Source organism: Aeromicrobium sp. WCS2018Hpa-31 (assembly GCF_031843905.1).
Lineage (GTDB): Bacteria > Actinomycetota > Actinomycetes > Propionibacteriales > Nocardioidaceae > Aeromicrobium.
The window spans coordinates 113,573-168,442 of sequence record NZ_JAVTJF010000006.1 but is presented as its reverse complement, the minus strand read 5'-3'; the positions used below and the strand labels follow the sequence as shown (position 1 = coordinate 168,442).

The 54,870-nt window shown below is 72.5% G+C and carries 58 protein-coding genes and 1 tRNA gene (2 of these 59 only partly in view); 37 read left to right on the top strand and 22 right to left on the bottom strand.

The genetic code is table 11. The annotated features are described in order from the left end of the window. Nucleotides 1-564, bottom strand: partial view of an EAL domain-containing protein gene (locus RQG84_RS09520; protein WP_311209845.1) — the beginning only. It extends 564 nt beyond the left edge of the window; only the first 564 of its 1,128 coding nucleotides appear in the window; it begins with the start codon at nt 562-564; its stop codon lies off the left edge, out of view. Further along, a complete protein-coding gene (locus tag RQG84_RS09515; protein ID WP_311209844.1) occupies nt 561-998 on the bottom strand; it encodes a DUF952 domain-containing protein in 438 nt (145 codons plus the stop codon). The genes RQG84_RS09520 and RQG84_RS09515 overlap by 4 nt, the downstream gene beginning before the upstream one ends. 67 nt (nt 999-1,065) lie before the next feature. On the opposite strand from RQG84_RS09515, the gene RQG84_RS09510 reads away from it, so the two are divergent. From RQG84_RS09510 to RQG84_RS09500, 3 genes are all read left to right on the top strand, one after another. Beyond that, nucleotides 1,066-2,082 carry an LLM class flavin-dependent oxidoreductase gene (locus tag RQG84_RS09510; protein ID WP_055966875.1) on the top strand — a complete coding sequence of 339 codons (1,017 nt, stop codon included), beginning with the start codon at nt 1,066-1,068 and terminating at the stop codon, nt 2,080-2,082. A 79-nt stretch (nt 2,083-2,161) separates the two neighbouring features. Beyond that, complete coding sequence (locus RQG84_RS09505; RefSeq protein ID WP_311209843.1) at nt 2,162-3,205, top strand: GNAT family N-acetyltransferase; 1,044 nt, start codon at nt 2,162-2,164, stop codon at nt 3,203-3,205. Nucleotides 3,206-3,293: 88 nt separating this feature from the next. Further along, a complete protein-coding gene (locus RQG84_RS09500; RefSeq protein ID WP_311209842.1) occupies nt 3,294-3,740 on the top strand; it encodes an OsmC family peroxiredoxin in 447 nt (148 codons plus the stop codon). Nucleotides 3,741-3,750: 10 nt separating this feature from the next. On the opposite strand, the gene RQG84_RS09495 is transcribed toward RQG84_RS09500, so the two are convergent. Further along, on the bottom strand, nt 3,751-5,034 hold the full coding sequence (locus RQG84_RS09495) for a glutaminase (protein WP_311209841.1): 1,284 nt from the start codon (nt 5,032-5,034) through the stop codon (nt 3,751-3,753). 120 nt (nt 5,035-5,154) lie between these two features. On the opposite strand from RQG84_RS09495, the gene RQG84_RS09490 reads away from it, so the two are divergent. The 6 genes from RQG84_RS09490 (at nt 5,155) to RQG84_RS09465 (ending at nt 12,661) form a co-directional block, all read left to right on the top strand. Further along, nucleotides 5,155-5,481: a hypothetical protein gene (locus RQG84_RS09490; RefSeq protein WP_311209840.1), complete on the top strand. Its 327-nt coding sequence runs from the start codon at nt 5,155-5,157 to the stop codon at nt 5,479-5,481. A gap of 62 nt (nt 5,482-5,543) precedes the next feature. Next, entirely contained in the window at nt 5,544-6,605 is a 1,062-nt protein-coding gene (locus RQG84_RS09485; protein WP_311209839.1) for a DNA glycosylase AlkZ-like family protein, read from the top strand. 181 nt (nt 6,606-6,786) lie between these two features. After that, nucleotides 6,787-10,587: a multifunctional oxoglutarate decarboxylase/oxoglutarate dehydrogenase thiamine pyrophosphate-binding subunit/dihydrolipoyllysine-residue succinyltransferase subunit gene (locus tag RQG84_RS09480; protein WP_311209838.1), complete on the top strand. Its 3,801-nt coding sequence runs from the start codon at nt 6,787-6,789 to the stop codon at nt 10,585-10,587. Between the two features lie 3 nt (nt 10,588-10,590). Continuing rightward, complete coding sequence (locus RQG84_RS09475; protein ID WP_156364744.1) at nt 10,591-10,767, top strand: DUF6104 family protein; 177 nt, start codon at nt 10,591-10,593, stop codon at nt 10,765-10,767. Nucleotides 10,768-10,803: 36 nt separating this feature from the next. Next, nucleotides 10,804-11,535: an AAA family ATPase gene (locus tag RQG84_RS09470; protein ID WP_311209837.1), complete on the top strand. Its 732-nt coding sequence runs from the start codon at nt 10,804-10,806 to the stop codon at nt 11,533-11,535. Beyond that, entirely contained in the window at nt 11,528-12,661 is a 1,134-nt protein-coding gene (locus RQG84_RS09465; protein WP_311209836.1) for an SLC13 family permease, read from the top strand. The genes RQG84_RS09470 and RQG84_RS09465 overlap by 8 nt, the downstream gene beginning before the upstream one ends. Nucleotides 12,662-12,680: 19 nt before the next feature. On the opposite strand, the gene RQG84_RS09460 is transcribed toward RQG84_RS09465, so the two are convergent. From RQG84_RS09460 to RQG84_RS09450, 3 genes are all read right to left on the bottom strand, one after another. Then, entirely contained in the window at nt 12,681-13,649 is a 969-nt protein-coding gene (locus tag RQG84_RS09460; protein WP_311209835.1) for a zinc-binding dehydrogenase, read from the bottom strand. Between the two features lie 21 nt (nt 13,650-13,670). Then, nucleotides 13,671-14,870 carry an NADP-dependent malic enzyme gene (locus tag RQG84_RS09455; protein ID WP_055966842.1) on the bottom strand — a complete coding sequence of 400 codons (1,200 nt, stop codon included), beginning with the start codon at nt 14,868-14,870 and terminating at the stop codon, nt 13,671-13,673. Between the two features lie 129 nt (nt 14,871-14,999). After that, entirely contained in the window at nt 15,000-15,449 is a 450-nt protein-coding gene (locus RQG84_RS09450; protein WP_311209834.1) for a hypothetical protein, read from the bottom strand. A gap of 197 nt (nt 15,450-15,646) precedes the next feature. Between RQG84_RS09450 and RQG84_RS09445 the strand changes: the two genes are divergently transcribed. Next, nucleotides 15,647-15,898 (top strand): WhiB family transcriptional regulator, encoded by a 252-nt coding sequence (locus RQG84_RS09445; RefSeq protein WP_055966837.1) that lies wholly within the window; start codon nt 15,647-15,649, stop codon nt 15,896-15,898. 120 nt (nt 15,899-16,018) lie between these two features. Here RQG84_RS09445 and RQG84_RS09440 read toward each other — a convergent pair whose 3' ends face one another. Continuing rightward, entirely contained in the window at nt 16,019-17,479 is a 1,461-nt protein-coding gene (locus RQG84_RS09440; RefSeq protein ID WP_311209833.1) for a sensor histidine kinase, read from the bottom strand. A gap of 77 nt (nt 17,480-17,556) precedes the next feature. Here RQG84_RS09440 and RQG84_RS09435 point away from each other — a divergent pair, with 77 nt between their 5' ends. The 6 genes from RQG84_RS09435 to RQG84_RS18105 all read left to right on the top strand — a co-directional run bounded on the left by RQG84_RS09435 (nt 17,557) and on the right by RQG84_RS18105 (nt 24,385). Further along, nucleotides 17,557-18,501, top strand: a complete 945-nt coding sequence (locus RQG84_RS09435) for a DUF2785 domain-containing protein (RefSeq protein WP_055968505.1) — start codon at nt 17,557-17,559, stop codon at nt 18,499-18,501. Nucleotides 18,502-18,511: 10 nt separating this feature from the next. Further along, nucleotides 18,512-20,227 carry an acetolactate synthase gene (locus RQG84_RS09430; protein ID WP_311209832.1) on the top strand — a complete coding sequence of 572 codons (1,716 nt, stop codon included), beginning with the start codon at nt 18,512-18,514 and terminating at the stop codon, nt 20,225-20,227. Between the two features lie 60 nt (nt 20,228-20,287). Then, entirely contained in the window at nt 20,288-22,024 is a 1,737-nt protein-coding gene (locus RQG84_RS09425) for an ABC transporter ATP-binding protein (RefSeq protein ID WP_311209831.1), read from the top strand. Next, a complete protein-coding gene (locus tag RQG84_RS09420; protein WP_311209830.1) occupies nt 22,021-23,838 on the top strand; it encodes an ABC transporter ATP-binding protein in 1,818 nt (605 codons plus the stop codon). The genes RQG84_RS09425 and RQG84_RS09420 overlap by 4 nt, the downstream gene beginning before the upstream one ends. Beyond that, nucleotides 23,835-24,203 (top strand): thioesterase, FlK family, encoded by a 369-nt coding sequence (locus RQG84_RS09415; RefSeq protein WP_311209829.1) that lies wholly within the window; start codon nt 23,835-23,837, stop codon nt 24,201-24,203. The genes RQG84_RS09420 and RQG84_RS09415 overlap by 4 nt, the downstream gene beginning before the upstream one ends. A gap of 107 nt (nt 24,204-24,310) precedes the next feature. Next, complete coding sequence (locus RQG84_RS18105; protein ID WP_369797015.1) at nt 24,311-24,385, top strand: 50S ribosomal protein bL37; 75 nt, start codon at nt 24,311-24,313, stop codon at nt 24,383-24,385. 102 nt (nt 24,386-24,487) lie between these two features. On the opposite strand, the gene rsrA is transcribed toward RQG84_RS18105, so the two are convergent. The 4 genes from rsrA to RQG84_RS09395 form a co-directional block, all read right to left on the bottom strand. After that, nucleotides 24,488-24,775 (bottom strand): mycothiol system anti-sigma-R factor, encoded by a 288-nt coding sequence (rsrA, locus tag RQG84_RS09410; RefSeq protein WP_055966818.1) that lies wholly within the window; start codon nt 24,773-24,775, stop codon nt 24,488-24,490. Continuing rightward, a complete protein-coding gene (locus RQG84_RS09405; RefSeq protein ID WP_311209828.1) occupies nt 24,772-25,491 on the bottom strand; it encodes a sigma-70 family RNA polymerase sigma factor in 720 nt (239 codons plus the stop codon). Before RQG84_RS09405 ends, rsrA begins: the two co-directional genes overlap by 4 nt. Nucleotides 25,492-25,684: 193 nt before the next feature. Then, nucleotides 25,685-26,416: an SOS response-associated peptidase gene (locus RQG84_RS09400; RefSeq protein ID WP_311209827.1), complete on the bottom strand. Its 732-nt coding sequence runs from the start codon at nt 26,414-26,416 to the stop codon at nt 25,685-25,687. Nucleotides 26,417-26,760: 344 nt separating this feature from the next. Then, nucleotides 26,761-27,411 carry a hypothetical protein gene (locus tag RQG84_RS09395; RefSeq protein ID WP_055966812.1) on the bottom strand — a complete coding sequence of 217 codons (651 nt, stop codon included), beginning with the start codon at nt 27,409-27,411 and terminating at the stop codon, nt 26,761-26,763. Between the two features lie 171 nt (nt 27,412-27,582). On the opposite strand from RQG84_RS09395, the gene RQG84_RS09390 reads away from it, so the two are divergent. The 4 genes from RQG84_RS09390 to rsgA all read left to right on the top strand — a co-directional run bounded on the left by RQG84_RS09390 (nt 27,583) and on the right by rsgA (nt 32,311). Beyond that, nucleotides 27,583-29,325, top strand: coding sequence for a sigma-70 family RNA polymerase sigma factor (locus RQG84_RS09390; RefSeq protein WP_311209826.1), 1,743 nt, complete (start codon nt 27,583-27,585; stop codon nt 29,323-29,325). Between the two features lie 83 nt (nt 29,326-29,408). Further along, nucleotides 29,409-29,894, top strand: coding sequence for a DoxX family protein (locus RQG84_RS09385; protein ID WP_055966807.1), 486 nt, complete (start codon nt 29,409-29,411; stop codon nt 29,892-29,894). Between the two features lie 90 nt (nt 29,895-29,984). Then, the gene (gene aroA / locus RQG84_RS09380) at nt 29,985-31,262 is read left to right on the top strand and encodes a 3-phosphoshikimate 1-carboxyvinyltransferase (protein ID WP_311209825.1); all 1,278 of its coding nucleotides are present in this window, start codon (nt 29,985-29,987) and stop codon (nt 31,260-31,262) included. Further along, entirely contained in the window at nt 31,259-32,311 is a 1,053-nt protein-coding gene (gene rsgA, locus RQG84_RS09375) for a ribosome small subunit-dependent GTPase A (RefSeq protein ID WP_055968499.1), read from the top strand. The genes aroA and rsgA overlap by 4 nt, the downstream gene beginning before the upstream one ends. A gap of 6 nt (nt 32,312-32,317) precedes the next feature. Here the strand turns inward: rsgA and RQG84_RS09370 are convergent, their stop codons facing one another. Next, a complete protein-coding gene (locus tag RQG84_RS09370) occupies nt 32,318-32,644 on the bottom strand; it encodes a hypothetical protein (protein ID WP_311209824.1) in 327 nt (108 codons plus the stop codon). 114 nt (nt 32,645-32,758) lie between these two features. Between RQG84_RS09370 and RQG84_RS09365 the strand changes: the two genes are divergently transcribed. The 4 genes from RQG84_RS09365 to arfB all read left to right on the top strand — a co-directional run bounded on the left by RQG84_RS09365 (nt 32,759) and on the right by arfB (nt 35,470). Further along, nucleotides 32,759-33,685, top strand: coding sequence for an inositol monophosphatase family protein (locus RQG84_RS09365; protein ID WP_311209823.1), 927 nt, complete (start codon nt 32,759-32,761; stop codon nt 33,683-33,685). Between the two features lie 122 nt (nt 33,686-33,807). After that, nucleotides 33,808-34,239 (top strand): CBS domain-containing protein, encoded by a 432-nt coding sequence (locus RQG84_RS09360; protein WP_311209822.1) that lies wholly within the window; start codon nt 33,808-33,810, stop codon nt 34,237-34,239. Nucleotides 34,240-34,437: 198 nt separating this feature from the next. After that, on the top strand, nt 34,438-35,043 hold the full coding sequence (locus tag RQG84_RS09355; RefSeq protein ID WP_055966795.1) for a PadR family transcriptional regulator: 606 nt from the start codon (nt 34,438-34,440) through the stop codon (nt 35,041-35,043). Continuing rightward, nucleotides 35,036-35,470, top strand: coding sequence for an alternative ribosome rescue aminoacyl-tRNA hydrolase ArfB (gene arfB / locus RQG84_RS09350; RefSeq protein ID WP_311209821.1), 435 nt, complete (start codon nt 35,036-35,038; stop codon nt 35,468-35,470). The genes RQG84_RS09355 and arfB overlap by 8 nt, the downstream gene beginning before the upstream one ends. 25 nt (nt 35,471-35,495) lie before the next feature. Here the strand turns inward: arfB and RQG84_RS09345 are convergent, their stop codons facing one another. Together RQG84_RS09345 and RQG84_RS09340 are read right to left on the bottom strand one after the other, a co-directional pair. Beyond that, nucleotides 35,496-35,783, bottom strand: a complete 288-nt coding sequence (locus RQG84_RS09345) for a hypothetical protein (protein ID WP_311209820.1) — start codon at nt 35,781-35,783, stop codon at nt 35,496-35,498. Between the two features lie 115 nt (nt 35,784-35,898). Continuing rightward, nucleotides 35,899-37,137 carry a Fic family protein gene (locus tag RQG84_RS09340; RefSeq protein ID WP_311209819.1) on the bottom strand — a complete coding sequence of 413 codons (1,239 nt, stop codon included), beginning with the start codon at nt 37,135-37,137 and terminating at the stop codon, nt 35,899-35,901. Nucleotides 37,138-37,296: 159 nt separating this feature from the next. Here RQG84_RS09340 and RQG84_RS09335 point away from each other — a divergent pair, with 159 nt between their 5' ends. Next, on the top strand, nt 37,297-37,596 hold the full coding sequence (locus tag RQG84_RS09335; RefSeq protein WP_311209818.1) for a hypothetical protein: 300 nt from the start codon (nt 37,297-37,299) through the stop codon (nt 37,594-37,596). 49 nt (nt 37,597-37,645) lie between these two features. Beyond that, on the top strand, nt 37,646-38,140 hold the full coding sequence (locus tag RQG84_RS09330) for a DoxX family protein (protein WP_311209817.1): 495 nt from the start codon (nt 37,646-37,648) through the stop codon (nt 38,138-38,140). A gap of 37 nt (nt 38,141-38,177) precedes the next feature. On the opposite strand, the gene RQG84_RS09325 is transcribed toward RQG84_RS09330, so the two are convergent. Beyond that, nucleotides 38,178-39,182, bottom strand: coding sequence for a nitronate monooxygenase family protein (locus tag RQG84_RS09325; RefSeq protein ID WP_311209816.1), 1,005 nt, complete (start codon nt 39,180-39,182; stop codon nt 38,178-38,180). A 162-nt stretch (nt 39,183-39,344) separates the two neighbouring features. Here RQG84_RS09325 and RQG84_RS09320 point away from each other — a divergent pair, with 162 nt between their 5' ends. Continuing rightward, nucleotides 39,345-39,740 (top strand): nuclear transport factor 2 family protein, encoded by a 396-nt coding sequence (locus RQG84_RS09320; protein ID WP_311209815.1) that lies wholly within the window; start codon nt 39,345-39,347, stop codon nt 39,738-39,740. Here RQG84_RS09320 and RQG84_RS09315 read toward each other — a convergent pair. Next, on the bottom strand, nt 39,737-41,971 hold the full coding sequence (locus RQG84_RS09315) for an MMPL family transporter (RefSeq protein WP_311209814.1): 2,235 nt from the start codon (nt 41,969-41,971) through the stop codon (nt 39,737-39,739). The genes RQG84_RS09320 and RQG84_RS09315 overlap by 4 nt on opposite strands. 90 nt (nt 41,972-42,061) lie before the next feature. On the opposite strand from RQG84_RS09315, the gene RQG84_RS09310 reads away from it, so the two are divergent. From RQG84_RS09310 to RQG84_RS09295, 4 genes are read left to right on the top strand one after another with little or no spacing between them, the layout of a single operon-like run. Next, nucleotides 42,062-42,652 (top strand): TetR/AcrR family transcriptional regulator, encoded by a 591-nt coding sequence (locus RQG84_RS09310; protein WP_055966776.1) that lies wholly within the window; start codon nt 42,062-42,064, stop codon nt 42,650-42,652. A gap of 21 nt (nt 42,653-42,673) precedes the next feature. After that, nucleotides 42,674-43,621, top strand: a complete 948-nt coding sequence (locus tag RQG84_RS09305) for a hypothetical protein (protein WP_311209813.1) — start codon at nt 42,674-42,676, stop codon at nt 43,619-43,621. Next, entirely contained in the window at nt 43,618-43,902 is a 285-nt protein-coding gene (locus RQG84_RS09300) for a DUF2470 domain-containing protein (protein WP_311209812.1), read from the top strand. The genes RQG84_RS09305 and RQG84_RS09300 overlap by 4 nt, the downstream gene beginning before the upstream one ends. A gap of 24 nt (nt 43,903-43,926) precedes the next feature. Beyond that, a complete protein-coding gene (locus tag RQG84_RS09295; RefSeq protein ID WP_311209811.1) occupies nt 43,927-45,462 on the top strand; it encodes a carboxyl transferase domain-containing protein in 1,536 nt (511 codons plus the stop codon). 94 nt (nt 45,463-45,556) lie between these two features. Here the strand turns inward: RQG84_RS09295 and RQG84_RS09290 are convergent, their stop codons facing one another. From RQG84_RS09290 to RQG84_RS09275, 4 genes are all read right to left on the bottom strand, one after another. After that, entirely contained in the window at nt 45,557-46,819 is a 1,263-nt protein-coding gene (locus RQG84_RS09290) for an RtcB family protein (RefSeq protein ID WP_396135265.1), read from the bottom strand. Between the two features lie 55 nt (nt 46,820-46,874). Next, a tRNA-Arg gene (locus tag RQG84_RS09285) sits at nt 46,875-46,951 on the bottom strand. 38 nt (nt 46,952-46,989) lie between these two features. After that, entirely contained in the window at nt 46,990-47,349 is a 360-nt protein-coding gene (locus RQG84_RS09280) for a WhiB family transcriptional regulator (protein WP_055966767.1), read from the bottom strand. A 156-nt stretch (nt 47,350-47,505) separates the two neighbouring features. Then, nucleotides 47,506-47,646: a hypothetical protein gene (locus RQG84_RS09275; protein ID WP_156364742.1), complete on the bottom strand. Its 141-nt coding sequence runs from the start codon at nt 47,644-47,646 to the stop codon at nt 47,506-47,508. 179 nt (nt 47,647-47,825) lie between these two features. On the opposite strand from RQG84_RS09275, the gene RQG84_RS09270 reads away from it, so the two are divergent. From RQG84_RS09270 to RQG84_RS09255, 4 genes are read left to right on the top strand one after another with little or no spacing between them, the layout of a single operon-like run. Then, complete coding sequence (locus RQG84_RS09270) at nt 47,826-48,593, top strand: histidine phosphatase family protein (RefSeq protein ID WP_311209810.1); 768 nt, start codon at nt 47,826-47,828, stop codon at nt 48,591-48,593. Nucleotides 48,594-48,642: 49 nt separating this feature from the next. Further along, entirely contained in the window at nt 48,643-49,203 is a 561-nt protein-coding gene (locus RQG84_RS09265) for a DUF3090 domain-containing protein (RefSeq protein WP_311209809.1), read from the top strand. Next, a complete protein-coding gene (locus tag RQG84_RS09260) occupies nt 49,200-50,006 on the top strand; it encodes an SCO1664 family protein (RefSeq protein ID WP_311209808.1) in 807 nt (268 codons plus the stop codon). Before RQG84_RS09265 ends, RQG84_RS09260 begins: the two co-directional genes overlap by 4 nt. Nucleotides 50,007-50,018: 12 nt before the next feature. Then, complete coding sequence (locus RQG84_RS09255; RefSeq protein WP_311209807.1) at nt 50,019-50,834, top strand: hypothetical protein; 816 nt, start codon at nt 50,019-50,021, stop codon at nt 50,832-50,834. A gap of 4 nt (nt 50,835-50,838) precedes the next feature. Here RQG84_RS09255 and RQG84_RS09250 read toward each other — a convergent pair whose 3' ends face one another. Continuing rightward, nucleotides 50,839-51,201: a VOC family protein gene (locus tag RQG84_RS09250; RefSeq protein WP_311209806.1), complete on the bottom strand. Its 363-nt coding sequence runs from the start codon at nt 51,199-51,201 to the stop codon at nt 50,839-50,841. A gap of 11 nt (nt 51,202-51,212) precedes the next feature. Between RQG84_RS09250 and RQG84_RS09245 the strand changes: the two genes are divergently transcribed. Continuing rightward, entirely contained in the window at nt 51,213-52,019 is an 807-nt protein-coding gene (locus RQG84_RS09245) for an SDR family NAD(P)-dependent oxidoreductase (RefSeq protein WP_311209805.1), read from the top strand. Between the two features lie 22 nt (nt 52,020-52,041). Here RQG84_RS09245 and RQG84_RS09240 read toward each other — a convergent pair whose 3' ends face one another. Continuing rightward, the gene (locus tag RQG84_RS09240) at nt 52,042-53,979 is read right to left on the bottom strand and encodes a primary-amine oxidase (RefSeq protein ID WP_311209804.1); all 1,938 of its coding nucleotides are present in this window, start codon (nt 53,977-53,979) and stop codon (nt 52,042-52,044) included. Between the two features lie 213 nt (nt 53,980-54,192). On the opposite strand from RQG84_RS09240, the gene RQG84_RS09235 reads away from it, so the two are divergent. Then, on the top strand, nt 54,193-54,870 hold the beginning of the coding sequence (locus tag RQG84_RS09235) for a hypothetical protein (RefSeq protein ID WP_311209803.1). Its footprint extends 1,290 nt past the window's final position; the window shows 678 of its 1,968 coding nt (coding positions 1-678); its start codon is at nt 54,193-54,195; the stop codon falls past the right edge of the window.

The following is a 54,870-nucleotide window of genomic DNA, read 5'->3' as shown; positions in this document are numbered from 1 at the left end:
CTGGCCGACCACGGCGCCGGTCGCGACCTCGATCACGGGCAGCAGGTCGATCCTGGTGTTGACGTCGAGCGCCTCGTCGACCGTGGCGGCGAGGTCGCGCAGCCTGCCGTCGACCTCCTCCTCCACCTCGATGAGGCGCATGATCAGCACCGCCGTGGCCCTCAGGACCTCCGCCTGGGCAGGCGACAGGTCGGGGCGTGGCTTCCGCGAGAACGCGCAGAGCGTGCCGAACAGCTCCCCGCTGCGGCGCATCATCGGCACACCCACGTAGGCGCCGATGCCCAGGTAGGAGGTGTGGAACGCGTCGACGGTGAGGGGGTCACGCGACGTGTCGGGGACGACCTCCTCGAGCCTCCCGCTCGTGATCATCTCGCAGTACGTGCCCTCGTACGGCTCGTTGAAGCCGATCTCGATGGGCAGGTCGACGTCGGAGACGAGCGCCCGGAACGTGCGGCGGTCGCCCTCGATCTCGCTGATGAACGCGACGTTGAGACCCAGCTCGCGGCGCACCAGCTCCACCATGGACGTCGCCGCCGTCCGTGCATCCGATCGTGTCTCGCTCACACACCACGCCCATCCGTGCCCCGAACCGTGACGCCCATCATCGCAGGTGCGGGATCCACCAGGTCAACCGCGGACGAACCGCTCCACAGGACCTGCTGCACCCGCACCACGGCGTCGCGGTCGAGCGGCCCGCGCACGTGCGGGAAGAGCACGTCGTCCCCGACGCCCGGCGGTGGCACCGGGACGGCGGCCTCGCGCACGACGGGAGCCCGCAGCCGGGACTCGTCCAGGTGAAGCACCAGCAGCGGGCGCTGCGCGTCGGAGTAGAACGCCGTGGCGACCGCCAGCGTCGTGGCCACGTCGGGCGAGCAGTGCACGAAGCCCTCGGCCTCCAGCGACGCCGGCGCGTAGGGGCGGTCGGGCTCGGCCGTCCAGGCCGCCGCGGGAACCAGGTGCAGGAGGCCCGTGGGAGCGGTGTCGTCGACTGCGGTCACGAGGACATCGGACCACGACCATCGTCCACGAGGGAATGTCGGGCCGGTCCCGATGCTTGACGTGGGCATGAAGAACATCGGCTTCCTCTCCTTCGGGCACTGGTCGGACTCGCCGCACTCGGCCACGCGCAGCGCCTCCGACGTGCTCCACCAGTCGATCGAGCTGGCCGAGGCCGTGGAGGACCTGGGGGGCGACGGGGCCTACTACCGGGTGCACCACTTCGCCCAGCAGCTCGCGTCGCCCTTCCCGCTGCTGGCCGCCGTCGGCGCGCGGACGAGTCGGATCGAGATCGGCACCGGCGTCATCGACATGCGGTACGAGAACCCGCTGTACATGGCGGAGACCGCGGGGGCGGCCGACCTCATCAGCGACGGCCGGCTCCAGCTCGGCATCAGCCGCGGATCACCGGAGCAGGTGATCGACGGCTACCGCTACTTCGGCTACGTGCCGAGCGAGGGCCAGAGCGACGCCGACCTGGCACGCCAGCACACGCAGGTGCTCCTGCACGTGCTGGAGGGTGAAGGCTTCGCCGAGCCGAATCCGCGTCCGATGTTCCCCAACCCTCCGGGCTTGCTGCGGCCCGAGCCGCACTCCCCCGGTCTGCGCGACCGCATCTGGTGGGGCGCCGGCAGCCGGGCGACCGCCGAGTGGACCGCGCAGCAGGGCATGAACCTCATGAGCTCCACGCTCCTCACCGAGGACACCGGGGTGCCGTTCCACGAGCTGCAGGCCGAGCAGATCCAGCGGTTCCGCGACGCGTGGAAGGAGGCGGGGCACGACCGCGAGCCGCGCGTGTCGGTGAGCCGCAGCATCTTCGCCCTCGTCGACGACCGTGACCGTGCGTACTTCGGCGGCTCGGGCGGGGACGACCAGGTCGGCTACATCGACGGTGGCCGCGCACGGTTCGGCAAGACCTACGCCGCCGAGCCGGACCAGCTCGTGGAGCAGCTGCGCGAGGACTCCGCCGTCGAGGCCGCCGACACCCTGCTGCTCACCGTGCCCAACCAGCTGGGCGTCGAGTACAACGCCCACGTGGTGGAGAGCATCCTGAAGCACGTCGCGCCCGAGCTCGGCTGGCGCTGAGTCGGCTCGGGGCCTCGTCCTGGGGCGCACGCGAGGGTCCGTGCGCGCCGGACGGCGGAAGTGGGAGACTCGTGTCTCGATGAGCCCAGCCGACGAGAACGTGCCGCCCACCGAGCCCGACGTCCCCGAGCTGCCCGTGCCGTGGGTCGCCCGCGTCCCCACCTACGGGGACGTGGAGGCCCTCGTGGCGCTGCGCCACCTCGACGAGCTCCAGGGCACGGGCGAGGCGCACGTCGACCCGGCGGGCATCGAGAACGAGGTCGCCGGGCAGGCGTCGTGGACCCGACGTCAGCTCGTCGCGGTGGGTGACGACGACGTGCCGCGGGCCTGGATCACGGTGCACGACCGAGCCGCGGGGCGTGCGCTCGTGTGGGGCTACTTCGACCGCGACGTCGCCGAGGTCGACGAGATCGCCCGCATCTTCTACGCCTGGGCCGAGGACGTCGCGATCCTCATGGCACGGATCCGCGGCATCACCGAGACCCGGCTCGACGAGAGCCCGTTCGGCGGCGACACCCGGCAGGCGGGCTGGCTGCGCGACGCGGGGTACGCCAAGCGCCGCACCTGGCTGCACATGGAGCGCCCGGTCACGCCGGAGGACGCCGAGCTCGAGCCCCGCGAGGGCGTGCTCGTGCGCACCGTCGAGAAGCACGAGAACGGGTTCCCGGTCGCCGCGGACCTGCAGACCGTGCACCACATGCTCGAGACGTCGTTCGAGGACCACTTCAACAACTACCGCGAGTCGTTCCCGGAGTTCGTCCAGCGCATGCGCGAGGAGCCCGGGCACCGCTGGGACCAGTGGTGGCTGGCCTACGTCACCGACGAGGACGGCGAGCAGGTCCCGGCCGGCACGGTGGTCTGCTCCGTGCTGCCCGGCAAGGACGGCGGACCCGAGGGCTCGTACGTCGAGTACATCGGCGTCAACCGGCACGCGCGCGGACGAGGCGTCGCCAAGTCGCTGCTCGCAGCCGTCATCAGCGACGCGGCCCGTCGCGGACGCAACCGTGTCGGCCTCGAGGTCGACGACGACTCCCCCACGTCGGCCGACCAGCTCTACCTGTCGCTCGGCTGGGAGACCGACTACGTGACCGACTCGTGGTTCAAGGACCTCACGCTGGAGTGAGGCCACCGCGCGGATCGGCTTGCGTCCCGCCGCGACGTCCGTAGCGTCGACATCGCAAGCACCTGCACCCGACGCAAGGGAGTCACCCATGCCCACACGCACCGCACGCACCGCCTGGGACGGCGGCTTCGAGGACGGCTCCGGCCAGGTCGAGCTGACCAGCTCGGGCCTCGGGACGTTCGAGATGTCGTTCCCGAAGCGCTCGTCCGAGGACGGCGGCGGCGCCACCAACCCCGAGGAGCTGCTCGGGGCGGCGCACTCGTCCTGCTACACCATGCAGCTGACCGCGCTGCTGGGCCAGAAGGGCGCGACCGTCCACACCATCGAGACCAAGGCCGACGTCTCGCTCGGCAAGGACGAGGCCGACGGCGGCTTCAAGATCACGAAGATCGCCCTCACCGTCCGCGGCGAGGTCGGCGGTGTCGACGAGGCCGGCTTCCTGGAGGCCGCCGAGGCCGCGAAGGTCGGCTGCCCCATCAGCAAGGCCCTCGCGTCGGTCGAGGACATCACGCTCGACGCCGCCCTGGAGAGCTGACCGGCAGACGTCAGCCGCGCACGGCGGCGGCCGCGTCCTCGAAGCGTTCGGGGGCGTAGCCGTCGCCGCTGTCCGGTCCCGCACCACGTCCGGCCCCGCCCCGTTCCTCCCCGAGCGCCTCCGAGGGGTCGACCAGGCGGACCTCGTGGCCGTCGAGGTGCAGTCGCCGGACCCCCTCCAGCAGCATCCGTCGGGCCACGTCGTTGACCCGGTGCACGCGCTCGAGGTCGAGCACGACGACCCCGGCGCCCTCGGGCTCCTCGGTGAGGCTGCGCAGCACCCGCTCGGCCTCGACGAACCTCAGGTCGCCGGACACCTCGTGCACCGCCGCGCCGGAGTCCTCGACGTACCGACGCACGACCGAGCGCGCCGCCTCGGAGACCTCCATCAGGTGCAGACCCATGTCGCGCGAGAGCCGCTCGAACACCCTGACGCCACGGGCGCTGTTGCCGTGGCGGTCGAGTCGCGGCGAGAAGACGGCGATGCCCACCTGTCCGGGCAGCACGCCGATGAGACCGCCGGCCACCCCGCTCTTGGCCGGGATCCCGACGGTCGTCAGCCAGTCCCCGGCGGCGTCGTACATGCCGCAGGTCGCCATGACGCTCAGCACCTGACGGCTCACGTGGGGCTCGAGCAGCTGCGTCCCGTCCGGTCCACGCCCCTGGGCCGCGAGCACCGCGGCCATGCGAGCGAGGTCGGAGACCGTCACCGAGACCGAGCACTGACGGGTGTAGCCGCGGACCACGTCGGGCGCGTCCGCCTGCAGCGTCCCCACCGTGCGCAGCATGTACGCGATCGCCAGGTTGCGGTCGGCCGTGTCGAGCTCGGAGGTGAAGACCGCCTCGTCCACGTCGAGGTCGCGCCCGGCGAGGCGGGAGTAGAGCGCGAGGATCCGCGCGAAGCGCGCCTCTGCGTCGTCACCCTTCACGAGGGCGTGCGCCGCGATCGCGCCGGCGTTGATCATCGGGTTGCGCGGCCGCCCCGAGGACGGCTCGAGCGAGATCTCGTTGAACGCGTCGCCGGAGGGCTCCACGTCGATCGTGCGCAGCACCCCGTCGAGACCCTGGTCCGCGATCGCGAGCGCGTACGTGAACGGCTTGGAGATCGACTGGATGGAGAACGACGACTCGGCGTCACCGGCGGTCCACACCGTCCCGTCGAGCGTGGACACCGCGATGGCCAGACGGTCGGGGTCGGCCTGCGCGAGCTCGGGGATGTAGTCGGCCACGGCACCGTCGTCGGCGGCGCACTCGCCGAGCACCTGCTCGAGGTAGTCGGGAACGGGTGTCCTCATGACGCGATGCTGCCACGGACACGAACGCCGGCGGCCACCCCGGTGCAGCCGCCCGTCGCCGCGCGCCTCTAGCGTCGGAGGCGTCGGGGACGAGCCCCGGCACGATCGGGAGGCAGCCCCATGCACGCACCCAAGACCACCGCCGTGACGACGTCGCACGACGCGGACCGCACCTTCGGTGCACTCGTCGAGACCGTCGAGTCCGGCTCCTACACCGTCACCACGCGCGACGACGCGTCGCGCACCATCGCGTTCACGAGCGGCAAGACCGCCTTCTCCTGGGGCCACGAGTACCTGGCCACCGTGACCCCGGCCGCCAGCGGCGCGAACCTCGAGGTCGTCGCCGGTGGCCTCGACGACAAGCCCAAGGCCCTCCTCGACGACCGCAAGAACGTGAAGGCGGGGGCCAAGGTCGTCGAGGCCGTGAAGGCCGCGCTCGGCGACTGACGCGGGACGTCGGAGCCTCTTCGAGGGGCACTGATGTCCGCGCGCGATGTCACGATGACCCCGTGCGCCAGTCCCTCGCTCCCTACCGTCTGCGGTCGCAACGACTCGTGGGCCCCGGCCTGCCCGATCCGGTCGCGGTCGTGCGCCACCTCGGCGCCGTGCAGTCGCAGGAGCACACCACGGCGCCGTGGAGCATCGCGCGGCGGTGCGGCGCCACGCTGACCCAGGTGCTGGACACCCTCGACGTCGGACGGGTCGTCCGGACCCACGTCCTGCGCACGACCTGGCACCACGTGCACCTCGACGACCTCCCGCTCGTCGTGGCCGCCACGGGCGACCGTGTGATGGCCCAGGTCGTCCCGCACGTCCGTCGTCAGGGTGTCGACGAGGCGACCCTGGTGGCCTCGAGCGAGGTGGTCTCCGCCGCGGTCCGGGAGACGCCGGGGTGCACCCGCGACGTCATCGCCGACCGCCTCGCCGCCGCGGGTCTGCCCGCCCGGGGCGACGTCCTGGCCCACGTCGTCATGGCGACGGAGCTGCGGGGTGAGATCGCCGGTCGTCGCGACCCCGGCACCCAGCACCGCTACCACCCCGTCGTCCTCACGCCCTCCCCCCTCGACGCCCAGGCGGCCCGGGCGTGGCTGGCCGCCACCTACGTGCGCGGCCACGGGCCGACCGGTGCCGCCGATCTCGCCTGGTGGTCCAGCCTCACGCTCACGCAGGCGCGGCGCGCCCTCGTCGACGCGGGGCTGCACGAGGTGCAGGTCGCGGGTCGGTCGCTGTGGACCGACATCGACGCCGGCACCCTCGAGTCCGAGCGCGTCGACGTCCCGCCGGTGCTGCTGCTCGCGAACTTCGACGAGCTGATCTCCCACGCGCGCGACGGCGACCTGCGGGCCGAGGTGGGTCCGCGCTACGACGACGTCCTGGGCGGGGTCGGGATCCTGGTCCTCGACGGTCGCCTCGCCGGGAGCTGGAACCGCTCGGTGAGCGCAGGTCGGCTCGACGTCACGGTGCGGACCGACGCGTCGCTGTCGCCGCGACACCGCGCGGCCCTCGACGAGGAGGCGCAGGCTCTCGCCACCTTCAGCGGGCTCGCCGAGGCGCGCGTCGCGGTGTCCTGAGCCTGCGCCGAGCACCGTCTCGGGGCTCGCGAAACGCTGCGCCGTCGACGTCGCCGTGGCACGGTGAGAGCACGGCTCCGCGGTGGTCGAACCGGGCGTTCGGCGTCGGACCCTCCGCGCTACCCTGGAGCCGCACCGTGTCCAGTGCGCAGGGAACCAACCGGAAGAGGCGATCGAGGCCGTGGCCGAGTCCTCACATGACCCGTCAACCCCCGATTTCGGGACGAACCAGTGGCTCGTCGAGGAGATGTTCGACCAGTACCGGGCCGACCCCTCCTCCGTCGACCAGACCTGGGTGACGTTCTTCGAGGAGGGCGACGGAGCAGCGCTGGCCGCGAGCAACGGCAGCGCCCCGTCGGCCAACGGCAGCACGGCCACGACGTCTCCCGCCTCGAAGGCCGAGCCGGCTCCGAAGGCGCAGCCCGCCGCCAAGAAGGCCGAGCCCGCCGCGGAGAAGCCCGAGCCGGCCACGAAGGCGCAGCCCGCCGCGGAGAAGCCTGAGCCCGCCAAGAAGGCCGAGCCCGCCAAGAGCGCCGAGCCGGCGAAGAAGGCACAGCCCGCCGCCAGGAAGGCCGAGCCGAAGGCTGCGGCGTCCGCGGCGCCCACCCCGTCCGGTCCGGGCGAGGTCCAGCGCGTCCCGCTCAAGGGCGCGCCCGCGCGCACCGCGGCCAACATGGACGCGAGCCTCGAGGTCCCCACCGCCACGAGCGTGCGCGCCGTCCCCGTCAAGCTGCTCTTCGACAACCGCGTCGTGATCAACAACCACCTGGCCCGCGCCCGCGGCGGCAAGGTCTCGTTCACCCACCTCATCGGCTACGCCGTGGTCAAGGCCATCGCGTCCATGCCGGAGATGAACACCGGCTACGACGTCGACGAGAAGGGCAAGCCGGTCCAGCTCAAGCCCGAGCACGTCAACTTCGGCCTGGCGATCGACACCAAGAACGCCAAGGGCGAGCGTCAGCTGCTCGTCCCGTCGATCAACGCCGCGGAGACCATGACCTTCGCGCAGTTCTGGCAGGCCTACGAGGCCATGGTCAAGAAGGCGCGCGACGGCAAGCTGGAGGTCTCCGACTTCCTCGGCACCACCGTCAGCCTCACCAACCCCGGCGGCATCGGCACCAACCACTCGGTCCCCCGGCTCATGAAGGGCCAGGGCGTCATCGTCGGCGTCGGCTCCATGGACTACCCGCCGGAGTTCCAGGGCGCGTCCGAGCACACGATCGCCAACCTGGCCGTCAGCAAGATGATGACGCTCACGTCCACCTACGACCACCGCGTCATCCAGGGCGCGCAGTCCGGTGAGTTCCTCCGTCGTCTGCACCAGATGCTGCTGGGCGAGGAGGGCTTCTACGACGAGATCTTCCGCGCGCTGCGCATCCCGTACGAGCCGATCCGCTGGGCCCAGGACATCGCCGTCAGCCACGACGACGAGGTCCACCGCCAGGCCCGCGTGCTCGAGCTCATCCACGCCTTCCGCGTGCGCGGCCACCTCATGGCCGACACCAACCCGCTGGAGTACCGCCAGCGCAGCCACCCGGACCTCGACACCGCGTCGCACGGCCTCACGTTGTGGGACCTCGACCGTGAGTTCGCCACCGGCTCCTTCGCGAGCGGCAGCGGCAAGCGGTTCATGAAGCTGCGCGAGATCCTCGGCGTGCTGCGCGACTCCTACTGCCGTTCCATCGGCCTGGAGTACATGCACATCCAGGACCCGGGCGAGCGCCAGTGGCTCCAGGACCGCATCGAGGTCGGGCACACCAAGCCCCCGCGCGAGGAGCAGCTGCGCATCCTGCTCAAGCTCAACCAGGCCGAGGCCTTCGAGACGTTCCTGCAGACGAAGTTCGTCGGGCAGAAGCGCTTCAGCCTCGAGGGTGGCGAGACCACGATCCCGCTGCTCGACGAGATCTGCGAGGAGGCAGCCGGCGACGGCCTCGAGGAGGTCTGCATCGGCATGGCCCACCGCGGTCGCCTCAACGTCCTCGTGAACATCGCGGGCAAGAGCCCCGGCACCGTGTTCCGCGAGTTCGAGGGCAACATCGACCCGCGCACCGTGCAGGGCTCCGGCGACGTCAAGTACCACCTGGGCGTCGAGGGTGAGTTCCGCTCCGAGCACGGCGACACGATCAAGGTCTCCGTCGCGGCCAACCCGTCGCACCTCGAGGTCGTCGACCCCGTGCTGGAGGGCATCACGCGCGCCAAGCAGGACCGCCTGAACCGTGGCGCCGAGTTCCCGGTGCTGCCGGTGCTCGTGCACGGCGACGCCGCGTTCGCCGGCCAGGGCGTCGTGGCCGAGACGCTCAACCTCTCGCAGCTGCGCGGCTACCGCACCGGCGGCACGATCCACCTGATCGTCAACAACCAGGTCGGCTTCACCACCAGTCCGTCGTCTTCGCGGTCCTCCACGTACTGCACCGACGTCGCCCGCATGGTGCAGGCGCCGATCTTCCACGTCAACGGCGACGACCCGGAGGCGTGCATCCGCGTCGCCGACCTCGCCTACGAGTACCGCAAGACGTTCAACAAGGACGTCGTGATCGACCTCGTCTGCTACCGCCGTCGCGGTCACAACGAGGGCGACGACCCCTCGTTCACCCAGCCGCTGATGTACGACACGATCAACGCCAAGAAGTCGGTGCGCAAGCTCTACACCGAGGCGCTGGTCGGTCGCGGCGACATCACGATCGAGGAGGCCGAGGCGGCCCTGGCCGACTACCAGTCGCAGCTGGAGCGCAACTTCGCCGACGTCAAGGAGGCGTCCTCGGGCGAGCTGGAGTACACGCGGACCCCCGACTACCCCGAGAAGCCCGAGCAGGCGGGTGCGCTCGAGACCGCGATCACGCCGGAGACGATGAAGGCCATCTCGTCGGCCTACACGTCGGTCCCCGACGGCTTCACGGTGCACCCGAAGGTGCTGCCCCAGCTCCAGCGACGCGCGCAGTCCATCGAGACCGGCCCGATCGACTGGGGCACCGGCGAGATCCTCGCCATGGGCTCGCTGCTGCTCGACGGACGCCCCGTGCGCCTCGCCGGCCAGGACTCGCGCCGCGGCACCTTCTCGTCACGCTTCGCGACGATCATCGACCGCAACGACGCGAGCGAGTGGACCCCGCTGGCCCACGTCGGCGACGAGCAGGCGACGTTCTACATCTACGACTCGCTGCTCAGCGAGTATGCCGCGCTCGGCTTCGAGTACGGCTACTCGGTGGCCCGCCCCGAGGCGCTCACCATGTGGGAGGCGCAGTTCGGCGACTTCGTCAACGGCGCCCAGTCCGTCATCGACGAGTACATCTCCTCGGGCGAGACGAAGTGGGGCCAGAAGTCCGGTGTCGTGCTGCTGCTGCCGCACGGCTACGAGGGCCAGGGCCCCGACCACTCGTCGGCACGCATCGAGCGCTTCCTGCAGCTCGCCGCGAACGACGAGATGACGATCGCCCAGCCGTCCACGTCGGCGTCGTACTTCCACCTGCTGCGCCGTCACACGCTCGAGGGTCAGCACCGCCCGCTCATCGTGTTCACGCCCAAGCAGCTGCTGCGCCGCAAGTCCGCGGCCTCGCAGCCGGACGAGTTCACGTCGGGCCAGTGGCGCCCGGTCATCGGCGACGACGCGGTCGACGCCGAGAACGTCGACACCGTGCTGCTGTGCTCGGGCCGGATCTCGCACGACCTGTTCGAGGAGCGCGCCAAGCGCGAGGGCGACAACCCGACCACGGCGATCGTGCGGCTCGAGCAGCTGTACCCGCGTCCGGTGGAGCAGATCAAGTCCGAGCTCGCCCGGTTCAGCGGCCTCAAGTCCGTGCGCTGGGTGCAGGACGAGCCGGCCAACCAGGGTCCCTGGCCCGACGCGGCGCTGCACTACCCCGAGGCCGTCGCGTCCGGCTCGCTCACGGTCGTCTCGCGTCCGGCGTCGTCCACGACGGCGGTCGGCTCGAAGGCGCGGCACGACGTCGAGCAGCGCGAGCTCATGGACGCCGCGTTCGCCTGACCCGTGTACTTCACCGATCGAGGCATCGAGGAGCTGGCGGCCCGCCGCGGCGAGGAGGACGTGTCCTTCGCGTGGCTGGCCGACCGGCTCGTCGAGTTCGTCGACCAGCACCCCGACTTCGAGGTGCCGGTCGAGCGGCTGGCGACCTGGCTGGCCCGCCTCGACGACGACGAGGACTGAGCGCGACGTGTCGGTGCAGGCTGCCAGACTGAACCAGTGAGGTTCGACCAGCCACCCGTGGTGCGCGTGAAGCCCGAGCGTCGCGGCGACGGTCCACCCCTCGAGTCCTGGCTCCTCGACGTCCCCGCGGTGCAGCAGGTGCTGCGCGACGGACTCGACCTCGCGCCCGGCGTCACCTTCCTCGTGGGCGAGAACGGGGCCGGCAAGTCCACGCTCGTCGAGGCGGTCGCCATGGCCTACGGCTTGTCCCCCGAGGGCGGGAGCACGCAGGGCTGGCACCGCACCCGACCGAGCGAGTCCGCGCTGCACGGGGAGCTGACGCTCCAGCGCGGCGTCGGCACCGGCAGCTGGGGGTTCTTCCTGCGCGCCGAGACCATGCACGGCTGGTACACGTACCAGGAGGGCGTGGGCGGACACGACCTGCACGCCATGAGCCACGGTGAGTCGTTCCTCGAGGTGCTGCGCCGGCGCTTCGACTCCCCCGGCTTCTACTGCCTCGACGAGCCCGAGGCCGCGTTGTCGTTCTCCTCCAGCCTCACGCTGTTGCGCACCCTCCACGACATCGCCGAGGGCGGCGGCCAGGTGCTGTGCGCCACCCACTCGCCGATCGTCGCCTCGCTGCCCGGCGCCCGGGTGCTCGAGGTCGGTCCGTGGGGACTGCGCGAGACCACGTGGGACGACCTCGACCTGGTGCACCACTGGCGTGCCTACCTCGCCGCGCCCGGGCGATACCTGCGCCACGTCCTGGCCAACGACGACGATGAGTGAGTCGTCGGCGACCTCGCGCACGCGGCGGCTGCTGACCACCAACCCGTTCCTCACCGCGACGGCCGCCCTCGCGCTGCTCACGTGCGTGCTCGTCCCGCCGAGTCGGGAGTACCTGGACTACCCGGAGTACCGCACCCTGGTCTGCCTGTGGTGCTTCCTCACCGTCATCGGTGCCCTCGACCGCACCCACCTGGTCACGGCCGCGGCGCAGGGCGTCGTCGCCGTCCTGCGCACCCGACGCGCGCTGGTCCTCGGTCTGGTGCTGCTCACGATGGTCGCCTCGATGCTGATCACGAACGACATGGCGCTGCTGACCCTCCTGCCGCTCAGCCAGCTGGCCCTGCGCGCCACCGGCGACGATCGTCACCTGGCCTACGTGTTCGTCCTGCAGACGGTGGCCGCGAACCTCGGCGGCATGATCACGCCGTTCGGCAGCCCGCAGAACCTCTTCCTCTACCAGTACTTCCACCTGTCCGTCGGCGAGCTGATCGGCGTCATGGCCTGGCCGTTCATGGTCTCCCTGGTCCTCGTGGTGGTCGCCTGCCTGCTGGTGCCGAACGCCCCGATCTCACCGGTCACCGACCGCACGTCGGTCCGCTGGCGCCCCGCCACCGTGCACCTCGTCCTCTTCGTCGTGGCGGTCGCGATCGTCGTCCGGGCGCTCCCCGTCTGGGCGGGCGTCGTCGTGGTGGCGGTCGTCGCCGTCCTCGACGTACGGGCTCTGCGCTCGGTCGACTACGGGCTGCTGGCCACGTTCGTGCTGTTCTTCGTCTTCGCCGGCAACCTCGAACGGGTGCCCCAGGCCAGCGGCTTCCTGCAGGACCTGCTCCAGGAGCACGTCCTGCTCTGGGGCGTGGCCGGCAGCCAGCTCGTCTCCAACGTCCCCACGGCGCTGCTGTTCGCACCGTTCACCGACGACTGGCGCGCCCTGCTGCTGGGCGTGAACATCGGCGGTGTCGGCACGATCGTGGCGTCGCTGGCGAGCCTGATCACGCTGCGCCGCTACCAGCAGCTCCGGCCCGACGGCACGCGCGCCTTCCTGGGCCTGTTCACCGTGGTCAACGTGCTGTTCCTCGTGCTGCTCCTCGGTGCCACGGGCCTCCTGCTCGCCGCCGGGGTCCTCTGAGCCGACCCCCGCGCCGCGGTCAGAGCGTCAGGACGATCTTGCCGAACACGTCGCCGTCGACCACGCGCTGCAGCCCCTGGGCCGCGTCCGCCATCGGGATCTCGCTGTCGATGAGCGGCCGGGTGCCGGTCACGTCCATGAACTGGGCCAGGGCGTGCAGCTCGTCGCGCGTCCCCATGGTCGAGCCGTGCACGCGCATCTGCTGGAAGAAGATGCGGGTCAGCTCGGCCGCCTTCGGCGCGTCGCCCGAGGTGGCACCGGAGATGACGATCGTGCCGCCCGGACGCATCGACTTGATCGAGTGCGACCACGTGGCGGCACCGACCGTCTCCATGACCGCGTCGACCTTGGCGGGCAGACGGGCCCCGGACTCGAACACCTCGTGCGCACCGATCTCGAGCGCCTTGGCGCGCTTGTCCTCGTCACGGCTGGTGGCGAACACCCGGAACCCGGCCGCGCGGGCCAGCGTGATCACGGCGGTGGCCACGCCTCCGCCGGCACCCTGGACGAGCACGGTGTCGCCCTGCTTGAGACCGGACTGCGTGAACAGCATCCGGTAGGCCGTCAGCCACGCCGTCGGCAGGCACGCGGCCTCGGCGAAGGACAGACCCGCGGGCTTCGGCACCACGTTGCGCGCGGGCACGGCCACCTTCGCGGCGAAGGTGCCCTGGTGGCGCTCGGACAGCAGCGACCGCTTGGGGTCGAGCGTCTCGTCGCCCCGCCAGGAGGGGTCGCTGATGACGGCGTGCACGAGGACCTCGTTGCCGTCCTCGTCGAGTCCCGCGGCGTCGCAGCCGAGGATCATCGGCAGCGACTCCTCACGCAGGCCGACGCCGCGCAGGCTCCACACGTCGTGGTGGTTGATCGACGCCGCCTTGACCGTGACGGTCGTCCAGCCCTCGGGCACCTCGGGGTCGGGACGCTCCCCCACCACGAGCCCGTCGAGCGGGTTCTCGGGGTTGATCTGACCTGCGTAGACGGCGAACATGCGACTCCTCGGGTGGACGGATCAGTACGGACGACGGGCGAGGCCCTCGCGACGGGCCGTCTCGGTGACGGCTCGGGTCACCACGTCGGCGACCCGCGGGTCGAACGGCGACGGGATGACGTACGACTCGCTCAGGTCGTCACCGACGAGGTCGGCGATGGCGTGGGCGGCCGCGAGCTTCATGCCCTCGGAGATCGCCGTGGCACGGACGGCCAGGGCGCCCCGGAAGATGCCCGGGAAGACGAGCACGTTGTTGATCTGGTTCGGGAAGTCCGACCGCCCCGTGGCCACGACCCGAGCGTGCCGGTGGGCGACGTCGGGGTGGACCTCGGGGTTGGGGTTCGCCATCGCGAACACGATGGCGTCCGGCGCCATCCGGGCGACGTCCTCCTCGGGGACCGTGCCGCCCGAGACGCCGATGAACACGTCGGCCTTCTCGAGCGCGTCGCCCACCGTGCCGGGGCGGGCCCAGTCGGCCGTCTGCTCGGCCAGCATCTGCTTGACGCTGTTCAGGTCGTCGCGGCCCGGGTGGATGACACCCTGGCGGTCGACGACGCTGATCCGGTGCACCCCGGCCGACCGCAGGATCTGCGTGATCGCCACGCCTGCGGCTCCCGCACCGGAGATGACGACCTTCACGTCCTGCATGTCCCGGTCGGTGAGGCGGACCGCGTTGATGAGCGCGGCCAGGGTCACGACCGCGGTGCCGTGCTGGTCGTCGTGGAAGACCGGGATGTCCAGCTGCTCGATCAGGCGACGCTCGATCTCGAAGCATCGCGGGCTCGAGATGTCCTCGAGGTTGATGCCGCCGAACGTCGGGGCCAGCCGCACGACCGTCTCGACGATCTCGTCGACGTCGGTGGTCGCCAGCGCCACGGGGATCGCGTCCACCCCGCCGAACTGCTTGAAGAGCACGGCCTTGCCCTCCATGACGGGCATGGACGCCGCAGGCCCGATGTCACCGAGCCCGAGCACCGCCGTGCCGTCGGTGACCACGGCCACCGTGTTCGAGACCCAGGTGTAGTCGTGGGCCATGTCGGGGTCGGCCGCGATCGCCTCGCACACGCGGGCGACGCCGGGCGTGTAGGACAACGACAGGTCGTCGGCGTCGCGCAGCGGCACGGTCGACGCCACCTGCATCTTGCCGCCGCGGTGCAGCGCGAAGACCGGGTCGTCGGGATCGAACGCCTCGAACGGCGTGCTGGTGTCGGGGGCGACCATGGCGGTTGTCTTCTCTTTCGAAGGGGGCAGGATCTCGCGGAACGAGCGTCGACGCGGCCCGCGACCGGTAGGTGCACGGCGGGCCCGCGGACGCGGGGAGACGGCAGGTGATGCCCGCCGACGAGTCTCTCACACGGGGTCGTGGCCTCCGAGAGCCTGGGTGACCGGTGGGGACACGAGGCAGCCGAGAGCGACCAGGGCGCCGACGGCCATGGTCGGGGTGATCCACGCCGCGTCCCCCCGGAAGTTGAAGGAGAGCACGAGGCACAGCAGCTGGGAGAAGACCAGGAAGCCCCGCGGCCAGGTCTGCCCGGCCAGGATCCGCACCACCGCGACCAGGAGGAGCGCGCCGAAGGCACCCAGGAACCCGGCCGTGCTCACGCCCAGACCGACTCGGTCGGCCTCGACGGACCGCAGCTCGAGCGCGGCGATCGTCAGCAGGCCGAACGCCTGCGCGGACACCACGGCACCGGCCACGGCCAGCAGCGTCCTGGCCCTGCCGCGCGGCGCGGCGGAGGTCTGCCCGGGCGACGACGCCGACGGCTCGTCCGAGGGTGAGGGATCGGGGTTCGACGTCACGGCACCAGGGTAGGACCAGCACCCCGGCCGGCCCCGCGCAGGCAACTGGTATGACCTGTGTGACTGACCCGACACGGACCCGCCGCGCAATCCCTTGTGCCCAGAGGCTTTTGTTGAAACGATGAACCGAACGCGCGCGCCGGTTTCGCCGGTTTTTTTCGTGCGTTCGCACTCACACAAGGGAAGGAGCTGTCGTCATGGACTGGCGCCACCACAGCGCATGTCTCGATGAAGACCCCGAGCTCTTCTTCCCCATCGGCAACACCGGCCCCGCGATCCTGCAGATCGAGGAGGCGAAGGTCGTCTGTCGCCGCTGCGACGTCCGTGAGCAGTGCCTGCAGTGGGCACTGGAGTCCGGTCAGGACCATGGCGTCTGGGGAGGCATGAGCGAGGACGAGCGTCGTGCCCTCAAGCGTCGCAACGCGAGGGCACGCATCCGCACCGCCTGAAGTCGTTCCACGCAGCACGCGTCCGAACCCCGTACCCGCGATGGGTACGGGGTTCTCGGCGTTCCGGCCCGGAGCCCCCGCTGGTGCTCGTCTCCGCCCCAGGCCCGGAACCCCCGCTGGTCAGAGCGTGATGCTGATGGTCACCGTGGCGCCGCCACCAGGCCGCGACTCGAAGCCCAGCGTGCCGCCCAGCTCGGACTCGACCAGCGTCGACACGATCGACAGGCCGAGGCTGCGCGTCGGGTCGAAGTCGGCCGGCAGACCGGTCCCGTCGTCGCTGACCCGCATGCGCACCCGCTCCCGGATCCGGTTGACCGCCACCGTCACCCGCCCCGCGCCGCCCGGGAAGGCGTGCTCCGCCGCGTTCTGCACCAGCTCGGTCAGCACCATCGCCAACGGAGTCGCGACCTCCGCCGGCAGCAGTCCGAAGCTCCCGATGCGCTCCGCGCGGACCTGGGGCCCGCCGACGTCGAGCACCGAGCGCAGCAGACGGTCGGCGATGTCGTCGAAGGCCACCGTCTCCTCGAAGCCCTGGCTCAGCGTCTCGTGCACCAACGCGATCGACCCCACCCGGCGAACGGCCTCGTCGAGCGCCGCCCGCGCCTCGGGCACGTCCATGCGTCGGGCCTGCAGGCGCAGCAGCGCCGCGACCGTCTGGAGGTTGTTCTTCACCCGGTGGTGGATCTCGCGGATCGTCGCCTCCTTGGAGACGAGCTGCTTCTCCCGCAGCCGCAGCTCGGTGACGTCGCGCAGCAGGACCACGGCCCCATCCCGAGCAGACCCGTCGCGTGCCGTCGCCCCGCTCCTCCCCGGTGCGGTCAGCGGGATCACGCGAAGGAGGAGCGTGGCCTCCGCGCCCGAGACCTCGGCCTCGGCCGGCGACGAACCCCCCAGGGCCGCGGCGGTGCTCAGGTCCGTGGGCGTGCGCCCCACGCACGCTGCCGTGACCTCCGCGAGGTCCGCACCCTGGAGGGCCCCCGTCAGACCGAGCCGACGGTACGCCGAGTGCGCGTTCGGGCTCGCGTACTGCACCGTGCCGTCCGCCGTCGTGCGGATGAACCCGTCGCCCACCCGCCATGCGTCGGCCAGCTCCGACCGAGCCCCCGGCGTCGGGAACTCCCCCCGCCCGATCATCGACACGACGGTGTCGGCCGCGGCTCGGTAGGTGACCTCCAGCTGGCTCGTGGCCCGCGCGTCACCACCGCTGCGCAGCGCCAGGACCGCGATCGTGCGCTCCTCGCGCCGGACCGGGACCACGCGCACGTGCACACCGTCGGCCACCGCGGCGTCGTCGTCGTCCTGCGCGCCCTCCCCGGCCAGCACCCGCGCCGCCGCCGGCGACCGCTCCCCCGGCACGAACGTCCCCGTGACGTCCTCCAGGAGCGTCGTCGCCACCGTCGTGGGACGGATCTGGGCCACCGCCCACAGACCCTTCGACTCTGCGTCCGGCACCCACAGGACGAGGTCGCCGAAGGAGAGGTCGGCCAGGATCTGCCAGTCCGCCACCAGAGCCTGGATCCACGCGACGTCGTCCGGACCCAGGGTCGTCTGCGACCGGATGATGTCGTCGAGGGTCGGCACGCGCCCAGCCTATCGACGGCACCGGGCCGACCGTCCCTTCCGCCGGTCGCTCCAGGACGTCTGGCACGATGAACGAGATGTCCGAGGCCTACTGGCAGTCCGTCATGAAGACCGGCATGCAGGTGCCGCTCGACCGCTCCCTGGACGAGTCCACGGTGGAGCTCGTCGAGATGCTCGGTCACCCCAATCCACGGCTGCGTGAGGACCTCGCCTACCCGCTCCTCACGACCTGGATCGCCAACGGCGTGTACGACGGCCTGCTCGCCGGCCTGGGCGACGGGGTCGCGCCCGGGCTGCGGTACGGCCTCGGCCACGACGGCGACGTCTCCGTCATCCGCCGGTCCTACAGCGCCCTCATGCTCGCCGAGATCATCGGGCGGGACAACGACGAGCACCTGCTCCCCGCCACGACCGTCCTCGGGTGGGGCGACCTCGCCACCAGCTGGTACGTGCGCGAGCTCGACCACCGCGGCTGGATCCCGGAGCAGGGGTGGGCCCACGCGGTCGCCCACGGCGCCGACCTGCTGGCGGCCCTCGCCCGTTCCCGCCACTTCGGCCGTCTCGAGCTGACCGTCCTGCTCGACGTCATCGCCGACCGCGTGCTCACCCCGACCGCCTACGGCTGGCGCCACGGCGAGGACGACCGGCTCGCCTACGCCGTCATGACGCTCCTGCACCGCAACGCGCTCGACCCCGGCATCGTCGAGCCGTGGCTCGCCCGGCTCGGCGCCGGCATCAAGGCACCACGGACCCGCGGTCACCTCGACGACGAGTGGCCTTCCCCGACGGCCAAGAACGCGTCGTCGTTCCTGCGCGCCCTCCACCTCCAGCTGGCCCTCGGCGTGCAAGGACGCGCCGACCTGCGCGGCGACGCCGAGCTGTTCGCCGAGCAGCCGGCCCATCGGGCCGACCTCCTGCTGGCCGTGCTCGACCAGATCCGCGGCGAGAGCCCCTGGCTCTATCGACCCACCACCCGGGCCCGGCCCGTCGACGGCCCGGCGGGCGACACCCCCGTGCAGTAGCGTGCGCCGCATGTCACAGAACGACGGCACCGCAGGGACCCCCACCGAGACCGGGAACGACCAGAGCGCCGACGACGTGCGCTCAGCGCATGGGGGCGTGCACGCGCTCGAGGTCGCCCGCGCCCACGGCGTCCAGGCCATGTTCACCCTCTCCGGCGCCCACGTCTTCCCGATGTACGACGCCGCGGTCACCGCCGCCGACCCGATGCCCATCATCGACGTCCGGCACGAGCCCACCGCCGTGTTCGCCGCCGAGGCCGTCGGCAAGCTCACCCGCACCCCCGGCCTGGCCGTCCTCACGGCCGGACCCGGAGTCACGAACGGCGTCAGCCCGGTCGCCCAGGCGCACTTCGCCGGCTCGCCCCTGGTCGTGATCGGCGGTCGCGCGCCGGAGGCCCGCTGGGGCATGGGCACCCTCCAGGAGCTGGACCACCCGCCGATCTTCGAGACGGTCTCCACCTGGGCCTCCACCGCCCGGACCGTCGGCGACATCGCCCCCACCCTCCACGAGGCCTTCACCCGCGCCGGGTCCTCGCACCGCGGCCCCACCTTCGTGGACGTGCCCATGGACGAGTTCTTCAACTCCGGCCCCGTCACGGCGCAGCCAGGACTCCAGCGAGCCCGGATCGAGCCGGACCCCGACGACCTCGCCCGCGCCGGTCGCCTCCTGCAGGAGGCGCGTCGCCCCGTCCTCGTGCTCGGCACCGACGTCTGGGCCGACGGTGCCGAGGAGGCGGCCCAGCGCTTCGCCGCCGAGACCGGCATCCCCGTCATCGCCAACGGCATGGGTCGCGGCATCCTGCCCGGCGGGCACGGCCAGCTCGTCACGAAGGCCCGGTCGGCGGCCTTCAGCGGCGCCGACCTGGTGGTCGTCGCTGGGACCCCGCTCGACTTCCGCCTCGGCTACGGCGTGTTCGGCGGCAAGGACGGCGCCACCCCGGCGCGCGTGGTCCACCTCGCCGACTCCCCCGCCCAGCTGTCCACGCACGCCACGCTGGCCGCATCCGCCTCGGGCGACCTCACCGTCGTCCTCGACGGCATCCTCTCGGCCCTGCAGTCCGCCTCCGGTGCGCGCCCGGACTGGACGCCGTGGCTGAACGAGCTGCAGGACGTCGTGGCCGCTGCCGCCGCACGCGACGTCGACCTCCTCGGCTCGCAGAGCGACCCCATCCACCCCGCGCGCATCTACGGCGAGCTGCTCCCCCGCCTGGCCGACGACGCCGTGGTCATCGGCGACGGTGGTGACTTCGTGTCGTTCGCCGGGAAGTTCGTGGAGCCGCAGCGCCCCGGTGGCTGGCTCGACCCAGGACCGTACGGGTGCCTCGGCGCGGGCATGGGTGCGGCCATGGCCGCCCGCATCACGCGGCCCTCCAGCCAGGTCGTCGTGCTGTTCGGCGACGGCGCTGCCGGCATGTCGCTCATGGACGTCGACACCCTCGTCCGTCACGACCTGCCGGTCGTCATGGTCGTGGGCAACAACTCCGCCTGGGGGCTGGAGAAGAGCCCCATGCAGATGCTCTACGGCTACGACGTCGCCGCGGACCTCGCTCCGAACACGCGCTACGACCAGGTCGTCACGGCGCTCGGCGGTGGCGGCGAGATGGTCACCGACCCCGCCGAGATCGGTCCGGCGATCGACCGGGCGTTCGCGTCGGGCGTGCCGTACCTCGTCAACGTCATGACCGACGTGTCGGCGCAGTACCCCCGCACCACCCACGGCGTCTGAGGTCGGCGCGGGACCCGACCGGACCGCCGCGTCCCGCGTGGGTGAGGGTAGCCTCACCTCGTGGCGAGCACGAGGACGCAGGTCGAGGCCCCTGGGACGGGTCAGGACGACCGCACCCCGCCCGCCGGGGCCGGCGCACTGCTGCGTCGGAGCGTGCGTCGCCAGGCCCGCCGGCTCGTTCCCGGCTACTCCCTGCTCGTCGTCTGGCAGCTCTGCGAGACCCTCGTGCCGGTCGTCATCGGCCTGGTCGTCGACCAGGCCGTGGACGGCGGCACCCTGGGCGACCTGGCCTGGACGCTCGGCGTCCTGGTGGCCCTCTTCCTCGTCCTGAGCAACGGCTACCGCTACGGCGCCCGGTTCATCGTGCGCGGCATCCAGACCGAGGCGCACCTGCTGCGCGGGGAGGTCTCCGCCCACGTGCTGCACCCGCGCGGAGCGCGCACCGACCGGCTCGCCGGCGAGACGCTCTCGATCGCGACGTCGGACGCCGAGCTCGTCCCCTCCGTGCTGCACCAGCTCGGCTACGCGCTCGCGTCGCTCGTCGCCGTCGTCGCGACAGCCGTCTACGTCCTGTCCGTCGACGTCGTGCTCGGTCTGGTGATCCTGCTCGGCGTGCCCGGCGTCCTGCTGGTCATCCAGGCGCTCGCCCCCCTCGTGGCCCGGCGGACCCGCCGCCAGCAGGAGAGCACCGCGGCCGCCTCGGGCGTGGCCGCCGACGTGCTGACGGGACTGCGCCCGCTCAAGGGCATCGGCGGTGAGGACGTCGCTCTCGGCCGGTACCGGTCGGCCAGCCGGCAGGCGAGCAGCGACACCATCGCCGTCGCGCGCTCCTGGGGCTACCTGGCCGGACTCACCACCGCACTCAGCGGGATCCTGCTGGCCGTCGTCGCGGTCGTGGCGGGCGAGCGCGCCCTCGACGGCACCATCAGTCTCGGTGAGCTCATCGCACTCGTGGGCCTGACCCAGTTCCTCGCGGAGCCGATCCGCGGCCTGGGCGACGTGAGCGCGCAGTTCGCGGCCTCGCGCGCCTCGGCCGGACGCATCGTGGAGTTCCTGAGCACCCCCCGTGTGCTCGCCCCCGGCGGTCGCGGACCGTCCGAGGACCGTCCCGGTCTCGTGCTCGAGTCGGCCGTCGTGGGACCCCTGCGGGGGCTGGACCTGCGGACGACGGCCGACGAGCTGGTCGCCGTGACCATCGACGACCCCGCCGTCTCCGACACGCTCATGGCCGTGCTCACCGGCGAGGCCACGCTCACGTCGGGGCGGGCGCGACTCGGCGACGTCGACCTGCACGAGCTGTCCGTCGAGGGTCGTCGCCGGCACCTGCTCGTCGCGTCGCACCACTCCGGCGTCTTCGAGGGGACGCTGCGCAGCACGGTCGACCCCGGCGGCGAGCGCACCGACGCGGACCTCGGACCCGCCCTGGCCGCGTCGGCGGCAGACGACGTCGTCCGCCTGCACCCCGACGGACTCGACCGCGCCGTGCGTGCCGCCGGCTCGAGCCTGTCCGGCGGTCAGCGGCAGCGCCTCACCCTGGCCCGGGCCCTCGCGACGGATCGTCCGGTCCTCGTGCTGCAGGACCCGACGAGCGCGGTGGATGCCGTGACCGAGCAGAACATCGCCCGCGGCGTGCGCCGGCTGCGTCGAGGACGCACCACCCTCGTCATCACCTCGAGTCCCGCGCTGCTCCAGCACGCCGACCGCGTCGTGGTGGTGCGCGACGGACGCGTCGCGGCCGAGGGCACCCACGCCGAGCTCGTGCGCGGTCCCGCCTACCGCGCGGCGGTGGACCGATGAGCACGGACGAGGCGACGAACGTCCACCTGCTGCCGGTCGCCGACGCCCGACGCACGACGGCCGTCGCGTGGCGGCTCGTGCGCGCCCGTCGGGCGAGCCTGGCGCTGACGATCGCCTCGTTCCTGCTCACCGGCTTCGCCGGGGTCGTGCCCGTGCTGATGATCGGCCGGATCGTCGACGCCGTGCGCGAGGGCGGGACCCTGCGCGAGATCGTCGTGGCCGCCACGGTGATGGTGGTCGCCGGTCTCGCCGCCGGACTGTTCTCGACGCTGTCGTCCGCGGCCCTGGCGCAGGCCGTGGCGCCGGCCCTGGCCGAGCTGCGCGAGGACGTGCTGGACCGTGCCTTGCACCTGGAGTCCCAGCGGATCGAGCAGGCAGGCATCGGCGACGTGCTGAGCCGCGTGGGTGACGACGTCCGCAAGCTCACCGAGGCGCTCGACGAGGCCATCCCCCTCCTGCTCGGCTCGCTGTCGGCCATCGGCTTCACGGTCGGCGGACTGTTCACGCTCGACTGGCGCCTCGGCCTGGCCGGTCTCGCCGCCGCGCCCTGCTACGTGCTCGCGCTCCGCTGGTACCTGCCCCGCTCGATCCCCTACTACCGCGCCGAGCGGACCGCCGAGGGTGCGCGGGCCGAGGCGCTCATCACCGGGGTGCGCGACGCCCCGACGCTGCGGGCGTTCGGCGTGGAGCGCATCGCGCTCGAGCGGATCGAGCGCGACTCCGCCGCCGCCGTCGAGATCACCGTCGACGTGTTCAGGCTCTTCACCCGCTTCGGCGCCCGGATGAACGGCTCGGAGTGCGTGGGTCTGGTCCTGGTGCTGGGCACCGGGTACCTCCTCGTGACGAGCGGTGCCGCGAGCGTCGGCGACGCCACCGCCGCAGCGCTGTTCTTCCATCGCCTGTTCAACCCCATCGGAGCGGTGCTGTTCGTCTTCGACGCCGTGCAGGCGAGCGGAGCGGCACTGGCCCGCCTGGCCGGCGTCGTCCTCATCGCGCCGCGTGACCACGCCCCCGTGGACGTCGGCACCGACCCGACCTTGCGGCTCACGGGTGTGCACCACGCCTACGAGGAGGGCCGTCCGGTGCTCGCACCGCTCGACCTGGAGGTGCGGCCCGGGGAGCGCGTGTCCGTCGTCGGGGCCACCGGCGCCGGGAAGACCACCCTCGGTGGGATCGCCGCCGGGACCCTCTCCCCGAGCGGCGGGAGCGTCCGACTCGGCGCCCTCGACATCACCACCGCCGCCGAGACCGTCGTGCGCCGGCACGTGGCGCTCGTCTCGCAGGAGGTCCACGTCTTCGCCGGCACGCTGCGCGACAACCTCGTCCTGGCCGACCCGCACGCCGACGACGACGCGCTCTGGTCGGTGCTCGCTGCCACCGAGGCTGCCGCCTGGGCACGGACGCTCCCCCACGGCCTGGACACCGTGGTGGGCGACCTCGGCCACCCCCTCACCCCGGCCCAGGCCCAGCAGCTCGCCCTCACGCGGGTGCTGCTGCTCGACCCGCAGGTGGTCGTGCTCGACGAGGCCACGGCGGAGGCGGGGTCGTCCGGGGCCCGTGAGCTCGAGCAGGCCGGCGAGGCCGTCACCCGCGGACGCGCCGCGCTCGTCATCGCCCACCGGTTGAGCCAGGCCCGCACGGCCGACCGGGTGATCGTGATGGAGCACGGCGCGGTGGTCGAGGAGGGGCCCCACGACGACCTCGTGCGGGCCGGCGGGCGCTACGCCGCCCTCTGGTCGGCGTGGTCGGACGCAGGAACCGGGGACGTCGGGCAGGCTGGGTCGTCTCCCGCCCGTGACCTGGAGGACCGATGACCCGCAGTGCATCCGTGACCCACACCGTCGGCGACGCCGACACGGCCGCCGCCCTCGGCAGCGGTGACCTGCCGGTGCTGGCGACGCCGCGCGTCCTGGCCTGGCTGGAGGCAGCGACGTGCGCGGCCCTGGACCTCGACGACAGCCGCACGAGCGTGGGCACGAGGGTCGAGGTCGAGCACATCGCCGCCAGCCCCGTGGGGGCGACGATCACCGCCACGGCGGACCTGGTGCACGAGGACGGCCGACTCCTGCGCTTCCGGGTCGCCGCCCACGACGGGCACGGGACGCTCGTGGCGCACGGCGAGGTCCGTCGCGTCGTCGTGGACCGCGCGCGCTTCCTGGAACGGGTGCCCCGACCCTGAGCGACCCGACCCCGACCCGTCGCCCTCGGTCCCGGGCCGCGGACCACGTTCGCAGACGGGCGGGACGATGTGGGACCATGGACGCTGAACGTCTGAGGAGGACCATCATGGGCAAGACCGGCCGCAAGCGCCGCGCGCGTCGCAAGAAGGGCGCGAACCACGGCAAGCGCCCCAACGCGTGACCTGACGCTCCTCGCGGAGCGCACAGACGATCGAAGCCCCCGTCCGGTGACCGGACGGGGGCTTCGACGTCGCCGGGACCGACACCGCGGTCGGCAGACCGGTCAGGTCTGGCGGTACTCGGAGATCTGCACCTGCACGGTGCGGATCGAGAACAGCACCTTGTCGCGCAGCGGCTCCGGCGCGACCTCGCTGCACGAGCGCGAGACCAGCGACTTCACGAGTCGCTCGAGGTCGTACTCGGTGAGGCACTCGCTGCAGTCGTCGATGTGGGCCTGGATCTCGGCACAGCTGGCGCTGTCGATCTCGCGGTCGAGGAACAGGTAGAGGCTCTCGAGCGCGGTCTCGCAGTCCGGGCCGTCGCAGCCGTCGGCGGTGAGGTCGTCGCTCATGAGTCGCTCACCCCGCTCACGGCCATGCCGCGGTCGCGGGCGTAGTCGGCCAGCAGCTCACGCAGCTGACGGCGTCCGCGGTGCAGGCGGGACATGACGGTGCCGATGGGCGTGCCCATGATCTCGGCGATCTCCTTGTACGGGAACCCCTCGACGTCGGCCAGGTAGACCGCGTAGCGGAAGTCCTCCGGCAGCGCCTGCAGCGCATCCTTGACGTCGCTGTCGGGCAGCCGCTCCAGCGCCTCCATCTCGGCCGACTTGAGGCCCGAGGAGGAGTGCGCCTCGGCGGCGGCGATCTGCCAGTCCTCGATCTCGTCGGTGACCTGCTGCGGCTGACGCTGCTTCTTGCGGTACGAGTTGATGTAGGTGTTGGTGAGGATCCGGTAGAGCCAGGCCTTCAGGTTGGTGCCGGGCTTGTACTGGTGGAAGGCGCTGAACGCCTTGGCGTACGTCTCCTGCACCAGGTCCTCGGCGTCCTGGGGGCTGCGCGTCATGCGCAGACCCGCGGAGTAGAGCTGGTTCAGGAACGGCAGGGCCTCGGCCTCGAAGCGGGCCTGGCGCTGCTCCGGCGTCTCCGTGGCGACGTCGACGTCGCTGTAGTCGATGGCGACGGCTCCGTCGTGGCTGCCGTCCTCGACGGTCGAGGTGGCGTCGACGGACCCGGCGCCGGACGCGTCCGACGTGGGCGTGGGGGTGGTCTCGGGGGTGTTCGTCATCGTGCTCCAGCCTACTCCCGACGTACGACGTCCGTCGTCCGCGCGGGGGCCGCGAGCGACCGGACCCGTGGTGGTGGGGCTGGCAAGGGTGCGTTCAGGGCACGCGAGCATGTCGACCTCCTTCGTGAGGTGGAACGACGTGGCCGTGGGCTGTATTCCGAACCGTGCGCCGCGCAGGGCCTACTCGGCGGGCCTACTCGACGGGAAGGGGCTCGACGAGCTCGGGGCCGTTGTTGCGGACGTTGTTGACCTGGGTCGTGACGGGCCACGCGTCCAGACGCCCCGGCGTGGCCGGCACCAGCAGGTCGAGCAGCTCGGCCGCCGGCCGCTCCACCGGGCTCAGCCACGTGTCGCGGACCTCCGGCGCCACCAGGAGCGGCGCGCGGTCGTGGAGCATGCCGTCGCCGCCCTCGGCGCTCGTGGTGAGGATGGTAAACGTCACGAGCCACGGGTCCTCGGCCGAGGACCGCCAGAACTCGTACAGCCCGGCCAGGCCCAGCACCTCGCGGCCGCCGTCCTGCTCGCCGGACGTGATGTAGAACGGCTGCTTGGGCGCCTTCGGGCCCTGGCCCGCATACCACTCGTAGTAGCCGTCGGCCGGGACGATGGCACGCCGCCGCGCGAAGGCACGCCGGAACGACGGCTTCTCGGCCACGGTCTCGGACCGGGCGTTGATCATCCGGCTGCCGATGGAGCGGTCCTTGGCCCAGCTCGGCACGAGACCCCAGGTGGCCGCCAGGAGCTCACGCCGCGGTGGCGCCGACTCCTCGGCGTCCTCCCGGGCCCGGCCGATCACCACCGGCGCCTGCTTGGTGGGGGCCACGTTCCAGTCGGGCGGCGGCAGCTCCGCACCGTCGGCCAGACGGGCCGCGAAGGCGTCGTCGAGGTCGCTCGAGGTCCGGGTGGTCGCATACCTGCCGCACATGGGGCCAGCCTTCCACGTGACACCGACACAGCCCGGGGAATCCCACCATGGCGACTGACCTGCGGCTGCGCTGCCTCGACTCATCGCGGGGTCGGTCCCCGAAAGGCCTCGACGGTGCGGTGGGACCGGGATCGATCGAGCCTCCCGGCCCCCGCTCTGCGTTTCGACGACTTCGTGTCGATTCCGCGCCCACGAATCGACACGAAGTCGTCAGAACACGCGTTCTGGACAGGTGCGGGGCACTCGGACCCCGATCCACGCCCCGGAACTGTCCGAGACGGAGCGACGGCCCGGCACCCCCGCCGGGCCCGACGCAGCCCTGGTGCGTCGGGTCCGGACGGGTGTCAGCGCGCCAGGGCCTGCAGGAGGCCCGGCAGGTCCCCGGCCGTGGGCGGAAGCTCCTCCACCCACAGCCGGGGCGCACTCCCGCCGTCCGGCGTGCGCCCGAGAAGCACACCGACCAGCGCGAGGGTCGTGGCGTGGGCGCGCTCGCGCGCCGTCAGCACCACGAAGCGGCTCGACCCGACCCGGGCCACGGTCTCGTCGCCCGGGAAGACCGATCGCAGGACCTGCCCGACCTCGACGGCCCGCAACGAGGCCTCCAGGGGCGAGCGTCGTCGGTCGTCGGACGGCTCGACCACGACGAGGACGTGACCGTCGCCGGCGCGCTGCTCCTCGACAGCGGCGGCGCGGTACACGTCCCCCAACCTGCTGTGCAGGTGGGGCACCGTCGACAGCGACGTCAACGGGTCCTCGCACCCTGCGTCGTGCACGCGCCCGAGTGCGCGCTCCGCCCAGGCGAGGCACGCAGCCCGCACCGACGCGTGTCGGGGGGCTCCGTCGAAGGCACGCTCCACGAGATCGATGACCTCGTGGAGCGGGGACCCGTCCGCCGCTGCACTCGCTCCCACCACGTGTGCAACGGCATCGACGTCGGTCCGACCGTCGCGGACGGCCTCGACCAGCGACGTCGCTGCGTGCTGGGTGTCGTCCATGACGGTCCTCCTCTCGAGTGCGGTGACCATGGGACGGCCGGGCGCGGTGATCGTGACGCGATCGGCGGAACTTTCTCGACACGGGTCCGGTGACCCACGACCGGCCGGGCGTGACGTGCAGGAACGTTCCTCGTTGGACCCCGTGGGAGTGCAGAAGAGGGAGCCGAACCGATGGACGACCTGATCGAGACGACGCAGCCGCGCAGCGACGCGCAGCTGATCGCTGCCGTGCGTGCCGGCGACACCGCGGCCTACGGTCTGCTGTTCCAGCGGCACGCGGCCGCCGCGACCCGCCTCTCCCGCCAGCTCCTGAGCACCGGCGAGGCCGACGACCTCGTGTCGGAGGCCTTCCTGAAGGTGCTGAGCCTCCTGCAGGACGGCAAGGGTCCCGACGAGGCCTTCCGCGCGTACCTGCTCACCGCGGTCCGGCGCCTGCACGTGGATCGCATCAGGGCCACGACCCGCACCCGTCCCACCGACGACGAGCACGTGCTCGACCGGGGTGTGCCCTTCGACGACGCCGTGAGCGCCGCCTTCGAGAACGACGCCGCCGCGCGCGCCTTCGCGTCGCTGCCCGAGCGGTGGCAGCTGGTGCTGTGGCACCTCGAGGTCGAGGGGCAGAAGCCCGCGGCCGTCGCACCGCTGCTCGGCATGAGCCCCAACAGCGTCTCCGCCCTGGCCTACCGTGCACGGGAGGGTCTGCGGGCCGCGTACCTCGAGAGCCACGCGGCAGCCACCACCGACGAGGCCTGCCGCGCCGTGACACCGCTGCTCGGCGGTTTCGTGCGCCAGACGCTGTCGGCCCGCGACACCGCGAAGGTCGACCGGCACCTCGACGGGTGCCGACGCTGCACCGGCGTCCACCTCGAGCTCGTGGAGGTCAACCAGAACCTGCGCGGTCTTCTCGCGCCCGCCCTGCTCGGACCGGCCGCCGCGGGCTACCTCGGGGCGACCGGGACGGCCGCCGCCGCCCTGGGGGCCGGCGGGATCGCGGCCGGCGGCGCCTGGGCGACGGCCGGCGCGGCGGCCGGGGGGTCGCTCGCCGCCGGCACCACCGCGGCCGGCGGCGGGTTCGCCGCCGCGAGCGGCTACGCCGGGGCGACCATGCTGACGTCGGCGATCGTCTCGCAGGTCGCCCGGGTGGCACTCGTGCCGGCCCAGGCCGCCGCCGCGACCGCCGTCAGCGCCGGGACACCCGCCGTGGTCGCGACCACCGTGGTCACCGGGGCCCTGACGACCGGCATGGTCGTCGGCGGGACCGACCTGCTCACCTCGGCACCGCCCGCGGTGGTCGCCTCGCCGAGCCCGTCGAGCCCCCTGGCCCCGGAGTCGACCGCGGCGCCCACTACCGAGCCGACGCCGGAGCCCACCACCGAGCCGACGCCGGAACCCTCCGCGGAGCCCACCCCGGAGACGCCGGTCGAGACGACGCAACCCGCACCGACCCCGACCACCGCGGACACCTCCGCCTCTCCCGACCAGCCCGTCTCCGAGCAGCCGGTCGTCACGCCCTCCCCCACGCCGCCGCCGGTCACGCCCACCGACTTCTCCCTCGGCGCCGCGACGGTCACGAACGACTCCACCCTCCTGCAGCGCCGCGTGGTCGTCCCGATCGCCGCCGACGGCGGCAGCAACCCCGTGGCGCGCACCGTGACCATGACCGTGTCGTTCGACCGGACCGTGAAGTTCCGTGGGATCCCCGGCGACGGATGGGCGTGCGACGCCACCCGCAACCAGAGGCTCCGCACGCTCCGCTGCAGCGCCACGCTGCCCGCCGGACAAGGCGGCTCGTTCCCCTTCAAGGTCATCGGCGCCCGCCCCGCCGCCACCGTCACCGTCACCGCCCCCGACGATCCCCGCTCCGACAACGACACCACCACGTTCCGGTCCACGGGCTGGCTCCTGCCGATCTGATCGGTCCGTCGCTGCAGTGGCGCGCTCGGGTCGGGCTCGCGCGCTGACGTTGTGGAACTCGCCGACGTTGGCATGATGGGGCCATGACCGTCCTGCGCACCATCGCCCGTCCCCTGCTCGCGTCGATGTTCGTGTACGGAGGTGTCAACGCGCTGCGCAACGCCCCCGCCATGGGCCCGAAGGCCGAGCCCGTGGCCGACGCGCTCGGCAAGGCCGCGCCGCAGCTCGCGACGTCGCCCACGAACCTGGTGCGGGTCAACGGCGCCGTCCACGTGGTCGCGGGCACCGCGCTGGCCACGGGCCGCTTCCCCCGGCTGTCGGCGTTCGTGCTGGCCTCCACCCTGGCACCCACCACGGCCGTCGGGCACCCCTTCTGGAACGAGACCGACCCGGCGTCGCGCCAGAACCAGACGGTGCACTTCCTCAAGAACCTCTCGCTCATCGGCGGGCTGCTCATGAGCACGCTCGACCCCGACCCGCACAAGAAGTTCATCGGCACCCGCGCCAAGAACAGGGTCGTCGACGCGAAGGGTGTCGTCGTCGAGCGCATCGACGACCTGCGTCCCTGAGCCCGAGACGTCTGGGCCCGAGACGTCGGGCCCGAGACGTCGGGCCCGAGACGTCCGGTCCGGCGCGCCGGGTCACTACAGTGGGGCGTGATGAACGCCCCGCTGCCCTGGCTCGCCCCCACCCGCAAGAGTCCTGTCGACGCGCAGGTGCTCGTCCCCGGCTCCAAGTCCCTGACCAACCGTGCGCTCGTGCTGGCCGCGCTGGCCGACGGCCCCTCGGTCATCACCCGTCCGCTCGGCTCCCGCGACACGCAGCTCATGGCGGCGGCCCTCGGCGCCCTGGGAGCCGGCGTCGAGAAGGACGGCATGACGTGGCGCGTCACGCCGATCGACCGCACCCGCACCGGCTCGACGGCCGTCGACTGCGGTCTGGCCGGGACGGTCATGCGGTTCGTCCCACCGCTCGCGGCCCTCGGCTCGTCCGCGGTCACGTTCGACGGTGACCCGCACGCGCGACGGCGACCGATGGGTCAGACGATCGCCACGCTGCGCGACCTGGGTGTCCGGGTGGACGACGGCGACCGCGGCTCGCTGCCCTTCGTCGTCCACGGCACCGGCGCCGTGGCCGGTGGGCCTCTCGTGGTCGACGCGTCGGCCTCGAGCCAGTTCGTCTCCGCGCTGCTGCTGGCCGCGCCCGCCTTCACCCAGGGCCTCGACCTGCGGCACCGGGGCGCTGCCCTGCCCTCGCTCCCCCACGTGGAGATGACCGTCACGGAGCTGCGCCGACGCGGCGTCGAGATCGACGACTCCTCCCCCGACCGGTGGGTCGTGAGCCCCGGCCCGGTGCGCGCGCTCGACGTCGAGATCGAGCCCGACCTCTCGAACGCAGGGGTCTTCGTGGCGGCGGCGGTCGCCACCGGCGGCTCCATGCGGGTCCGCGGCTGGCCCGAGCAGACCCAGCAGGCCGGCGACGCGTGGCGCGAGCTGGTCGTGGCCTTCGGCGGCACCGCCGAGCGCGACGGCGCCGACATGGTCTTCCGCGGCGGTCCCTCGATCAGCGGGGTCGACCTCGACCTGCACGACGTCGGCGAGCTCACGCCGGTGGTGGCCGCGCTCGCCGCCCTCGCCGACGGTCCGTCGCGACTGCGAGGGGTCGCGCACCTGCGCGGCCACGAGACGGACCGGCTCGCCGCGCTGGCCACGGAGCTGAACCGGCTCGGTGGCGACGTCACCGAGACCGACGACGGGCTCGAGATCCGTCCGCGCCCCCTCCACGGCGAGATCTTCGAGACGTACGACGACCACCGCATGGCGCACGCCGCCGTGGTCCTGGCCCTCAAGGTCCCGGAGCTGTTCGTGGAGAACGTCTCGACGACCGTGAAGACCTACCCCAACTTCGCGCCGGTGTGGGAGCGCCTGGTCGCGTGAGGCAGGACGACGAGCACGCCGCGTTCGAACGACCGCGTCGCCGCACGCGCCCTCGCACGAAGGACCGACCCAACTACGACGACGCGCCCCTGGCCCGTGTGGTCACGATCGATCGTGGCCGCTTCACGTTGCGTCTGCTCGACCCCGACCTCCCGCCGACCGCCGGTCTCGTCACCGCCATGAAGTCACGGCCCATCGGACGGCAGGGCGTGGTGGTCGGCGACGAGGTCAAGGTCGTCGGCGACGTGAGCGGCGCCGATGGGACGCTGGCCCGCATCGTCGAGGTGCTGCCCCGCCGCACCGTGCTGCGCCGCACCGCCGACGACGACGACCCGATCGAGCGGGTCGTGGTCGCCAACGCCGACCAGCTCGTGGTGGTCACCGCCCTGGCGGACCCTCCGCCACGGCCCGGCCTCATCGACCGCTGCCTGGTGGCGGCGTTCGAGGCCGGCATGGAGCCGCTCGTCTGCCTCACCAAGTCCGACCTCGGGTCGCCCGACGAGATGCTGGCGCTCCTGGAGCCCCTCGACGTCCGCACGGTCGTCACGCGGCGCAGCGGCACGGGCCCGGGCGACGACGAGCGGGGCGACGGCATGGAGAGCCTCGACGAGCTGCGCGAGGCCCTGGCCGGCCGCGTGAGCGTGTTCATCGGTCACAGCGGGGTGGGCAAGTCGACCCTGGTGAACGCCCTCGTCCCCGGGACCGGCCGCATCACCAGCCACGTCAACGAGGTCACCGGCCGCGGCCGTCACACGTCGACGTCGGCGCTGGCCATCGAGCTGGAGCCCACCGACGGCGGCGACGGTGGCTGGATCATCGACACCCCCGGCTTCCGCTCGTTCGGTCTCGCGCACGTGCAGGTCGACGACGTCCTGCGCGCGTTCCCCGACCTCGACGACGCGACCCGAGACTGCCCTCGCGGCTGCACGCACGCGGCCACGGAGCCCGAGTGCGCGCTCGACCTGGCGGTGGCCGCCGGGACGCTGCCCACGGCCCGGGTCGAGTCCTTCCGCCGCATCGTCGCGGCCAAGGACACCACCGCCTGGTGAACGGGCTCAGAAGCTCCCGAGCCAGAGCGCGAGGACCACGCCGACGGTGGCGGCCACGAGCTCCAGCACGGCGACGCGCCGCAACCAGCGGCGTCCACCGGAGAGCACGAGGACGAGGGCGGGGAAGCCCCACGAGATCGCCGCACCGGCGAGCATGAGCAACGCCCCCTGGCTCTGCTCCTCAGGGCTCGGCGACTCCCCGAACAGGCTGAGGCCGGTGACGAAGCCGAAGAAGCCGAGCCACGGTCCGAACGGCCACAGGAGCAGCAGGACGACGGAGACGGCGAGGCCGGCGCGACCGGGCGACGCGGCCCGGGACGTCGAGGGGTCCATCGGGCCACCGTACGTGCCCTGCGTCCGCTCGACACCTCGCCGCGCGCAGGCACGACGTGCGGCAGCACCCCCTGCCTCCCCCACCCCGGCGAACCACGCCGTTACCCTGCGACCATGACGCACTCCTGGAACGACGACGTGCGGCTGGCGCACGTGCTGGCCGACTCCGCCGACAACCTGTCGATGGACCGGTTCGGCGCGATCGACCTCGAGGTGTCGACGAAGCCGGACATGAGCTACGTGACCGAGTCCGACCAGGCGGTCGAGGAGACCATCCGTCGCATGCTGAAGTCCTCGCGCACCCGTGACGTGGTGCTCGGCGAGGAGCAGGGCGAGCAGCTGGGCTCGACCGGTTCCCAGGAGCGCCGGTGGATCATCGACCCGATCGACGGCACGTCCAACTTCGTGCGCGGGGTCCCGGTGTGGGCCACCCTCATCGCCCTGGAGGAGGACGGGGAGATCGTGGTGGGCCTCGTCTCGGCGCCGGCGCTCGGCCGACGCTGGTGGGCCTCGAAGGGCGCCGGCGCGTACACCGGCAAGTCGTTCATGCACGCCCGTGAGATCCGCTGCTCACAGGTCTCCGACCTGTCCTCGGCGTCGCTGTCGTTCAGCTCGGCCCCCTCGTGGGAGGACATCGGCAAGGGCGAGGCGTTCTGGGCGCTCGCGCGCCGGTGCTGGCGGACCCGCGGCTACGGCGACTTCTGGTCGCACATGCTGGTCGCCGAGGGAGCCGTCGACATCGCGGCCGAGCCCGAGCTGAAGCTGTGGGACATGGCGGCCCTCGACGTCATCGTGCGCGAGGCCGGTGGACGGTTCACGTCGCTGGACGGCTCCGACGGCCCGTGGGGCGCGAACGCGATCTCGACGAACGGCCGCCTGCACGACGCCGCCATGGCCTACCTCGGCCACTTCCCCGACGCCGAGGACACCGACCTCGACGGCGTCGAGGACGATGACGCCGAGGACGCCGGCGCCAGCGGTGCCGGCACCGTGCGCCGGCTGGACTTCTCGCGTCCCTGGGGCTCGCCCGACGCGCCCTGACCTCCGCGGCCGGTGGAGGTCCGGCGCCCCCTTCGGGCCGCCCGGTCCCGGCGCACGCCGTCGAGAGTGGCGGCCAGGGGTGTGACCCGCGTTACACTGGCGTGGAGTCTCCAGGAGGCACCATGCGAGTCAGCGACGTCCTGTCGTCCAAGGGCAGCGCCACCGTCCACACGATCGCGCCCGAGGCCATGGTCTCGGACCTGCTCGAGGCGTTCGCGACGCACGACGTCGGCGCCCTGGTGGTGAGCGAGGACGGCTCCACGATGGTCGGGATCGTCTCCGAGCGCGACGTGGTGCGCAAGCTGCGCCACATGCCCGACGCGCGGTCGGCGACCGTGGCCTCGATCATGACCACCGAGGTGCTCGTGTGCTCGCCCGAGGACTCGTTCGGCTCCCTCATGGCCACCATGACCGAGCACCGCGTGCGCCACGTGCCGGTGGTGGTCGACGACCGGCTGGCAGGCGTCCTGAGCATCGGCGACGCCGTGAAGCACCGGATGGAGCAGCTGGAGTTCGAGCGTGACCAGCTGAGCTCCTACGTCGCGGGCGGCTGACCGACCCCCTGCCGTCACGCGGCCGCCGAGCCCCGAGCCCGGCCCCGTCGTCATGCCCCCGCCGCGACGAACCGTGCCCGGCCGGCGTCCTGCTGGACAGGTGTCTGTTGACGTCGATACGTTATCGATATATCGTTGACCTATCACCAACCGATCGGCCCGTGATCCGGCGTCGATCGAACGACCGAGGAGGCTCCCATGAGGAACCACGACCACCACCACAGCCCCGACCGCCGCCGTGAAGATCCGCGGGACCGGCGTCGGGGACGCCGCGGACCCGGACCCGACTGGAGCCTGGGCGGCCCGCCGCCCTTCGGCGCCGACCCCTTCACCGACGGGCCCGGACGCCGTGGCCGACGTCAGCGAGGCGGCGACGTCCGCGCCGCCGTGCTGCTGCTCCTGGACGAGCAGCCACGCCACGGCTACGACCTCATCACCGAGATCGGCACCCGGAGCGACGGGAGCTGGACACCCAGCCCCGGCTCCATCTACCCGGTGCTCCAGCAGCTGGAGGACGAGGGTCTCATCGAGATCGAGAAGGTCGACGGTCGCAAGACCGCGAGCCTGACCGAGACCGGACGGGCCCACGTCGAGGAGCACCGCACCCGGCTCGGCACTCCCTGGGAGGTCCGGGGAGGACGCCCGCAGGCGGCGCGCGAGCTGCGCGAGTCGCTCGGCAGCTTCATGGCCGCGTGGCAGCAGGTCGTCCGCACGGGCGACGCCGCACAGCACCAGAGGACGATCGCGGTCGTCGACGACGCCCGCAAGGCTCTCTACCGCGTCCTCGCCGACGACGATGCCTGAGCACGCCCCGGGCCGTCACGACCGGTTCCGGGTCCCCGACGACGAGCTGAGCTGGAGGTTCAGCCGGTCGTCGGGACCCGGTGGTCAGCACGTCAACACCAGCGACACCCGCGTCGAGGTCAGCTGGGACCTCGCCTCCAGCGCGGCGCTTTCGGCCACCCAGCGCGCCCAGGCGCTCGAGCGGCTGCGCACGCGCCTCGTCGACGGCACGCTCACGATCGCCTCGTCGCAGTACCGCTCGCAGCACCGCAACCGCGAGGCCGCTCGTGTACGGCTGGAGCAGGTCGTGGCCGCCGCGATCGTCCCTCCGCGACCCCGCCACGCCACGCGGCCGACCCGCGGCTCGCAGCAACGCCGCATCGACGCGAAGAAGCGCCGCGGCGACGTCAAGCGCTCACGACGACGCCCCGGGCCGAGCGACGGCTGAGGCGTCCCGCCCCGGCGGGCGTCCGTCAGTCCGGCTTCTCGACGTCGGCCTCGTCCGTGGCACCCGCGCCCGGGGGCGTCTCGGTCTCGCCGTCCTCGTCGCCGCCGTCCGCCGACTCGTCCGCGTCGCCCTCCCGATCGGGATCGGCACCGTCGACACCCTTGACCCCCTCGGGCTGGTCGACCTCCGGCGGGGAGGGCACGTCGGGGGCCAGCGACCCCTCCGAGGGCTCCGGGACGTCGGGACCGGGCGGGTCGTTCGGCACTCCGGGGTCGTCGGCGTCGACCTCACGGCCTGGCTGGTGCTCGCTCATGCGTACCTCCGTCGTCGGGTCGTGCGTCCGGATGCGCCACGGGCCCGGCCGTCGTGGCCGAGCGGCACCCGTCCGTCCATCCTGGCCGCTCCGCGCGCCGCACGCGACCGGAGGCTCAGCGGTCGCGCAGACGGCTGACGGCCACGATTCGGTCGTTGAGGTCGGTGAGCTCGTCGAGGATGTCCCGAGCCGACCACACCCGGTCCGCCCCGCGGCCCGAGACGCGGTCCGACACCCCTCTGCTCGCAGGTACCAGGACGTCGGCAGCGCGCAGCACGTCCACGGCGGCGGCGGTCTCCTCGAGGTCGAGGTCGAGCCGCTCGGCCAGCTCGGTCACCGTGACGGTGGGGAACTCCGGCAGCGAGACGAGGACCCGGTGCACGGGCGAGCCGCGGCGCACCGGACCGAGCCGCTGGTCCCAGTCCTGGCGGATCTCGTGGAGCGCGGTCGCCGTGCGCCGGCTCTCGTGGGTCGCCACGATGACGGCACCGGTGAGCATCGCGATGATCGGGCGCGCCTGCCCCTCGCGGTAGTCGCCGAGCGCGTCGAAGTACTTCTCGCGATGGGCGACGAGCGCCGAGGCGATCGGCACGGTGAGGTGCGTCGTGACGCGTCGGCGGCGCAGCACCGCGTGGATCAGGGTGCGACCGATGCGGCCGTTGCCGTCCACGAACGGGTGGATCGACTCGAACTGGGCGTGCGCGACGGCGGCCTGCACGAGCACGGGGACGTCGTCGCGGTTGGCGAACGCGAACAGGTCCTCCAGCAGCTCCGGCACGAGTGCAGGGGGTGGAGGCACGTAGAGCGCGTTGCGCGGCGTGTAGTCGCTGCCACCGATCCAGTTCTGCACCGTGCGGAAACGACCGGCGTTGTGCTGCTGGTCGATGCTGCGCCGGAACAGGACGGCATGGGCGTCCTGCATGGACCGCTGCCCCAGCAAGCCACTCACCTCGGCCTGCGTGATGATGCCGGTGAGGGCGTCGGTTGCAGCCGCCATCGACACGGCGGAGGCGCTGGAGCGCGCGCCGAGCACGGCCTTGCCGTAGTCGGCCAGGCTGGCCTCGATGTTCTCGATCTTGGAGGACGCGACCGACTCGGTGCGCAGCAGCAGCCGGTTGAGCGCCCTCAGGCGACGCCCGTGGCTGCCGTCGAGCTGGCGCAGGCCCGCCAGGGCGTTGGCCATCGACGAGGCGAGCGGCCGGTCCGCGTCGTAGTCCGCCCCGACGATCCGCGGCGGCTCACGCACCTCGATCTCGCGCAGGACGCGGTCCGCCCGCGGCCCACGCTCGACCTGCTGGCGCCACGGCACCACCACCCGTGCGTGCGGCTCCCAGTCCGGCTCGGCCTCGTCCACACCCCCAGTCTCCCAAGGCCGCCTCCCATCGGGGTCCATCGGGTCGACGACGCCGCACCACGCACAGGTCCTGAACTTGTTCATCTCGACATGCGAATGAACAAGTTCTGTCCTATTTTGAGAGTCCCTTCCCCGATCAGCCCTCAGGAGCACACGATCATGTCGAGCGCGGACGCCCTCACCGCCACCGTCACCTTCCACCTCGTCCGGGACGCCGCAGCCCTGCGCGCCGTCGTCGAGGCGATCGGCGCACTCGACAGGCCGGGCCTGCGCGCGCTCGGCAGCACGACCGGGCACGGCCACGTGGTCGCGATCGAGTCCGACAACCTCGCCGACGCCATCCGTGGTCGCGGCATCGTGCGGCTTGCCGATCCCCGGGCCCGCCGGCTCGACCACGCCCAGCCCGAGGTCCTCGAAGGGCGCGGCACCGCGCCCGTCGCCGCCGACCTCGCCGGCTGACCGCCGCCTCAGGTCGCACGGCGAGCCTCGCGGGCGGCATCATCGAGGCATGGACCTCGACGTCGCCTCCGCCCTGCTGCGCGCCACCCTCGGCATCGTCTTCGTCGCGCACGGCTGGAACCACGGCTTCGGGCCCGGCGGGCTCGACGGCACCGCCGGCTGGTTCGACAGCATCGGTCTGCGCCCGCCGCGCCTGCAGGCCGCCGTGTCGAGCTACCTGGAGATCGCCGTCGGGCTCGCCCTGCTCGCCGGCCTGGCCACCCCCTTCGCGGCGGCCGCCGGCGTCGGGATCATGACGACGGCGTTCGTCACGGTGCACCGCCGGAACGGCTTCTTCATCATCAAGGAGGGGTACGAGTACGTGCTGCTCGTCGCCGTGGCGCTCACGGCGCTCGCCACGCTCGGGCCTGGCCGGTGGTCGGTCGACCACGCCGTCGGCACCGCGGCCGACGGCTGGCCGATCGGGCTGGCCGTCCTCGGCGTGGGGATCGCCGGCAGCGCCGCGATGCTCGCGGTGTGCTGGCGACCACCCACCACCGACTGACCGACGGACTCGGGTGCCGGTCGGACCCGGAGCCGGATCAGGCGGGCGTGAGGCAGAGCTCGCGCCGGCCGTCCCACACCGGGGCCGCCAGCGCCTCGTCGTACTCGGCCCGCAACTGATCCACGAGCGCGGACACCGACTGGCGCCGACCGATGGCACCGATCCCCTGGCCCGAGCCCCAGATGTCGCGCCAGGCCTTGGCCTTGGGCTGGCTGTCGTCACCCCCGGTCCCGAAGTCCATCGCCGACGGGTCGGACTCCGGGAGCGCGTCGGGGTCGAGCCCCGCCGCGACGATGCTGCCGCGCAGGTAGTTGCCGTGCACCCCGGTGAAGAGGTTGCTGTAGACGATGTCGGCCGCCGAGGAGCCCACGATCATGTCCTTGTACTCCTGGGCCGCGTTCGCCTCGTCGGTGGACAGGAACGCGCTGCCCACGTAGGCGAGGTCGGCGCCGGCGACCTGGGCCGCCAGGATCGAGCGGCCGTGGGCGATCGCGCCGGACAGCAGCACGGGTCCGTCGAACCACTGCCGGATCTCGCGGACGAGCGCGAAGGGCGACTGCGTCCCGGCGTGACCACCGGCCCCGGCGGCCACGGCGATGAGGCCGTCGGCCCCCTTCTCGATCGCCTTGTGCGCGAAGCGGTCGTTGATGACGTCGTGCAGGACGATGCCGCCGTAGGAGTGGATCGCCTCGTTGACGTCCTCTCGGGCACCGAGCGAGGTGATGACGATCGGCACCTGGTGGTCCACGCACTGCTGCAGGTCGTGGTCGAGCCGGTCGTTCGACCGGTGCACGATCTGGTTCACGGCGAACGGCGCGACCGGCCGGTCGGGGTGCGCGGCCGCGAACGCGTCGTTCTGCTCGTTGATCTGGCTGAGCCAGTCGGTCAGCAGCGACGCCGGGCGCGCGTTGAGCGCGGGGAACGAGCCGATCACGCCGGAGGTGCACTGGGCGACCACCATCTCCGGTCCCGACACGATGAACATCGGGGAGGCCACGACAGGAAGGGCCAGGGGTCGGCGCAGGATCTCGGGCAGGGCCACGGCGGGTCTCCTCGTTTCGTCCGGAGCGAGGGTCGATCGGGTGATCGTCTCGCGTACTATGCAACTCATTGCATAGTCTGGGCCTCAGCCTAGCGCGGCTCCCGAGCCTCGTCATGCCGAGGTGAGGCAGACCACAGCGGCACCTCGACCACAGGAGGAACCATGACCGACACCCGTCCCGCCCCGGTCCGGGCCTGGCACGACATCGTGCGCACCCAGGACCTCGACCGGCTCGACGACCTGCTCGCCGACGACGTGGTGTTCCGCTCCCCCGCCGTGCACACGCCCCAGGAGGGCAAGGCGCTCACCACCGCCTACCTGACCGCGGCACTCCTCGTCCTCGGCCCGGGCCTCACCTACCACCGCGAGCTCGTCGGCGAGGACTCCGCGATGCTGGAGTTCACCACCGTGGTCGGCGGCAAGCAGGTGCACGGCATCGACCTGATGCGCTGGGACGGCGAGGGGCGACTCGTCGAGTTCACCGTGATGGTGCGTCCCCTGCAGGGCCTCACCGCCCTGGTGGAGGCGATGGGCGAGGCCCTGCAGCGTCGCTCCTAGCGCTGGGGTGCCGGCTCCTGCTCGGCACGTAGCCGAGCCGTGAGGCCCTCCCCCTCGATGTCGAGGTTCGGCAGGCTGCGGTCCAACCAGCGCGGGAGCCACCACATCCGCCGACCGACGATCGACATGAGGGCCGGCACCAGCAGCATCCGCACCAGGAACGCGTCCGCGAGCACCCCGATCGCGAGCGCGAAGCCGATGGTCTTGATGATCGGGTCCGACCCGCCGACGAAGCCGGCGAACACGCCGATCATGATCAGGGCCGCTGCCGTCACCACGCGAGCACTGTGCTGGAAGCCGACCACGACCGCCTCGCGCGCCTCGCGTCCGTGCACGTACTCCTCGCGCATCCGGGAGACGAGGAAGACCTCGTAGTCCATCGCCAGGCCGAACAGGATGCCCGTCAGCAGCAGCGGGAGGATGAAGACGACCGGCGCCTCGGTGTCCAGGCCGATGAGGCCCTGGAGCCAGCCCCACTGGAAGACCGCGACGGTCACGCCGAGCGAGATGCCGACCGAGGCGAGGAAGCCCACCGTGGCCTTGAGCGGCACGAGCAGGGACCGGAACACGAGCACCAGCAGCAGGAACGCGAGACCGACCACCACCAGGAGGTAGGTGGGGAACGCATCGGCGAGGGTGTCGGCGATGTCGACGCCTGCGGCGGTCTGGCCCGTCACGTAGGCCTTCGCACCGGAGTCGCCCAGGTCGGAGAGCCTCTCGCGCAGGTCGGTCACCAGGTCCTTGGTGGCCTGGTCCGAGGGCCCGCTCTCGGGGACGACGGTGATCACGGCGAACTTGAGCTGCTTCAGCATGCCCTGGTACCGCGCCACGGCCTCAGGGTCGTTCGGGTCCGTGAGCGGAGGCACCACGGCGGCGACGTCCTTCTCCACCGAGCCGACGGCCGCGAGCGCCGTGTCGACGGCGGCGGTCGGGTCGGACGCCCACTGGGTGTCGACGACGACCGTGAGCGGCCCGTTCGCCCCGGCACCGAAGCTCTCGGAGATCCGGTCGTAGGCCTGGCGTGCCTCGGTGCTGCGCGGCTTCGTGCCGTCGTCGGGCAGGGCCAGCTGCATGGAGGCGACCGGCACCGAGAGCACGACGGCGGCGGCGAGACCGAGCACGAGGGCCGGCCAGCGGAAGCGGGTCACGAGCTCGACCCAGCGGCGGCCGTTGGTGCGGACGCTGTCGCTCTCGGTGTCGCGCTGCTTCAGCCCGGGGATCCGCCCCGAGGTGACCCGACGCCCCGCGAACGAGAGCAGGGCCGGGAGGAGGGTCAGGGCGATGAGCACCGCGAGGGCCACCGTGACGGCAGCCGCCAGACCCATCTGCGTGAGGAAGGAGATGCCGGTGATGGACAGACCGGTCAGCGCGATCACGACCGTGAGGCCGGCGAAGACCACCGCGGAGCCGGCGGTCCCGGTGGCGATCGCGGCCGCCTCCTCGTGACTGCGACCGGCCTGCACCTCGTGCTTGAACCGCGACATGATGAACAGCGCGTAGTCGATCCCCACGGCCAGGCCGAGCATGCTGGCCAGCGCGGGGGTGACGGAGGACAGCTCGACGAAGCCGGACAGAGTCGTCACGCCCAGGAGTCCGATCCCGACGCCGACGACCGCGGTGAGCAGCGGCATGCCGGCGGCCACGAGCGAGCCGAAGGTGATGAGCAGGACGACGAACGCGATCACGATGCCGACCGCCTCGGCGAGGTGCCCGCCACTGGTGGTCACGCCCGTCGCGTCGCCACCCACCACGGTGGAGTACCCGTCGCCCTCCAGCGACTCGGCGGCCTTCTGGAGCGCTCCGCGATCGGCGTCGGTGAGCTCACCGGCCTGGCGGTCGTAGGTCACCGTGGCGTACGCGGTACGACCGTCCTGGGAGACCGTTCCCGACGTGTAGGGCTCGGCCACCGTGGCCACGTGGTCGGTCTGGGCGACCTCGAGCGCGGAGGCGAACGCCTGCTTCGCGTCCGCGTCGGTCATCGATCCGCCCGAGGGGGCCTGCGCCACGATCCGGGCGATCGCGCCGTCGGTCGAGGCGTCGGGGCTGCGCTCCTTGATCAGCTCGAAGGCACGGCTGGACTCGGTGTCGGGCAGCTCGAAGGAGTTCGACGTCGGCCCCGAGAGCGTGAGGGCCCCCACGCCGCCGAGCGCGAGCAGCGTGACCCACACGCCGATCACGCGGAACCGTCGCCGGAAGCTCCACCGACCGAGCCGGTACAGGTGCCAGGCCATGAGCGCCCCTCTCTCGGGCGGGGCCCGAACCTCGTACTGAAAGTTTCTCCCATCTTCGCACGAACACCCGGGTCGGGCTATTCTCCTGCCATGGGGCTGCGTGAGATGAATGCCACACGGACGCGAGAGCTGCTCGCCGAGACCGCGATGGCCCTCTTCGTCGACCGCGGCTACGACGCCACGACCATGGAGGACGTCGCGCACGAGGCCGAGGTCGGCATCTCGACCGTGTACCGCTACTTCCCCTCGAAGGAGCAGCTCGCCACGGCATTCCTCGGCGACCCCGGTCTCATGGCCGACGCGCTGGCCGCCCGCCCCGACGACGAGGACCCGGAGCTCTCGCTCGGCCACGCCCTCACGGCCTTCCTCGAGCACACTCGACGCGCCAACCGACACGCCGACCGGTTCCAGGAGCTCGTCGCCACCAACGCACGGGTCCGCGGTCGTGTCATGGAGTGGCTCGCGGAGTCCCAGGAGCGCCTGTGCGAGGCGCTGGCCGCACGTCACGGGGTCGAACCCGACGACCTCGCGGTGGGCGCGACGGCGTGGCTCGCGATCTACGTGCTCCTCAAGACCGACGAGCAGCCCGGTGACGGACGGACCGCGAGCGAGGTCGGACGCGACGTGATGCGGCGTCTGGCCGCAGGACCGCTCCGCGCACCGCTCGCCCCCGACGCCTGACCGGTTTGGCACGATCGATCCGTGACCATGCCCGAGACCGGTGGGGAGCCCACTCTCCCCGAGGACCCCGCGCCCGGCCCGGCGCAGGACGCCGTCGCCCTGCTGCTCGATCAGTGCACACGGACGTCGGCCGGACGACACACCGATCCCGCGCTCGTGGCCGCCGTCGTGGGCGTCGAGCGGGTGTCCCTCCTCGTCGGTTCGTGCGACACGCAGACGCTGCGTGCCGCCGTGACGGACGGACTGGCGGCGCCGCGCGACACCGACCTCGGTGCGCTCCTGGTCCAGCTCCGGCAGTCCATCGCCCTCGCACTCTCCAGGCCCGGCCACGGCTGGAAGGCGGACGCGACGATGCTCAATCCCGCCACGGGCGGCCACCACGTCGCCACCGACCTGGACGTGCTCCGCACCGCGACCCGGGCCGCGTCACTGTCGTACGGAGCAGCTCCCTACTACCGGGACCGCTACGGACGCCGCGGCGCACAGTTCTCGGTCTCGGACTCCGCCTGGATCGCCCACCTGGCCGATGCGCCGCGCGACACGGCGGCGCACCAGGTGACCTGGCTCAGCACCATGCTGACCCACCGCGGCATGCCGACCTGGCTCATGGAGCGTCACCTCGCCACGATGGTCGACCAGCTCGGCGAGGCGGGGCTCGCGGTCGGCGCCCTCCCCCACGCGCTCACCGTCCTCGAGGCCCGTCGACGCGCCGCGGTGGACGACGACCTGCTGGAGCAGGCGGAGACCTGGGTCCGGGAGACCGTGGTCGCACCGCCGACGGCACCGACCGGGCGGCTGGTCGCGGCGGCGGTGGCCGACGTCCGGTCCGGCGTCGCCCCCAGCTCCGCTCCCCTGATGGACTGGCTGACCCACGAGGACCGCACGGACACGGCCGACGCCTCCGCCCTGCGCGTCGTCCACGACAGGGTCGCGGCTGCTGCCGGGACGAGAACAGGAGAACACCCATGACCGCCTTCGGACCCGAGGTCGTGGCAGCGGTGCTCGAGCACATGAACGCCGACCACCGCGACGACAGCCTCACCATCGTGCAGGGCCACGCCGTCCGGCGCGCGACGTCGGCGACCATGACCGGGCTCGACGCCGACGGAGGCGACTGGAGCGCGGTGGTCGACGGCGTGCCCGTTCCGGTGAGGGTCCCCTGGACCGAGCGCGCGGTCGAGCGTGCGGACCTGCGACGCGAGATCGTGCGCCTGCACGACGCGGCACGCGAGCGGCTCGACACCGGCTGAGCCGAGGTGGGGCAGGATCGGGCCGTGGACATCCGACCCGAGCTGCTGGAGCTGCTGGCCCGACGCGCCCTCACCGAGGACGCAGCACGCCCCGAGGCGGTGGAGCGGCTGCACGCGCGCGGCGGCCGCACGGCCCGCGAGAACGTGGCCGCCCTCGTCGACCCCGGCAGCTTCGTGGAGTACGGCCGCTTCGTCACGGCGGCGCAGAGCGACCGCCGCAGCGACGACGACCTGCTCGACCGCACCGTCGCCGACGGGATCGTCGGCGGTCTCGCCACGGTCGACGGCCGGGCCTGCGCCGTGCTGTCCTACGACTACCTCGTGATGGCCGGCACCCAGGGGATGCGCGGCCACGCCAAGACGGACCGGCTCCTCGACGTCGTCGCCCGGCTCGGCCTGCCGACGGTCTTCTTCACCTCGGGCGGCGGGGGTAGGCCGGGCGACACCGACATCCCGCTGGTCTCCGCGCTCGACGTGACCACCTTCGCCGCGTGGGCCAGGCTGTCGGGCCGGGTCCCCCGCGTCGCCGTGGTCGACGACAACTGCTTCGCCGGCAACGCCGTGGTGGCGGGCTGCGCCGACCTGGTGGTCGCCACGTCCCGCGCGTCCCTCGGGATGGGCGGTCCGGCGATGATCTCCGGCGGCGGCCTCGGCGAGGTGGCCGCGGCTGACGTCGGCCCCCTCGACGTGATGACGGCGAACGGGGTGGTCGACGTCGTGGCCGACGACGACGAGGCCGCCGAGGTGGCTCGCGACCTCCTGGGCTACTTCCTGGGTCCCCACGAGGACTGGTCCGCCGCAGACCAGACCCCACTGCGGGACGCGGTGCCCGAGGGCGAGCGACGTGCCTACGACCTGGCGCCGATCCTCGAGACGATCTTCGACGACGACAGCGTCCTGCCGCTGCGGCCGGGCTTCGCCCCCGAGCTGTGCACGGCGCTGGCCCGCCTGGAGGGACGCACGGTCGGCGTCCTGGCCAACGACACCCGGCACGTCGCCGGGGCCGTCACCGCCGACGCCGGCGACAAGGCGGCCCGCTTCCTCCAGCTGTGCGACGCGCACGGGTTCCCGGTCGTCTCGTTCGTCGACACCCCCGGGATGATGGTCGGCCCCGAGGCCGAGCGCACCGGTCTGGTGCGCCACACGTCGCGGCTCCTGGTGGCCGGTGCGTCGCTGCAGGTGCCGATGATCGGCGTGGTCCTGCGCCGGGCCTACGGCCTCGGCGCGCAGGCCATGCTCGGCGGAGGACTGCACGAGCCGCTCATGACCGTGGCCTGGCCCGGAGCCCACCTCGGCGCCATGGGGCTCGAGGGAGCCGTGCGGCTGTCGATGCGCAAGGAGCTCGAGGCCATCGAGGACGAGGCGGAGCGTGAGCGCACCGTGCGCGAGCTGACCGCGCTGGCGCAGGCCCACTCCGGAGCCCTGAACGTCGCGCGGCACGCCGAGCTCGACGACGTGATCGACCCTGCCGAGACGCGGGGGTTGCTGGTGCGGCTGGTCGACGCGGCCGCGCGCGACGGGCGACTCGTCGGGTCGGGACGCACCGTCGACACCTGGTGACGGCGGTCGTCGCGGCGAGCTCGGGTCGAGACCCCGGGGCCGACCGGTCCGATGCCGGCCGGCCCCCTGCGCTCGCGTCCGCCGGCGGCGTGGCTCAGCCCTTCACGCACAGCAGCGTGGTGAGCCGCGCCTCGACCGACACGAGGTCGGTCTGCGCCGCGATGACGGACTCGAGGTCCTTGTAGGCCGCCGGGATCTCGTCGAGCACCCCCGCGTCCTTGCGACACTCCACCCCCGACGTCTGGCGGGCCAGGTCGTCGATGGTGAAGGTCTTGCGGGCCCGGGTGCGCGACATCGTGCGTCCCGCCCCGTGCGAGGCCGAGCAGTAGCTGCGCTCGTCGCCGAGCCCCCGCACGACGTACGACCCCGTCCCCATCGACCCGGGGATGAGCCCCAGGTCGCCGCGGCCTGCCCGGATCGCTCCCTTGCGGGTGACGACCAGGTCCACGTCGTCGTACCGCTCCTGCGCCACGTAGTTGTGGTGGCAGGAGATCTCGCGGTCGTACCCGACCTCGCGGCCGGAGCGGCCGAACCAGGTCGAGACGACCTCACGGACGAGCGCCATCATGACCGCGCGGTTGCGGGCCGCGTAGTCCTGCGCCCAGTACAGGTCGCGCAGGTACGCGTCCATCTGCGGGGTGCCGGCGAGGAACACCGCGAGGTCGCGGTCGGGCAGGTCCAGGTTGTGGTCCAGACCCTTCGCGGCCGCGATGTGGCGCTCCGCCAGCTCCTTGCCGATGTTGCGCGACCCGGAGTGCAGCATGAGCCAGACGCGCCCGGTGTCGTCGGACGTCACCTCGATGAAGTGGTTGCCACCGCCGAGCGTGCCCATCTGCTTCATGGCCTTGGCCTCGCGGTCCTGCACCGCGTCGTGGAGCCCGCGGAACCCCGCCCAGAAGCCGCGCCAGTCCCAGGCCGTCCCGCGCCCGTCCGTGCGTCCCCGGCCGAGGCCGAGGCGGTCGACGTCTGGGGCGACGTCGTGGGCGTGGAACCCGACCGGGACCGCACGCTCCACCGCGTGGCGGAGCGACCGGAGGTCCTCGGGGAGGTCCTCGGTGGTCAGGTCGGTGCGGACGGCGGTCATGCCGCAGCCGATGTCGACGCCGACGGCCGCCGGCGACACCGCGTCACGCATCGCGACGACGGAGCCGACCGTGGCGCCCTTGCCGAGGTGCACGTCGGGCATGACGCGCAGACCGTGCACCCAGGGCAGCCGCGAGATCGTGCGGAGCTGCTCGAGCGCTGCGGGCTCGACGTCCTGCGGGTCGGCCCACATGAGGGTGTCGGCGACGGCGCCGGGGAGCGTCGTCGGGAACCCGGACGCGTCGGCTCCGGGGGTGCTCGTCGTGGTGGTCATGGTGGTCGCCTCCTTCGGCGGTGGTGGTGAGGTGCTGGTGTCCTGCTGGTGGTGCTGGTCTCCCCGGGACGACTCGAACGTCCGACGTCCCGGCTCGCGACCGGGCCCTCTCTCCGGCTGAGGTACGGGGAGGTGGCGGGCCGCGACCCGACGACGTGGTGCAGACGTCGTCAGGCCGCGGCCGTCTTCCTGGGCCTGCCCCTGGTGGGGACCGCGTCCAGAGGGGTGCCCTCGGCGAGGAGGACACCGCCCCACACGCCGCTCTCGGCGCGTGCGGTCCCGAGGCCCAGGCAGGTGTCCCTGAGCGCACACGGCGCGCAGACCGCCTGCGCCGCGGCGAGCCGGGCGTCGTCGGTCGGGAAGAAGAGGTCGGGGTCCTCGTCCTCGCACGCCCACCCCGTGACCCCGTGACGGGGCGTCGGGTGCGCGAAGGCCGCGACCACGCCGTGCGTGGTCAGGACCGACGTCGCTGCGGACTCGGTGCGCAGCGACACGGTCCTGGCCCGTGTCCTGCGGTTCTGTGTCGTCATGTGCTGCCACCTCCTCGGTGGTCTCGGGTGTCGTTGAACGGTGGGAATGGGGATGGGGACGGGGTGCGGGGACGGAGCGGTCCGGACATGCAGAAGGGCCGCCCCGGCGAGTCCTTGCGACTCGTGGAGCGGCCCTGTGCCGGGTGCGGGTGGCACCTAGGTCACGGGTCGCTCCTGGAGCAGCTCGTCGTTCTCGGGTCGCTGGATGGACGGCATGCCCTTCACCACGACGGCAGCACCGAGCACCCGGACGGCCGAGGGGCCGAACGAGCCGTGGCTGCTGCGGTACGTGGTCATGAAGGGTCCTGGTGCGAGGTGGTCGGTGCGACGCCCGGGTGAGCGTGCAGGACCACGGTAGAGGTCGGCGTGCATAGCCGCCAAGCGATTAACGCCCCCTACCGACGACACCACCCGACGACACCGCCCGACGACCGGTCCGTCGGGCCGGGTCGCGCCCCCGCCCCTAGGCTCGAGGCATGGCCACCCTCGTCCTCGTCCGGCACGGTCGCACCACCGCCAACGCCTCGGGGGTGCTCGCCGGTCGCACGCCCGGCGTGCTCCTCGACGACACGGGCCGCGAGCAGGCGGCCCGCACGGCAGAGCGGCTCGCCGTCGTCCCGCTCGCGTCCGTCGTCTCCAGCCCCATGGAACGGTGCCGCGAGACCAGCGCGGCGATCCTGGAGCGCCAGGCCTCGGCGCCGGCCACGCCGGTCGAGGACGCCATCAGCGAGTGCGACTACGGCGACTGGCAGGGGCGACCACTCGAGGAGCTGGCCAAGGAGCCGCTGTGGTCCACGGTCCAGTCCCACCCCTCCGCCGCCGTCTTTCCCGGCGGCGAGTCGCTCCTGGCCATGCAGGCGCGCGCGGTCGAGGCCGTGCGGCGGATCGACGCCGAGGTGGAGGCCGAGCACGGCGCGTCCGCGGTGTGGGCCGCCGTGAGCCACGGTGACCTCATCAAGGCGCTGCTGGCCGACGCGCTCGGCATGCACCTGGACCTGTTCCAGCGCATCCAGGTGGACCCCGCCTCGATCTCGATCGTGCGCTACACCACGTCGCGGCCCTACGTGCTGGCGCAGAACACGCACGCCGGTGACCTGGGATGGCTCGTCCCGAAGGAGCAGGAGTCGTCGACCGACGCGGTGCCCGGCGGGGGTGCCGGGCCCGGGACCGGGCAGAGCGCGGCCGCCGCTCCCGAGGACCTGGACGACGGTCCCGCCGAGCTGGCCGGCCCCGGCCGGTCCTGACGTCGTGCCGCACCCAGCGACGGCTGGGGTCGGACCCTAGAGTGGAGACATGGCCACCATCGTCCACGGATTCGACTGGCCCGACCGCTTCGTCGTCGGGACCGTCGGCACCCCCGGCTCCCGCACGTTCTTCCTCCAGGCCCGCTCCGGGGCCGATCTCGTCAGCGTGGCGGTCGAGAAGGAGCAGTCCGCTGCCCTGGCCGACCGCATCGACGAGGTGCTCGACGAGCTGATGGCCGAGGACGGCAACCCGTTCTCCGTCCCGACCGTGGCGCCCGACGGGCTGGCCGACCACGAGCCGCTCGACGAGCCGGTGGCGGAGCAGTTCCGTGCCGGCGCGATGGGGCTGGGCTGGGACCCGTCCACGGCCCAGATCGTGGTCGAGGCCTTCCCGGTGCTCGACGTCGAGGCCGAGGCCGACGAGGACGGCGTGGTCGAGATCGATCCGCCCGAGGCCCTCGTCGTGCGCATCCCCGTCGGCAGTGCGCGGGCGTTCGCCAAGCGCACCCGCGAGATCGTGTCGGCCGGGCGGCCGCTGTGCCCCTTGTGCCAGACGCCGATGGACCCGGCCGCCGACCACGTCTGCGAGCTGCCCGACGAGTTCCGGTGAACGACGCCGCCTCCGTGGACGAGCCCTGGGCCGAGGAGTCCGACCTCCTCGCCGGTGAGCTGGTGCTCACCGGCCGCGTGATGCCGGCGTCCAACGCCACGTTCGTGGGCACGATCGGCGACGTCGAGGTCGTCTACAAGCCGGTCTCCGGCGAGCAGCCGCTGTGGGACTTCCCTGACGGCACGCTCGCGGAGCGCGAGGTCGCCGCCCACCTGGTCTCGGAGGTCACGGGATGGCACGTCGTCCCGCTCACCTGGCTGCGCGACGGCCCCCACGGCGTCGGCATGGTCCAGCTCTGGCAGACCGTGGACCCCGCGCAGGAGGCGGTCACGATCGTCCCGGCCGGAACGCTGCCCCCGGGCATGCTGCACGTGTTCGACGGGTACGACGGGCGGGACAGGCGTGTCTCGCTCGTCCACGAGGACACCCCCGCCCTGCGGCGCATGGCCGTGCTCGACGTCGTGCTCAACAATGCCGACCGCAAGGGCGGGCACGTGCTGGAGATGGCCGACGGACACCGGCACGGGATCGACCACGGGCTCACCCTCCACGCCGACCACAAGCTCCGGACGGTCCTCTGGGGCTGGCTCGGGGAGCCGCTCAGCCAGCAGGAGCTCGACGGCGTCCGGCGCGTGCGCGCGTCGGTCGACGACGAGACCGACGGCCTCGGCGCGGTCCTGTACGACCTGCTGAAGGTGGCCGAGGTCGAGGCGCTCGCCGCACGCTGCGACCTCCTGCTGTCCGAGGGCACCCTGCCCGCCCCGTCGGGCCCCATGCCCGCCGTCCCCTGGCCCCCCTTCTAGGAGGTGGCTCCTGTGGAACCTCGCCCCGACACGCTGCTCGTGGGCTGCGGCCGGCTCGGCGCCGACGTCGGCCTGCGGCTCGCCGCCCTCGGCCACCGGGTGGCCGGCATCCGTCGCAACGCCGACCTGGTCCCCGCACCGATCGTCGGCGTCGCCGCCGACCTGGCGCAGGGGACGCCGGACCTCCCCCCGCTCGACCTCGCGCGGCTCGTGGTGGTCCTGACCGCCCGGCCCCGCACCGAGGAGGCATACCGCGCCACCTACGTGGACGGGATGCTGCGGGCGCTCGACGCCGTGGAGGCGCAGGGGGCGCTGCCGCGTCGCGCCGTGCTGGTGTCCTCCACCGGGGTGCACGCCGACACCGACGAGGTCGTCACCGAGGACACCCGACCCGATCCGGGCGACGGACCCAGCAGGATGCTCCTCGAGGCCGAGCAGCGCTTCGCCGAGCGTTTGCCCACCGGGACGGTGCTGCGTCTCTCCGGGCTCTACGGGCCCGGGCGCCCCCGCATGGCCGACCAGGTGCTCGCCGGGGAGGTCGGCGACCTCCACCGGTGGACCAACCGCATCCACCGCGACGACGCCGCCGCCGCCGTGGTGCACCTGCTCACCCGCGTCGACGACCCGGCACCGGTGTACCTCGGCACCGACGACGAGCCCGCCCTGCGCGGCGACGTCGCCGCACACCTCGCCGGTCTGCTCGGCGTGGACCCGCCCGCCGCGGTCGACCCGGCTCGGGGTCACGGCAAGCGCATCTCCAACGCGCGGTTGCGAGCCGCGGGCTGGACCCCGCGATACCCGACCTTCCGAGAGGGCTACACCGCCTGAGTCGTCAGGCTTGCTGGAGCTCGACGCGGTTGCCGAACGGGTCGAAGGAGTGGAACCGCTCGACACCCGGGATCTCGCCGTCCGAGCGCACGCACGCGTGACCTGCGGCCTCCAGGACGGCCTCGACCGCGTCGAGGTCGTCGACGAGGAAGGCCGGGTGCGCCTTGCGGGCCGGCGAGAACGGATCCTCCACCCCCAGGTGCAGGACCGCCGAGCCCGACGTGAACCAGCACCCGCCCCGGGCGGCGAGCACGGGCGGCTTCGTCTCCTCCGTCATGCCGAGGAGCACGCCGTAGAACCCCCGGGCCGCGTCCTCGCCCCCGGCGGGGATCGCGACCTGCACGTGGTCGAGTCCGATGATCGTCATGCGCCCTCCCGATGGTCCACCGCTTCGCCGCCACCATCCTGCCCGACGGTCCGGCGGCGCTCGACCTGCCGTGCCACGTGACCCGTCCTAGCGTGGAGGGGCACCCCATCCCCACGCTCGAGGAGCCCCACGTGACCACCATCGCCATCGTCGGAGCAGGACGCGGACTGGGAGCGGCGGTCGCCCGTCGCTTCGGCCGGGAGGGCCACGCCGTCGCGCTGCTGGCCCGCAACGCCGAACGCGTCGACGCGCTCGCCGCCGACCTCCGGGCCGAGGGCATCGACGCCCGCGGCTGGGTCACCGACGTCCGCGACCCCGACTCCCTCGACCGCGCGCTGGAGCAGGCCAACGAGACGCAGGGCCCCATCGAGGTGCTGCAGTACAGCCCACTCCCCCAGAAGTCGTTCCTGCGGCCGCTGCTGGAGACCACCGTGGACGACGCGCGCGGCGCGATCGAGTTCTCCGTCTACGGCCCGCTGGCCGCGGTGCACTCGGTGCTGCAGAACATGCGGTTCGTCGGGAAGGGCACGGTGCTGTTCGTCAACGGCGGCACGGCCGTGCGTCCCGCGCCGAAGTTCGCCGGCACCTCGCTCTCGTTCGCCGCGCAGTCGGCGTACGCGCAGATGCTGCACGACACGCTCGCACCCGAGGACATCCACGTCGCCCAGCTGGTGATCCCCGGAGCGATCGAGGAGGGTCACCCGCAGAAGGACCCGGAGGTCCTCGCCGAGACCCTCTGGTCGATGCACACCCGCCGCGACGAGTTCCGCGTCTTCGCCACCGAGATGGACGACGAGGTCAGGGAGACCGCCACCTGATCCCGCCTCGACGAACCGCCGACTAGTGGCAGTGCGAGCCCTCTGAGGACGCGTCGCCCTCGGCGTGGCACGACGACGACGTCGCCGGCTCGACGTCGAGCGAGGGGTTGCGGTCGAAGAACCCGACGGGCTTCAGCCAGAAGGAGACGATGTCGGCCGGCATCACGGGCCAGTCCTCGGGGCGCGTGATGTGGTGGATGCCGAAGACGTACCAGAGCACCACGTCGGTGTCGGTCGTGGAGCGGCCCTGCTGCACCCACTCGGGCAGGCCGTGATCGTCCTTGCTCTGGTTGACGAACTCGCCCGCGGGCCAGCGCTCGTCGGCGTCGTGCGGGGTCACCCACACCGTGTGGCCGATCACCTGGGCCCGTTGGAACACCGGCGACTCCGGGTGGAAGAACGACGGGATCGCGCCGCCGGGCACCAGCTTGTAGGCGACCGGGGTGCCCAGGCCGTTGAGCGACCGCTCGTTGACGACCTTCCAGGCACGCTGGCTCTCCCACCTGAAGTCGTCGTGCCCCTCGACGGCGATCGGCGTGCTGACCTGCCGGATGCCGAGACCCAGCGGGTTCTCGGGTCCGATGGGGTCGATCACCGTCTCGCTGCGCTGCACCGTGTTGGTGCGGCCGTCGGGCTCGAGGTCGAGCCGCGCGACGAGGAAGTGCTGGTGGTACGGCGCGTACGTCCGTTCGTCGACCAGGGTGCCGTACGGGTGGGCCTGACCCTCCTCCACGTGCGTGACGACCATGATGCCGGTGGCGCGCACCTCGCACTCGATGTTGCCGTCCTCGTAGAACCGCCAGTAGACGATGTACTCGTAGTTGGCGACGGTCACGTGGAACGAGACCACGAACCGGCGCTGGCGGCGGACCTCGGCGCCGGAGTCGTGGTCGACGTGCTTCCAGCCGATCGCGCTGTCCTCCTCGTGCAGGCAGATCGCGTTCGTGATCGTGTACGGCTCGCCCGCGCTGTCGTGCATGACGGCGTCGAGGTACCGGATCTCGCCCAGGCAGTCGCAGCCGAGCTCGAGCGACTGGGTCATGAAGCCCAGTCCCCACTCGCCGATGTCGAAGGCCGTGCGCCGGTAGTGGTCGACGCTCGGGTCGCGGTAGGGGACGACCATCTCGGCGAAGCTCAGCTGGTGGGCCACCTGGCGCGTGCGGCCGGCGTCGTCGTAGGTGACGGCGTTGATGGTCATGCCCTCGCGGTGGTTGAACCCGACCCGCATGGTCCAGTTCTGCCACCGCAGCTCGTGCCCGTCGACCTCGAAGCCGATGCCCTCGGGCTGGGTGATCTCGAGCGGCTTGCGCGGCGGCCGGTGGCCCTTCAGCCGGTCGGGCACGTGGCGAGGCACGTACTCACCCATCACGTCGGGCCGCGACACGGTGTGCGTGTCCTCGATCGCCAGGAGCTCCATCGTGTTGATGTCGATCACGCAGTGCAGACCGTTCACGGGACCGGCGTAGGGGTTGGCGCCCTCGGCGGCCCTCACCCAGGTGTCGGACCAGCCGATGCGCCGGTCCTTCCACTGCTCGGGCATCACGGCGTCGCCGTAGGTCCAGGTGTCCATGAAGACCAGCGAGAGGTCGGTGATGCCCCGCTTCGCCAACGCCGCGATCACGTCGGGATGGGCGCGCAGGGCGGCGTCGGCCTCCTCCCACTCGTCCACGGTGAAGTTGGCCTGCACACCCGGCACGTGCTCGAAGCTCAGCACGGCGTCGGCGGAGAGGTCGACCCGACCGCGGAAGGTCCGGTTGGTGGCCTGCTCGAGGCAGAGCACCTCCACGACCCGGGCGGGGACGGTGCCGTCGGCGGCGTAGGCGTCGAGGTCGGCCTTGGCCGGCTGGAGTCCTTCGATCGAGCAGTACCGCCATCCCTCCCCCACGCCGTGCTCGGCGGAGAGCAGGGCCGTGGTCGCGCGGAACTCGGCGGACGTGAGGGGATCAAGCGGATGGGTCACCTGCTGATCATCTCCCTCTCGGGGGGCACCTGACCAGGATCTCGTGGCGATGTCACCGGATCGTCACGGATCCCGTGCTCGCCGAGGGGCCTGCGCGACGCCGCCGGCCGGGCCCCTGGGCCCTCGACACGACGCGGAGCCCGGGTGGATCCAGGACCGATGCAGGACCGCGGGCCCTCCGTGACGGGCCGGGACGGGACCTAGGTTCCAGGTGTGTCGATCTCGGGCCCTCGCCGCCACGTCCTGCCAGCCTTCCTCCAGCGGGTCACCGCACCTCCCCCGCGCGCACCGCGCGGGCAGGGGACCCTCGAGGTCGTCGGCGTCGTCGTGCTCGCCGCGGTGCTGGTGGGTGCGGGCGTCAGCGCGGTGCACGCCAAGGCACCCCAGGTGACCACCACGGTCCGGTGCGCCATCGCGAAGGTCCTCGCGGCAGCCGGGGGCGGCGCGGCCTGCGCCGACGGCGAGCAGCCGGGCGGGGACGGTGAGCAGCCGGGCGGCGGCGGCGACCAGCCGGGCGGTGACGACCCGGTCGATCCCGACACCCCGATCCTCAACCCGGAGGACCCCTCCGACCCGCGCTGCAAGGATGCACAGCCGTCGAGCGGACCCATCGACGGCGAGCACCCCACGCTCGTGCAGGTCGGCTGCCGCAACCTCTACGTGCCCGAGGACTGCCAGGCCGAGTGGGACGCCTACCGCACGGCGACGGAGGGCACGGCACGCGCCAAGACCGCCGGAGCGCTCGGCACCTGCGTGGGAGACACGTACGACCGGATCGAGCCGCCGTGCGTGACGTCCTCCAACAGCGAGGTCGACCGCTCCGAGGTCCGCATCCTCTTCGTGAAGTTCGGCAGCTCCGACGGCATGCTCGTCGAGGACCTCGGCGACGGA

What these genes read in the sequence shown, in the direction of transcription:
- RQG84_RS09510 (WP_055966875.1), top strand. Translation starts at nt 1,066, where the DNA reads ATGAAGAACATCGGCTTCCTCTCCTTCGGGCACTGGTCGGACTCGCCG.
- RQG84_RS09505 (WP_311209843.1), top strand. Translation starts at nt 2,162, where the DNA reads ATGAGCCCAGCCGACGAGAACGTGCCGCCCACCGAGCCCGACGTCCCC.
- RQG84_RS09500 (WP_311209842.1), top strand. Translation starts at nt 3,294, where the DNA reads ATGCCCACACGCACCGCACGCACCGCCTGGGACGGCGGCTTCGAGGAC.
- RQG84_RS09495 (WP_311209841.1), bottom strand. Translation starts at nt 5,034, where the DNA reads ATGAGGACACCCGTTCCCGACTACCTCGAGCAGGTGCTCGGCGAGTGC.
- RQG84_RS09490 (WP_311209840.1), top strand. Translation starts at nt 5,155, where the DNA reads ATGCACGCACCCAAGACCACCGCCGTGACGACGTCGCACGACGCGGAC.
- RQG84_RS09465 (WP_311209836.1), top strand. Translation starts at nt 11,528, where the DNA reads ATGAGTGAGTCGTCGGCGACCTCGCGCACGCGGCGGCTGCTGACCACC.
- RQG84_RS09460 (WP_311209835.1), bottom strand. Translation starts at nt 13,649, where the DNA reads ATGTTCGCCGTCTACGCAGGTCAGATCAACCCCGAGAACCCGCTCGAC.
- RQG84_RS09455 (WP_055966842.1), bottom strand. Translation starts at nt 14,870, where the DNA reads ATGGTCGCCCCCGACACCAGCACGCCGTTCGAGGCGTTCGATCCCGAC.
- RQG84_RS09445 (WP_055966837.1), top strand. Translation starts at nt 15,647, where the DNA reads ATGGACTGGCGCCACCACAGCGCATGTCTCGATGAAGACCCCGAGCTC.
- RQG84_RS09435 (WP_055968505.1), top strand. Translation starts at nt 17,557, where the DNA reads ATGTCCGAGGCCTACTGGCAGTCCGTCATGAAGACCGGCATGCAGGTG.
- RQG84_RS09430 (WP_311209832.1), top strand. Translation starts at nt 18,512, where the DNA reads ATGTCACAGAACGACGGCACCGCAGGGACCCCCACCGAGACCGGGAAC.
- RQG84_RS09420 (WP_311209830.1), top strand. Translation starts at nt 22,021, where the DNA reads ATGAGCACGGACGAGGCGACGAACGTCCACCTGCTGCCGGTCGCCGAC.
- RQG84_RS09415 (WP_311209829.1), top strand. Translation starts at nt 23,835, where the DNA reads ATGACCCGCAGTGCATCCGTGACCCACACCGTCGGCGACGCCGACACG.
- rsrA (WP_055966818.1), bottom strand. Translation starts at nt 24,775, where the DNA reads ATGAGCGACGACCTCACCGCCGACGGCTGCGACGGCCCGGACTGCGAG.
- RQG84_RS09405 (WP_311209828.1), bottom strand. Translation starts at nt 25,491, where the DNA reads ATGACGAACACCCCCGAGACCACCCCCACGCCCACGTCGGACGCGTCC.
- RQG84_RS09400 (WP_311209827.1), bottom strand. Translation starts at nt 26,416, where the DNA reads ATGTGCGGCAGGTATGCGACCACCCGGACCTCGAGCGACCTCGACGAC.
- RQG84_RS09395 (WP_055966812.1), bottom strand. Translation starts at nt 27,411, where the DNA reads ATGGACGACACCCAGCACGCAGCGACGTCGCTGGTCGAGGCCGTCCGC.
- RQG84_RS09390 (WP_311209826.1), top strand. Translation starts at nt 27,583, where the DNA reads ATGGACGACCTGATCGAGACGACGCAGCCGCGCAGCGACGCGCAGCTG.
- RQG84_RS09385 (WP_055966807.1), top strand. Translation starts at nt 29,409, where the DNA reads ATGACCGTCCTGCGCACCATCGCCCGTCCCCTGCTCGCGTCGATGTTC.
- aroA (WP_311209825.1), top strand. Translation starts at nt 29,985, where the DNA reads ATGAACGCCCCGCTGCCCTGGCTCGCCCCCACCCGCAAGAGTCCTGTC.
- RQG84_RS09370 (WP_311209824.1), bottom strand. Translation starts at nt 32,644, where the DNA reads ATGGACCCCTCGACGTCCCGGGCCGCGTCGCCCGGTCGCGCCGGCCTC.
- RQG84_RS09365 (WP_311209823.1), top strand. Translation starts at nt 32,759, where the DNA reads ATGACGCACTCCTGGAACGACGACGTGCGGCTGGCGCACGTGCTGGCC.
- RQG84_RS09360 (WP_311209822.1), top strand. Translation starts at nt 33,808, where the DNA reads ATGCGAGTCAGCGACGTCCTGTCGTCCAAGGGCAGCGCCACCGTCCAC.
- RQG84_RS09355 (WP_055966795.1), top strand. Translation starts at nt 34,438, where the DNA reads ATGAGGAACCACGACCACCACCACAGCCCCGACCGCCGCCGTGAAGAT.
- arfB (WP_311209821.1), top strand. Translation starts at nt 35,036, where the DNA reads ATGCCTGAGCACGCCCCGGGCCGTCACGACCGGTTCCGGGTCCCCGAC.
- RQG84_RS09345 (WP_311209820.1), bottom strand. Translation starts at nt 35,783, where the DNA reads ATGAGCGAGCACCAGCCAGGCCGTGAGGTCGACGCCGACGACCCCGGA.
- RQG84_RS09335 (WP_311209818.1), top strand. Translation starts at nt 37,297, where the DNA reads ATGTCGAGCGCGGACGCCCTCACCGCCACCGTCACCTTCCACCTCGTC.
- RQG84_RS09330 (WP_311209817.1), top strand. Translation starts at nt 37,646, where the DNA reads ATGGACCTCGACGTCGCCTCCGCCCTGCTGCGCGCCACCCTCGGCATC.
- RQG84_RS09320 (WP_311209815.1), top strand. Translation starts at nt 39,345, where the DNA reads ATGACCGACACCCGTCCCGCCCCGGTCCGGGCCTGGCACGACATCGTG.
- RQG84_RS09315 (WP_311209814.1), bottom strand. Translation starts at nt 41,971, where the DNA reads ATGGCCTGGCACCTGTACCGGCTCGGTCGGTGGAGCTTCCGGCGACGG.
- RQG84_RS09310 (WP_055966776.1), top strand. Translation starts at nt 42,062, where the DNA reads ATGGGGCTGCGTGAGATGAATGCCACACGGACGCGAGAGCTGCTCGCC.
- RQG84_RS09300 (WP_311209812.1), top strand. Translation starts at nt 43,618, where the DNA reads ATGACCGCCTTCGGACCCGAGGTCGTGGCAGCGGTGCTCGAGCACATG.
- RQG84_RS09290 (WP_396135265.1), bottom strand. Translation starts at nt 46,819, where the DNA reads ATGACCACCACGACGAGCACCCCCGGAGCCGACGCGTCCGGGTTCCCG.
- RQG84_RS09280 (WP_055966767.1), bottom strand. Translation starts at nt 47,349, where the DNA reads ATGACGACACAGAACCGCAGGACACGGGCCAGGACCGTGTCGCTGCGC.
- RQG84_RS09275 (WP_156364742.1), bottom strand. Translation starts at nt 47,646, where the DNA reads ATGACCACGTACCGCAGCAGCCACGGCTCGTTCGGCCCCTCGGCCGTC.
- RQG84_RS09270 (WP_311209810.1), top strand. Translation starts at nt 47,826, where the DNA reads ATGGCCACCCTCGTCCTCGTCCGGCACGGTCGCACCACCGCCAACGCC.
- RQG84_RS09265 (WP_311209809.1), top strand. Translation starts at nt 48,643, where the DNA reads ATGGCCACCATCGTCCACGGATTCGACTGGCCCGACCGCTTCGTCGTC.
- RQG84_RS09250 (WP_311209806.1), bottom strand. Translation starts at nt 51,201, where the DNA reads ATGACGATCATCGGACTCGACCACGTGCAGGTCGCGATCCCCGCCGGG.
- RQG84_RS09245 (WP_311209805.1), top strand. Translation starts at nt 51,213, where the DNA reads ATGGTCCACCGCTTCGCCGCCACCATCCTGCCCGACGGTCCGGCGGCG.